Here is a 47,052-nt window from a genome sequence, read left to right on the forward strand (position 1 = left end):
CCTCCGTAACGCGGAAAAACAGCTTTACAGCTCATCATACCAGCCATTCTCTCTTTTCCCTTCGCTGTAAGCACGTTTTTCATGCTTACAGCGTCGCTGACGGGCCTCTTGCCTTCTGTAACACGGAAACACAGCTTTACAGCTCATCATACCAGCCATTCTCTCTTTTCCCTTCGCTGTAAGCACGTTTTTCGTGCTTACAGCGTCGCTGACGGGCCTCTTGCCCTCCGTAACGCGGAAAAACAGCTTTACAGCTCATCTTTTCCTTAGCTGTAAGCGCGCTTTAGAGACTATCGGACAACTCTTTTAGGGAATAAACGGGCTGTCGGATCATTTGTAGTCGATTGTAGTCAATTATTTATTTTTTGCCAAACTCTCTGGACTTGTTCGAAGTCAAAAACAGCGTTATCTTCATAGGCATGCCGTTTGAGGTCTACATTTCTATCTGTAAGCACGGTTGTTCGGCGTAACCCTGGAGTTGTTGCTCTTATTGACTGCTCTAACGCCCAAGAACATATAAATTCTCCATGAAAAAAGCAGTTAGAAGCTAATCGCTCCTAACTGCCGTATAACTAAGCGCCTGTTATTGTGGCTTCTTCATGGTCAATCCTACGCGACCTTTCTTCTCGTCCACGTTCAAAACCCACACCTGGACGATATCTCCCACCGAGACGACATCCATCGGATGCTTGACGAAGCCGTTTTTCAGTTGGGAGATGTGGACCAAGCCATCGTTCTTGATGCCGATATCGACGAAGGCTCCGAAGTCGATCACATTGCGCACGGTGCCGGTCAATTCCATGCCCGGCACAAGATCTTCAAGCTGCAGCACGTCGGTGCGGAAGATCGGCGCTGGGACTTCGTCCCGCGGATCTCGCCCAGGCCGCTGCAGGCTGTCTAGGATGTCCCGCAGCGTCGGGACACCTACGCCTAGCTTAGGAGCCAGTTCCGCTGGCTCCAGCGTCTGCAGCAGCGCCAGAAGCTGCTGCGTGCCCAGCTGCGCCAGTTCCAGGCGCAGCTCCTTGAACAGCCGATCCACCACGTCGTAAGACTCCGGATGGATCGGGGTGTTGTCGAGCGGGTTGCGGCCGCCCGCAATCCGCATGAACCCGACACACTGCTCGAAGGTTTTCGCGCCAAGGCGCGGAACCTTCGACAGCTCTTGTCGGGAATTGAACTTGCCGTTCTCCTCGCGATACTTGACGATGTTTTTGGCCAGTGTCGCGTTCACACCCGACACATAGGAAAGCAGTGACGGCGATGCCGTGTTCAAATCGACGCCGACATGATTAACGGCCGACTCCACAACGGCCTTCAAGTTCTCGTCGAGCCGCTTCTGCGAGACATCGTGTTGGTATTGCCCCACGCCGATTGCCTTCGGCTCGATCTTCACCAGCTCCGCGAGCGGGTCCTGCAGCCTCCGCGCGATCGAAATCGCGCTGCGCTCGGCCACGTCGAGCTCAGGGAATTCTGTCTGCGCCAGCTTCGACGCAGAATACACGCTCGCCCCCGCTTCGTTGACGATCAAGTACTTGAGCTTCTGATCCTTGATCTCTCCGATCAGCTCCGCTACAAACTGCTCCGTTTCACGGGAAGCCGTTCCATTGCCAATGACGATCAGCTCTACGCTGTACTTGCTGATCAATTGCTTGAACTTCGCCTTCGCTTCCGCGACCTTATTGTTCGGAGGAGTAGGATACGTGACGGCGATTTCAAGCATTTTACCGGTGTCGTCAATAACAGCCAGCTTACAGCCTGTCCGGAAGGCCGGATCGACACCCAGCACCACATGCCCTTTGATGGGAGCTTGGAGCAGCAGATTACGCAGATTTTCGGCGAAAATCTTAATCGCTTGCTCCTCGCCCATCTCGGTCATTTCATTGCGCACTTCACGCTCAATGGATGGCGCTATCAATCGTTTATAAGCATCTTCAACGATTGTGCGAAGGACATCCTGTACCACCGATTGGCCTTTGATGACCTGACGCGAGATATAATCGTGTATTTTATCAATGGCAACATCCATACCAACCTTCAGTAGGTCTTCCCGTTCCCCACGATTAATCGCAAGAATCCGGTGAGGCGGCAAACGCTTCACTGGCTCTTGATAAGCATAATACATCTCGTAGACAGACTCCTGCTTCGCATCCTTAGCCTCTGTCCGCAATATCCCCTGATCATGCGTATATTTTCGCACCCAAGCACGAATCTTCGCATCATCCGCAATGTTTTCCGCAAGGATATCCATAGCGCCTTGAATCGCCTCTGCTGCGCTTCCAACCTGCTTGTCCGCATTCACATAGCGCTCAGCCTCTTGATCCAATGAGCCTTGACGAGGCTGCTTCCAGATCCACTCGGCTAATGGCTCCAGACCTCGTTCTTTGGCCACACTTGCTCTCGTTTTACGCTTTTGACGAAAAGGTCTGTACAAATCTTCAATTTCCTGCAGCTTCGCAGCAGCCTCAATCGCTTTACGCAGTTCATCCGTAAGTTTACCCTGATCGTTGATTAACCGCACAACCTCGATCTTTCGATCTTCCAGGTTACGTAAATATTGCAAACGCTCTTCAATATCCCGCAGTTGATTCTCGTCCAATTCACCGGTCATTTCTTTCCGGTAACGTGCAATGAAAGGAATTGTATTTCCCTCGTCCAATAGCCCCATTGTCGTTTTTACTTTTCCTGTAGGCAATTGCAATTCAACAGAAATTTGCTTCAGGATTCGCTCTTGGATCTCCGCTTTTTTTTCTTCCGATAACTGTACCTTTTCAGCAGGCTCCTCATACTCACTGGCCTTTATTCCTTGCTTTGGCGCTTCGGTTGCATGTCCCGTTCCACCCGCAGCTCCCTCCATCGCAAGAAAGCATTTCTCATTCCATTTATCCAACAATGCCATCGTCATTACCCCAACTCCATTAGTAGATATGTGTACAAACCAAAAAACGAGGGGACTTGTCGCCCTCGTCCGTTCCAGACCTTATTCAAAATTCTATCAGTCCCACACTAATTTGCAAGGAGTCATCGACCTTCCGCATCGTTTCTTCGTCCAAATGCGTAATCTTATCGGTTAGCCGTTGCTTGTCAATCGTCCTGATCTGTTCAAGCAGAATCACCGAATCTCGATCGAAACCGTGCGTTTCCGCATCGATTTCCACGTGCGTGGGAAGCTTTGCCTTCTGGATTTGAGCTGTAATGGCTGCAACAATCACGGTTGGGCTAAAGCGGTTGCCGATATCATTTTGGATCACTAGAACAGGACGAACGCCTCCCTGCTCCGATCCTACTACCGGTGAAAGATCTGCAAAAAATACATCGCCACGTTTCACAATCACTGATCTACACCCCGCTTACTAAGCGCTCAAGCGTGCCGTCCGCTTCTTCCTCCGCTTGAAAAGCTTCAGATGCCATGCTGAGATTAATTTTCGCCATCTCCATATACCCACGCTGCATGGATTCGCGTAAACTGCGCTTTTTACGTTCAATTAAATACAACTTCATTGCCTGGCGAATAAATTCGCTGCGGTTGGAGTTCTCCTTCTCGACAATGCCATCCACTTCTTGCAATAGATTGTCAGGCAAACTAATCATGATTCTTTTCGTATTATGCGCATTGCTCACACTCTCGCACCCCCAGAAACGATACAAAGACAATATTACCAGTATGTCTTCCTAAAAACCAATTTATACAATAGATATATGCCTTGGGTATATCAATTATGTTACACCCTTTGCCTATCAGATTCTCAATACTTAGTATTCGGTAGCCTACTGAGAAAATCCTCTCCGTTTACCTTAAAAATTACATGGTAATTTTATACAGCGTCACTCTCATCCCAAAACATCAGTAACGATGACGCATCAGCGGATTAATTGCATCCATACGTTCTCCACCGCGAACATATACACGGGCCACTCGATGGGAGATCATACATATAATTTCATAATTAATGGTACCGAGCTGACGGGCCACTTCTTCTACCGTGATTCGCTCTCCTTGCTGTTCACCAATCAACACAACCTCATCAAGAGGCTGAACGTTCGGTACATCAGATACGTTGATCATACATTGATCCATACAGATTCTGCCGACAATTGGCACTTTTTGGCCCCGTACAATCACTTCAGCTTTATTCGATAGCATCCGTGAATAACCATCCGCATAACCGATTGGCAAAGTCGCGATCTGTTCCTCGGATTGCGTGTGATAAATCGTTCCGTAGCTGACTCCTGAGCCCTGAGGCAAGGTTTTAAGATGGACGATTCCTGTTTTGAGGCTAAGTACGGGTTTCAACTTGATCTTCTCTTGGTTCACATCTTCGGAAGGATATAGTCCGTACATGGATATTCCCAACCGCACCATGGAATACGTCAAACCTGGCAAATCAATGGCCGCTGCACTATTGCCTGCGTGAATATAAGGGAACTCGACACCTTTATTTGTAAAATGGGTTACAATTCGCTCAAATCGACGATATTGTTCATAGGTGTAGGACTTGTCGACTTCATCAGCGTTTGCATAGTGAGTAAACAAACCTTCAACTTCCACATTCGAAAGCGTCAATGCTCTTTCAATGAAAGGAATGGCATCCTGTTCGGTATGCAAACCTATCCGTCCCATCCCTGTATCCAGCTTAATATGAATCCTTAGCTTATTCTGGAGAGCATGTTCACTCGTTTGCTCTTGTATACACAGACGTTCAAGAACATCATGACTGTAAACAGCGATGGTCACGTCGAGTTCCCGCGCTTTTTCAAGCCCCTCAGGCGGTGTGTAGCCAAGAACAAGAATCGGAGCTTTAATACCCGCATTCCTAAGTTCCAGCGCTTCATCGAAAAAAGCTACCCCCAGGTAATCGACCCCTGCCGCGATAACTTCTTTGGATACTTCAACAGCCCCATGTCCGTACGCATCCGCTTTTACGACTGCCATCTGCTTCATTCCTGCAGGCAGTACCCTCTGAAAACCTTCAATGTTGCTTCGCAGTGCATCTAACGATATTTCTACCCACGTGGGACGATAAAAAGCATCCACTTGCGTTCACCTCTTTTTTCAAATGCAAAGGACAAGGGAAGGCCTACTCCTAATCGAGCAGGACTCCCCTTCCTATTTCCGAAACCGTTCGGACCAATAAACCTATGTTAATGCCTATCATGAAAAACTGTCAACCTTCAAGGCTGTACATCTTATATTTCTTTCATTCCTTACTTCCCGGACTGCCCTTCTGTAGCCATTGCGACTTTGATCATTTCACTCGTAGGCAAATCGCCTGTTGACAATTTGAACTCAACACCGTCATTCGTCCAAGTGAGAGTCTTTTTCTCATCTCCTGTAAGCACAGCAATCGTGTATCCCAGATCAACTATCGTACCCGGCTGTAAGGATACCGACTTCGATTGCGGTCTTACCTCGATGAGACTAAAATTGTACTTCCCTTTATATCGGAGCAATACGGCTGGGTCCTCCCCAAGCTTCATATCGGTAATATCCTGCTTCACAACTTCTTTAGGAAGGTAGGAAGGCTCAATAACTCCGATACTTTGCGGCTTGCTGGCCGCGGCATTCGTCTTTGTCGTATCCGTACCTGATTTTGCTCCGGCAGCTTTCTGACCGGCTTGACCGCTACTTGCTGTTTGATCGGATTGACCGCCTGTTGCGGTAAGATTTTTGTCAGTGACAGATTTATTGCCTGCTGCAAGATGATCAGCATCGGATTGATTAGCGTCAGCCATCGTAGGCAATGTTTTCATATTCCAACTGGTCATATTCCGTTCCATTTGGAAATAGTCCTTATCAAATTTTGCATCAAACTCAAACTTTGTGAAGTTCACTTGCACCAATACGTTTTGGTTGGCATCAGATACCTGAACCTGCCTAGGTGCCAATGTTTTTTTATTCAGCCAAATTTTTTGGCGGGACAATTGTTCATTTTGGTAATTAGCCGCTACATCAAACACATAGGTATCGTTATCTGTTGTAAATTGACGATCCTTATCGGCGATAATACTTTTCGCCAGAGATTGGAACAAATAAACCTGTCCCTGATTTTCAGGCCAATCGCTTTGAAAACGGAAGCTTTTCTTCAGATGAGGGGTAAGTACAAATACACCCTCTTCATTGCGCAGCACAATCTGCGTGACATCCTTCTGCGCGTTTGTTAGCGAAATACGATAGAAATGATCCGGAGAAAATGCAACTTCCACCTGATATTCCTGCGGCTGCTGCCCCGTATGCAGAATCATGCTGCCTGAAGCCTGATAACTGCCCGACTTGCTGATCACATGATCCAAATCCTTAACGATAGATCCTGCATCCTTCTTGCCCATCCCGCACCCTGCGAGAACCAATACTAAGCTCATCATCACTGCTGCCATCCATGTGACCCGGCGCATTCGATCATCCCCTCACTCTTGAATAACTATCCAATAGTACATGCATATGAGGGGACTTGGCCGATTATGCAGACAAGTTTGGGCTTGACCGTGGGAAAGCACTTGATTTTTCTGACTGTAATGTGTATTGTGGAATTAAAGATTTAGATAATTATCTAATAGTCTAATACATGGAGATGAACCCATCGTGAATGAATCGTTCAAAGCTTTATCCGATCCGACCCGAAGGGCGATCATCAAACTGCTCCGCGACAAAAATCGAACCGCAGGAGAAATCGCTGATCATTTTCAAATGACCAAACCGAGCATCTCCCATCATTTGAACGCATTGAAAGCAGCAAAGTTAATTTTGGACGAACGTCAGGGACAGCATATTATGTACTCACTGAATACGACGGTCGTTCAGGAAGTCATGGGTTGGTTTATGGACATGATAAAAAAAGGAGAGGAAGAAACATGAGCAACAAAGCGAAATTAAAATGGGGCTGGAGAGACATTGTATTGCTGGTCATCGTGCTTATCCCTGTAGTAATCGGACTGGCGATGTACAAGGAACTACCCGATCAATTGGCATCCCACTTCGATATGCAAGGCAATGCTAATAGATTTATGAGCAAGCCGCTTTTCTTTACTTTCATGATCGTGTTAAATCTGGTAATTGCCATTTCATTGAAAGTAGTCCCTAAGCTGGATCCGAAGCGTGCGAACTATGAGAAATTTACAGACGTTTATGAGCTGCTTCGTGTTGTTATCGTCCTCTTTTTAAGCGGCATTTTCGTTATGGTGCTGCTTCATAATCGCGGCTATGCTGTGCCTATGAGTTTAGTTATGTATGTGTCTCTCGGTGGGTTGTGGATCATCTTCGGCAATTATATGGGTCGCATTCGCCATAACTACACGTTGGGCATTCGTACGCCCTGGACGCTGGCTAATGAGGAAGTGTGGAGGAAGACGCACCGTCTCACAGGGCCTCTATGGGTATTATGCGGGTTGGTCATGCTCGTATGCGGTTTTATCGGCAATGTAACTGTGCCGTATGTTCTATTCGTCTGTATTGGCATCTCGATTGCTATCCCTGTGCTGTATTCTTATGTCATCTATCGAAGAATCCTTCATGATGGAAAGAAACAGTAAATGGTAACCTCCCTTACACTTACGGGAATTCTGCTGCAAGGAATCATTCCCGTTGTCGGCATTATCGGCATTTTCTTGTACTTTTATAGGAAAGAACGTTTTAGTTGGAAACCCGTTGCGGCAGGTGCGCTTACTTTTTTCTTTTTTACGCAAATACTTGAAAAAATACTACATCTGGCCGTGTTGGGGACGAACCCAGATTTCAGCAAGCAAACGCTTCTGCTTATTATCTATGGTCCCCTTGCGGCTGGCGTTTTTGAGGAAACGGGCCGATATCTGATCATGCTTTTGTTACTAAAAAGGTACCGTCAACGCAAGGACGGCATCGCCTTTGGAATCGGTCACGGAGGTTTCGAAGCACTTTTCATCGGTTTGCTCGGCTGTGTACAGAGCCTAACCTATGCGCTTCTGCTTAACCAAGGCAAACTAGACGCGCTGCTAGCCGGCAAATTGCCTGTTGAGACGATTGCTTCGTTAAAAGACACCTTACTGAATGTGCCTTTCTCTCATTTGCTTATGGGCGGGCTGGAAAGACTACCTGCCATTGTGATTCAAATTGCCTTGTCCCTCTTCATCCTTTACGGTATTCGGACAGGCAAGAAATCCGTATGGCCCACAGCCATTTTACTGCACGCTACTTTTGATTTTCTTCCCGCTATGTATCAGGCACATTATGTCAATTTGTGGATAGCTGAAGGATTTGTCTTTCTTTTTGGATGCTTGGCTGCCGCCTATATCACTAAGTCGCGACAGATATTCAGCTCATAGATTTCATTCACTTAATTCGCACTTATTTACATGTTCATCCTAGTCACAGCGCATATAACGCCATTCAAACAATCCAGCGATGAAAAAGAAATAGACCGTACATCCACTAAGGAGGTTACGGTCTATTTCCACGCTGACTTACCGAGACAGCCGAAAACTAAGCTTTCATGGCCTTTGCCAGTGCGGCTAGCTTGTTCATCGTATTCCAGTTGCGTGTGGTTACTACGCCGCCCAGCTTCTGAAGATTTTTGGCTAGCTTTGAATCAAGTATACTTTGACCGTACAAAACGTAAATCTCATGTCCATGTATGTGAACTTCATCAATTTCGCTTATACCGTTCGACAAAAGATCGATTTGTTGCTGCGAAAGCGGCTCCGTTAACGCGGACACGTGGATGCTTTGTCCTGCGGAGAGCGACTCTGCCGCAAAAGGGCAGTTCTGGATCATACGCTCCAATTCCTCTGCCGTTCTTAGCACAACGGTGAGTGAAATACCAAAAACCGCATGAATCTCTTGCTCGATTCGCAGCCGTAGAGCCCCTGCACCTTCTTCCGATTCGAATAGAATATTTCCACTTTGTATATACGTTTGTACCCGAGTTAAACCTAAATTTTCAAAAGCTGCTTTGAGTTCAGCCATTTTTATCTTGTTATTCCCGCCTACATTAATGCCGCGCAGCAACGCGATGTAAATCGTCATTCCAATCCCCTCTTTCTTGTTTCCAAGCTTAGCGTATCTAACGGCTTTAGAACTACCTTAGTTCGATAAAGTAATGATACAGAAGATATTGTAAAAATGCGACAGCAGCGCCCTCGATTTTCCTCCAGATGTAGACAATGCCAAGTTTAAGCTTCCTTTCAGCTTCTCTACATATTTCATTCACAATTAACCAGCAAAATAGAAAATGATGAATGTGTATAGAGGATGGAGGGAATTAAAGATTGAATACAAATCAAAAGACCGTACTTCAAGCATCGCGCGGACTCTCAGCTATCTTTGTTTTATTTTTTCACGCTGCGGCCATGTTTTATAAATATTATCATTATGACCTGTTCGGTGTCAGTTCGATCGGACGTTCCGGGGGTGTCGATTTCTTTTTCGTCTTAACCGGTTTTCTGCTTTATCATACATATGGCCATAAAATTGGCTCCAAAATGACCGTCATGCCCTATCTGACGAATCGCCTTATCCGCATTTATCCGTTTTATTGGTTGATTACATTGATTGTTTTACCCGTTTATTTCTTTGTTCCGAGCTTTGGCTATGGATTTGAGACGCATAAGGATACTATTTTCCTATCCATGCTCCTGCTGCCTCAAGCTCATGGTCCTATTTTGCCAGTCGCATGGTCGCTAAGCTATTTCGTTCTGTTCTACATCTTGTTTAGCGTAGTTATGGCATTAGGCAAAAAACCAGCCTATCTGCTCGCCTCCATCTGGCTGCTCCTGACCTTGTGTAATGTGCTGCATGTACCGGTCATTGGACATGATATTCAACACTATTTCTACTTGAATTTTTTATTTAGTGAGATTAACCTCGAATTCGCAGCAGGCTGTCTCATGGCCGTATGGATTCAAGGACACCGCAGCAAGCATTATAAAACGCTGCTAAGCAGTGCTATGCTCATTTTTATCGTCATCTGGCTGAATAATAAATTTCTATGGGTGCCTTTTCATAGTTATCTACTGTACATCATTCCGGCTATCTTCATCTTACTGGGGGCGACTTCTATTCCCGAGCAGATTCGCTTGCCCCACTGGGTACTTGTTCTCCAGAAACTAGGCAACGCCTCGTATACGATATTGCTCACACATTTAATTTACATTTCTATCCTCACCAAACTATCCAAGATTGCCCACTTAACCGATATCCTTGGTAATTTGGGCACAGGTCTTCTTATTTTTATGCTGACGATACCGCTATGTTATCTGTCCTATGTCTTAGCTGAAAGACCTCTCATCGCCCAGATCCGAGGCGCACAGAAATTAAGAACCTCCCAATCCCCAACTCCGATCTCCCAAGGATAAACGACTTCGTCTTCCTTCAGGGACGAGCGAATTTGTAAATGGTGGATGCAAAGCAAACCTATACTTTCTATTTACTAAAAAAGAGACTGCCTAAGGCTAAACCAGCCTAAGCAGTCTCTCTTATTTATCAAAATGCTTTACCACATATACACAATTCCCGTTATGATGGCCGCCCAGATCAGGGAACCGAACACCACACCGACAATCAGACCTCGGCCAACCGACAAATGTTCATCTTGGTAAGCGTCTTCATGATCGATCATAACCAACAACCTCCCACACCTAAAGTATATGCATTAGTATGGGGAAGATGTTGGCGAATCATGCGGTATAATGAAATAAATTTCACACTAATTTTAATCAGCTAATCTTCAAACCTCGAATAATAGTCGAAGGTTTCTTTTAGTCCATGGACTAGCGTATAGATCGGTTCCCATTGCAGATCTCTAAGGGCAGCCGAATTATCCAAACAGCTATGAATAATATCCCCGCTTCTACCAACTTTGTAAATGGGATTATCTCGATAATTACTCAACAGTGCCAGACGATTATACAACTCATTTATCGAAGTTTGAAGATTGCAACTTATGTTATAAATACATTTGCTGCCTGAATGAAGTGCGGCTATGTTGGCTCTGGCAATATCTTTTACATAAATGAAATCTCGGGTTTGCTCGCCATCTCCGAAAATAACAGGTTGAAGCCCCTGTAACATTTTCTCTAGAAAAATGGAAACGACGCCTCCCTCTCCTTTAGGGTCCTGCCTTCCCCCATAAACATTCGCGTACCTGAGAATCGTATAGTCAAGACTATACAGATCAGAGAATACTTTCAAATACTGCTCAGGCGTATGCTTAGAGATACCATATGAAGATAAAGGAGCAATCGGATGTGACTCATCTACGGGTAAATATGCAGGATCCCCGTACACAGCTGCCGATGAAGCGTAAATGATTTTGCGAACACCGGAATTTCTACAAGCCTCTAATAACTTGATCGTCCCGATAATATTAATTTCCGCATCACGTGATGGATTTCTCATAGAAGTCTGTACGTCAATTTGGGCCGCATGATGAATAACGATTTCTGGGCTGAAGTCACGAAATACAAGAGATAATTCTGCATCCAAAATATCCTTCTTGTACAAGATAGCTTTGGCATTAACAAATGCCTCTTTTCCGGTCGAAAAATTATCGACAATAGCCACTTCATGCTGCAATTCGATCAGCGCATCCACAATGTGCGAAGCAATAAATCCCGCCCCGCCCGTAACTAAAATCTTCAAGAAATCACACTCCGAAACATTTCATTAATAAGCGTTCTTATTCACAAATCCGTTAATAATCGTCCGCCAAATGATTTTAATATCAAATAAAAAAGTCCAATTTTCAATATAAAATATGTCATGCTGAATGCGCTCTTCGATCGATGTATCTCCACGCAGCCCATTGCTCTGCGCCCAACCTGTAATACCGGGACGAATATGATGCTTGACCATATACTTGGGAATTTCTTCTTTAAATTGTTCCACAAAATAAGGTCGCTCCGGACGAGGTCCTACCACACTCATATCACCAAAAAGTACATTAAAAAACTGCGGCAGTTCATCTAAACTCGTTTTCCGCAAAAACGTTCCCACTCTCGTTCGTCGAGGGTCGTTTTCTATGGTCCACTCGGTGTTTGATGCATTCTCGGCTAATACGTTCATACTGCGGAACTTATACATCATAAACCTTCTGCGGTTCAATCCTACGCGTTCTTGTTTGAAAATGATGGGCCCAGGCGACGTTAGTTTAATCGCAATAACAGAAGCAATCATAACCGGTAATGTAAGGATAATGGCAATGGCTGAGAAAGCGATGTCGAACGCTCTTTTGAAAATTCGGTTGCGGAATTCATCGAGCGGAATATCTCTGACATTAATTAATGGCATATCGGCAAAATTATCGAAATAAGGACGGGATGGCAAGAAATCATAAAAGTCCGGAATAATCAGCGTTTTGACACCAATCTTTTCACAAACATTGATAATACTGCCAAATTTACGATGTGCGTCGAGCGGAAGAGCAATAATCACCTCATCGATAATAAGGTCATTAAGAATCGACTCTAAATCATCTATCTTACCTATGATTGGCTTATAATTCTGATACGGAATTTCGTGTTTTTCCTGATAGTCATCTAAGAAGCCTACAACCTCATACCCTAGTTCGGGATGCTGCTTCAACTTCGTATAGAATTGCCGTCCTAATGAACCTGCGCCGAGAATCAGGATGAATTGCTTATTGTACCCTTTTTGACGAACGCGTTTCAGCGAAAGTTTAATGATATACCGATAAAAACTAATAAATAAGATATTGTTTACAAGAAATAGGACAAGATAAGAACGGGACACATCTACTTCTTTTAAAATAAACAACATACTTAGCAATAATAGCAAGCTAAAAGAATGAACTTGGATAATTTTAAAAACCTCAAAGGAAAACTGCTTTCTTCTCTTGGGTGTATAGAAGTTGACCATATAACTAAGTACGATGGCGATAATACTGTAAGCGACACTCCACATGACATAATGCTTGAACGGAAGAGGAGCATCGTGAGGTATCCAACCGCTTTTAAATTTGAGCCACCATGAAAGTAGAAAAACGAGCTGAATACACACAAAATCGACCAGTGCATATAGTTGTGTTAAGAAACCTTGACTTTGCCGAATCAAATGTAGATCACCTCGCTGGACGCAGTTTATTTTTGGCTAAGGATAAAAGAAATTTGACACTAACACCTGCATACACCAACATATTAGTGACCCATGAGTACTTCTGTCGGTAATGCTTATTGTGGAATAAAATCATCGCACGATGAAACTCATATATAATTTTAAAAGGCTTCCTTCGGCTGCTTGCGCCTTTGTAGTGAACAATGTGAGTGCGAGGGTAGTAATAGTTAATCCAGCCCGCTTGTTTAATTCTATAACACCAATCGATATCTTCGCCATACATAAAAAACGCCTCGTCCAACATCCCGACTTGATCGATCGCTTCGCGGCGAATAAGCATGAAAGCACCTACAAGAGAATCGATGGGATAGGCCTCGTCTGCACTCAAGTATCCCAACTGATACTGATTGAACCGTGGCGTCTTGGGGAAAAGCTTCGAGAATCCAAATGCATAATAAAAAGAGGCTGAGGGCGTTGGAAAACCTCGCTTGCAGGCTTTGTCCAGCGAACCGTCTGGTAGGACGATTTTGCAGCCGCTGACTCCTACAGCCGGGTTCTCGTCCATGAAACGCAGCATCGTTTCAAACGTGTCCGATTGGACGATGGTGTCAGAGTTCAAAAGCAGGACATAACGGCCTTGAGAGAGAAGGATACCTTGGTTGTTGGCTTTGGAGAAGCCGACGTTCTCTGAGTTAGCTTGGCATATGACTTGCGGAAACTTTTCTGTGACGGTTTGGATCGTTCCGTCATTCGAAGCATTATCAATTAAAATGATTTCGTATTTGTATGATGTATTCGACGTGATGACTGATTCGATACAGGCTAACGTTAAATCTCTCGTTTTGTAGTTGACGATGAGAATAGATAAGTCCAAAAGATGACCTCATTTGTATTTAAAGTAAAAAAGTAAGACCTATTGACCAGTCTTACTTAAATTCTATCTATGATTGATTGGATACCAATCTACTTAACTAGCTTAAGTGTCCGTATGCTCGCTGCGTGCTCCATCATCGTCACCGCAATACTGGCGAGCTGTTCGCTTTGTTGCATTTGTAACTGTTTCATCTCGTTCTGGTTCGCTTCTTGCCTATCGAATAGTTCTTCTAATCTATCCAGTCGTTCTTCAACCCTAGTCAGACGCCTATCGATACTTTCAACGTGGTCATTCACAGTTTTAACGTCAGCGCCAATTTCATTAAGTCTCTCCATAATAGCACTTAGAAACTTGCGGTCTGTCATTTCCGCCATGAATAAAACCTCCTATTGAACATTTCCGGCCCAACGTATCATGAATGTAACTATTATTATAACTCAGTTTTATGGAATAAGAAATCCATTTTATTGGTTAATATCATAAATTAAATTATTCACTAAACCATCTGTATAACTCGTCAATTGATACTTTCCGTTTTCCCTGAACCATGCTTCTCTTTTGCCTCAAGTCCTTGTAGGAACGAAAGAAACTGGACCATGCTGCTAATAGCTTAGGTTCCCGCACCAGAGCGTAAGCAAAGCTCAGTACCTCATAGATAAATAAAGGAATGATATGCTTCAACACCATCGAAAGATGGTCGTTTTTCATCATCATTTTATACCGGTTGATGTACGATAGTCTCCTAACAAAAAGTGGCTTACTAAGCCTGCTGCCTTCCTTCCAACCTCTCTCGTGATAAGCAATAGCAGAGGGCTCATAGAAAGACTTCCAACCGTGTAACTGGGCTCTCCAAGCAATATCTACGTCTTCTTTATACGCAAAAAAGTCCTCATCAAAAAATTCGCCATTCAAACTAATGTCATTAATCATATGACGAGAATACATAGCCGCTGCTCCAGAAACACCAAAAACCTCTTCAGATTGCTGAAAATGGTCGCTCGTCTGATTGGCACCGCGATCAAAGGCTCTGCGAGCTTTGTTAATAATGAGTCCCGCACTGTCGATATGATTAGGGTTTGCTTTGAATAGCAGTTTGCCTGTGGCACTCCCTGCTTGATTATGAATAGTTAAGGATTTGATCGTGTTCAAAATATAATCAGGGTCAAGAACCACATCTGGATTCAGAACCAGACAATAGTCGGTTTCAGTCATACGGATAGCTTGATTGTGTCCACCGGCGAACCCGTTGTTTGTAGCATTTTGGATAACCTGAACTTTATCTATCCACTTCGATAAATTTTCTATTGTATTATCTTTAGAAGCATTATCAATCACTACGATTTGTTCGATCGGATAAGATTGCCTAAGGACCGCTTCCAAGCAGTCATCGATATGGTCGGAGCTGTTGTAGGTGACGATATGGACACTAACTTTACATACTAAATACTCCATCTATATAGGCCTAACCTTGAAATTATAAGCTTTAGTGTTGTAGAGCTTCTTTTCATTGAATGTAGAAATTGGCCTCATCTGTTCAAATCCTCTCGAGCGATACGCAAATTTTGAGTACGAATTAATCATTTTTTTGCCTTGTATCTTCTTATCATTATACGTAACATAGTGCTGAAAGAAAACGACATAAATAATAGATAAGCTAAAACAAAAAGCCATCAACAGCCTATTCGGCATGCTGATGGCTTTTTATCATCGACTTTCTTCCAACTCTTTCAAAAATGCTTTAAGCCCCTCACGCCAAGGCCGCAGATCTTCAAGGCCATTAGCACGTATAGCTCCATGCTCCATAGCTGAATTCCTTGGTCTTGGAGCAGGACGAGGAAATTCTTCCGTCGTGCAAGGATCTACATTTATCTTCACGCCACTCTCTTCAAAAATGGCACAAGCAAATTCATACCACGAACAAACACCTGAATTAGAAGCATGATAGATGCCATAAAAGTCCGTCTGTATGAGCTCCTCAAGGAAGAGAGCAAGATCAACTGTATAAGTCGGTGATCCATATTGATCACTTACAACCTTTAAGGAATCTCGAGTTGCGGCCAAATCCAACATCGTTTTAACAAAATTGGCTCCATGAATACCGTAGACCCATGAGGTTCTAACGATGAAATATTTGGATGATAGCGCTTGGACATGCTGCTCTCCAACTCTCTTGGAATTTCCATATACACTCTGAGGGTTAGTCGAGTCATCTTCTTTATAGGCAGTAGCAGTCGTGCCATCAAATACGTAATCCGTACTTATATAACAAAGCTTAGCTCCTATTTCTTCGGCCGCGACTGCAACATTTCTTGTTCCATCCGCATTGATGCGATACGCTGTATCTACTTCCGTCTCCGCGAGGTCAACAGCTGTATACGCAGCACTATGGATAATAACATCTGGTTTCAAAGCTTTAAGAACCTCTAGGCACTCAATTTCATTTGTAATATCTAGCTGCTCTCTCCCAAGCCCATGAACCTCATGCTTAGCCCCTAGCAGCTTTACAACATCTTGCCCAAGTTGTCCATTTGCCCCAGTGACTGCAATCTTCATTATTGGACACCTAACCTTGATCCATACTGTTTAGCAAAATAAGCTTGATATTCCCCAGTCTGGATTCGTTTCCACCATACTTGGTTATCGAGATACCAACGAATCGTTTCCTGAATGCCCGTTTCAAAATTATGTTTCGGCTTCCATCCAAGTTCAGTCGTAATCTTAGTTGCATCAATACCATAACGACGGTCATGACCCGGTCGATCTTTTACAAATTGCATCAAAGACTCCGGTTTATCCAACTCGCGAAGAATGGTTTGTATGATTTGAATATTCGTTCTCTCGTTATTACCGCCGATATTGTAAACCTCACCGTTGATACCCTGGTGCAAAACGAGATCAATCGCACTGCAGTGATCTTCGACGTATAACCAATCTCTGATGTTAAGACCGTCTCCATAAACAGGGAGAGACTTATCATTTAAAGCATTCGCAATCATTAATGGGATTAGCTTTTCCGGAAATTGATAAGGACCGTAGTTATTTGAACAACGAGTAATGTTGATTGGCAGACCAAATGTCTCATGGTAAGCACGCACAAGAAGATCTGATCCTGCTTTACTTGCCGAATAAGGGCTGTTCGGAGTTATCGGTGTTTCTTCAGTGAAAAGTCCTGTCTCACCTAGTGTTCCATAGACTTCATCCGTAGAAACATGAACGAATTTCTTAACCGCATATTTCCTAGCCGCTTCAAGTAACACCTGCGTACCAAGAACATTTGTCTTCACAAAAACATCCGGCTCCAAGATACTCCGATCAACATGCGACTCCGCGGCGAAATGAACAACCGTATCCACACCCTGCTCGAACAAACTATTCACTAACTCCGGGTTTGTGATATCACCTTTGACGAATGTATAGTTACTGTTTTCTTGAATCGATGTAAGGTTCTCTAGATTCCCAGCATACGTTAACGCATCCAAATTAATGATTTCATAGCTAGGATAACGATCCAGCATATAGTGAACAAAGTTGCTGCCGATAAATCCGGCTCCACCTGTAATAAGTACTTTCATATCCGCGTGACTCCTTATTTAAAAGTTTATTTCCGCATCTTTGAGTAAAGGGTGCTTTTGATCTTTATCTGAAAGAATAGGCTTAGATGTCGGCCAATCTATAGCTAATGCTGGATCGTTCCACAGTATGCCTCTATCATGCTCAGGCGAATAATATTCATCAACTTTGTAAAGCACTTGTGTATGAGAGACAATCGTACAAAAGCCATGAGCAAAGCCTTGCGGAACGAGCAGTTGGCGCTTATTAGCCTCGCTAAGAATAACTCCTACCCATTGTCCGAAAGTAGCAGAATCCTTGCGGATATCCACAGCGACATCATAGATTGCACCGGATGCCACACGAACAAGCTTTGTTTGAGCTTTGGGATTCAATTGATAATGAAGTCCTCGTAAGACTCCGGTTTCCACTGACAAAGAATGATTGTCTTGGACAAATAGATGATCGATTCCAAGTTCAGCAAACTCAGCACTACTGTAACTTTCCATAAAAAAGCCCCGATTGTCACCATGGACATCGGGTTCTACAATATAAAGTCCTTCTAACTTTGTAGTAATAATATTCATTAGTTTTGGCACCTCTTATAGTTTAAGTTTCCCAAACTCTTCTCCGAAATACAAATCTTTCGCTAATTCATTAGCTTTGGCTAACGATGCATGAGTTCCCGCATCTGTCCACCAGCCTTGAAGAATATCATATGTAAGTTCGCTTTTTTCAATATATGCGTTGTTAACATCCGTGATTTCAAGTTCGCCGCGGCCTGATGGCTTCAGTGTTTTTACAATTTCAAAAACAGAGCTATCGTACATATAGATACCCGTTACTGCATAGCTGCTTTTTGGTTGTTGAGGTTTCTCCTCAATAGAAACGATTTTATCCCCCTGCAGTTCTGGAACACCATATCTTTGAGGATCTTGAACTTCTTGAATAAGAATTTTTGCCCCATTACATTGAGTTCTGAAGTTATTTACAAATGGAACAATACTTTCTTCAAAAACATTATCACCAAGGATTACGACCATTTGGTCATCACCTACAAAGTGTTTTGCGAGGTCAAGTGCTTGGGCTATCCCTCCGGCTTCATCTTGTACTTTGTATGTAAAGCTAACTCCCATATCTCGGCCGCTACCAAGAAGATTAACGACATCACCCATATGATCTTTGCCTGTCACGATGAGAATGTCGTTGATGTCTGCTTGCTTTAACTTTGCAACGGAGTGAAAAATCATTGGATACTTTCCTACGGGAAGTAAGTGTTTGTTTGTTACTTTTGTTAGAGGAAACAACCGAGATCCTGTTCCACCTGCTAGAATAATGCCTTTCATATAAACCTCCACTATGAATTACTTTTTAATCCGATGTTGAAGTTGCTACCTCGTTATTTGCTAAATTATAGAATAAACTATGCTGACTTTCCCCAAAGTTTACTCTTTCTTTTTCTATTACTAGCGGTCTTTTTAGAACCTGAGTATGAATAGAGCCAATATATTCACCAATAATACCAATAAAAAATAGCTGAACAGAAGAGAAGAAAAAGAGACCAATTACAAGCGGAGCAACACCCACTGAAAAATAATTCCAAAAAAACACTTTTGCTAAAAAATAAATAATAGCTACAAGTAAACTAATTGCTGACATAGCAAATCCAAGCATTGCGGCTATCCTTAATGGAACTTTTGAATGGTTAGTTATACCTAACATTGCAATATCATACAAAGTGTAGAAATTATTTTTAGTTATTCCTCTCTTTCTTACAGGTTGAACATATTCTATTTTATAACTCTCAAAACCAATATCAGATATGAGTCCTCTAAAATATGGATAAGGGTCATCAATACCCCTTAGTATTTCAATGACTTTTTTATCGTACAATCCAAATCCGGTATTATTTTTTGTTAATTCTATTTCGGAAACACGATTTATAAAATTGTAATACATTTTTCTTATTGCAAACATGGTAGATGATTCTTCACTTTGCGACTTAACACCCAGCACAACTTTAAATCCTTCTTCCCATTTCTCGAGAAAATCTTTAATCATTGTAGGAGGGTCTTGTAAATCAGCGACTAATAATATTACAGCTTCACCAGTTGCTTGTAGTAAAGCATGATAGGGAGATCGAATATGACCGAAGTTCCGAGCATTTACAATGATTTTCACATTTGGATCAGTTGATGCAAGATTTTTCAAAATAGATACAGTTTTATCTTTCGATGCATTATCAATAAATATATGTTCATACGTGAAATTTGAGAGTTGACTCATACAGACTTTAACTTGTCTATATAATTCTTCCACATTGTCTTCCTCATTGTAACATGGAGTAACTATACTAATATTTTTCATGTTTACTTCCTTAGAAAATTATTTTGTCTTTCATGAAATCATACTCATCTATAATAGTTGTTATAGAATCAAATTTCGGTGAAAAGCCTAAAGTTTGTGCATGTACATATTGAGTAAAGTAATTGTGTTTGTTACCAGTTACTGAAGATAAATTTGTATTCTTATTATATTCATAACGCAATCCATATCTAGCTGAAAATTCTTCTAGTATCTTAAATTTAGTAGTAGGTTGCAAAGAATACACATCATACACATCATTCACTGACTTCTTATCCGCGATTAAAATGATTAACGATACTAAATCTGCTGGATGAACATAATCCCTCATAATATCCTCTGAGCTTGTTACCAATATTTCATCATAATATAGACATCGAATGAGATCAGTCATAAAAAAATTAGAATTCACATCAATATGTCTACTAAAAAAACCAAATATTCTTAAATCGACAATATTAAAATTATCAAGAATACGATGTTTTGCTTCAGAATTTATTTTGCTAATTCCATAGCAATCAGCTGGAGTTAACTTATTTATAGAAATGTTAGTTTGAGTTGTAACAGTTGATGGCTTTTCAAAATTACTAAGATAAGCTGCACCACTACTAAAGTTGATGTATAAGGAATCAGGGTTATTTTCCAAGTAAATCAATATCATATTATCGTATTTTTCAGTTATAAAAAAAACGGAACTAATATTGGTTTTTAACTTTCCTGGATCACCGATTCCGATACAGTTGATAATAATATCAAAATCAACTTCCATAAATAATTCAAAGTTTAAAACTCTCACTTTACTAATTATCTTATTGTTATTCATAAAAATTTCGAGTTTTTCTTGAGATCTAGCAAACAAGGTCAACTCAAATTCTTTATATAGACCTAATACTATATTTTTTCCAATATGACCAGTTGCCCCAAAAATAGCTACTCTTCTTTTCTTCTTAGGTTCCATTTGAGTACTTGTCACTTGGGAACATCCATCTCTTCTACCATATCAATTAACATAATTTCCTTTAGTACTTCTCGATCGAGATGAGGGTACATATCTTCAATCGGCCTATTTACTACAAGTTTAGGATTAACTGCCGTATTGTTTTCTAATTTAACTTCAACAAACACAGGACCAACAGTACTAACAACTTTGTTAATTACTTCTTCTGCTTCTTCCATTACATTAATATTATATGCTGGTATACCATATGCTTTAGCAATTTCAACAAAATTAGGATTTTGGTAAATTGTTGATTGCTGTCTACCTTCAAAATAAATATCTTGGAATTGCCTTACCATACCAAGACAACTATTATTTAACACAAATATTTTTATAGGTAAATTCAATCTAACTATAGTATCTAGCTCTTGAATATTTACCTGCATTCCTCCATCTCCTGCAATAACAATAACATCTTGTCTAGAAGACAATGCTGCTCCCACAGCAGCTGGCAAAGCGAAGCCCATTGCTCCCATTCCACCAGAGTTTAATAATCGTTGCCCTGCTTTTAATTTAAATGACTGAGAGGCCCACATTTGATGTTGCCCCACATCTAGACTAATGATATCCCCCTCTTTACATTTTGAAGAGAGAAATTCTATAAATCTATTTGGTTCGATAATGCCATCCTTAATTTCTGCCGAATAAGTAGGGTATTTATCTTTGACATTTCTAAATGTTTCATACCAACTGCTAAAATCAGGCTTATTAAATTCTTTTAACTTATTATTTAATGGAATAAGGAATTCTTTCACATCACTCTTAATAGCAAAATTGACTGTAACCTTTGCATTAAGCTCGTTTGCATCGATATCGACATGAATCTTAATAGCACCGCGAGCAAATGTGTCTGCGCGCGTACCTGTTTGTCTGCTATCTAATCTTGAACCCAATATGATTAATAAATCACAGTTTGCCAATATAAGGTTGCTATATCGATTACCGTAAGAACCAATCATGCCAAAATATAATGGATTTTCATGAGAGATTGCATCGATACCCATCAGTGAGGTAACTACGGGAATCCCAGTTTTCAAGACTAATTCCTCAAGAAATTCACTAGCGTTTGCCGCTCTTACTCCGCCTCCGGCTAGTATAATGGGTCTCTTTGAATTAGATATTAATTCTATTACATCGTCTAACATTTTGGAATTGACACTATTATTTTCTTGTAATATGTGTTTATATTCATCACTATCAAAAAAACTCTCTAATTTTTCCGGTTCAATATTGGTTCTTTGCAAATTCATTGGAATATCTAATAACACAGGGCCTGGTCGACCGCTTTGAGCCAAAAAAATCGCTTTTTCTAAGCAATATCTGATTCTATTGAGATCTGTAATTAGTTCCGCGTATTTGGTAAGTGATTGAGCGACACTTACAATGTCAGTCTCTTGAAATCCAATCTGACGTATAGGTCTATCGAACTTATATTCATATGTATTAACTTGTCCTGTAATAAATAAACAAGGAACTGAATCAAAATAGCAGCTTCCGATACCTGTTAGTAGATTAAGAGCACCAGGTCCACTAGTTGCCATTGCTACGCCCAGCCTACCATTTATACGTGCATATGCTTCTGCTGCAAAAGCTCCTGCCTGCTCATGACGCACAGAGACACATTGGATATCATCTCTGTTAGCAATTGAATCTAATAAATGTACGATTGCTCCTCCAATAAATTCAAAAACATGAGATACCCCTTCTTTTGCAATTACATCTACTACGTAATCTGAAAGCTTCATAGTAAATTAGCTCCATCCTTATTAAGGCTTAGTATTAAGATATTCTTCAATCTGATTAAAGCACGTTGCCTTAATATCGTTATTTTCTTTATAAGCAACGGTCCATTCCAAAATTTTATCTAATGCTTGATCTAGACTCCATTTTGGTTGCCAACCAAGTTTTGAGAAAGCTTTTGAACAGTCAAGCTTAAGATACTGTGCTTCATGTGGCTTTGGACTCTGATCCAAATCATAATCAGCACCTTGACCCCACTTTTTACAAATTTTATCTACAATCCAATTAACAGGCTTGGCATCAACATCATAAGGACCAAAATTCCATGCCTCAGCATAATCAGTTCCTTTTTCAAATAGCTTTTGAGCTAACAACAAATAGCCGCTTAAAGGTTCAAGTACGTGTTGCCAAGGTCGTATGGAATTGGGATTTCTTATAAGAATTCTATCATTAGCAAGGAGTGAGCGTATACAATCAGGAATAAGGCGATCTTCTGCCCAATCACCACCACCAATTACATTTCCAGCTCTAGCAGTGGCAATTGCAACAGATTTACCTTCGTTTTGGTTAAAAAAAGAATTTCTATATGCACTTGTGACCAACTCAGAACATGCTTTACTACTAGAGTAAGGATCATATCCTCCCAATGGTTCATTTTCTCGATATCCCCATGCCCATTCTTTGTTCTCATAGCATTTGTCAGTTGTAACGTTAACAACTGCTCGCACTGTCTTAGATTTGCGAATCGCTTCTAATACGTTAACCGTGCCCATTATATTAATTGAATATGTTTCAACAGGATTTTTATATGAATCACGAACAAGAGGCTGAGCTGCCATATGAATTACAATTTCAGGATCAGACTCAATTATGGCTTTCTCAAGAAATTGGGAATCACGAATATCACCGATATAGGAATTGGAAATCAACTTATCAATATCACATAATTTGTACAGACTAGGCTCTGTAGGAGGATTTAAAGCATAACCTGTAACCTTAGCTCCGAGACTGGCTAAAAACAAACAAAGCCAAGTACCTTTAAAACCAGTATGTCCTGTTATGAAAACTTTTTTCCCTTCCCAAAAAGCTCTCATACTGGTTCCTCCATAGCGCTATTCCATACACTCCAAGGAGCATCTCCACTCTTCCACAAGTCCTCCAAATGATTCTTATCTCTTAAAGTGTCCATTGGCTGCCAAAAACCCTTGTGCTTATATGACATTAACTCCCCATCTCTTGCGAGATTTTCCAAAGGTTCTTTTTCTAAAATAGTTAAATCCCCATTTATATAGTTAAATATTTCTGGTTGTAGTACAAAAAAACCTGCATTTATCCAGGAACCATCGCCTTTTGGTTTTTCTTGAAATCCTTTAACTTCATTATTCATCGATAAATCAAGAGCACCAAATCTACCACTAGGTTGAACAGATGTTACTGTCGAGAGCCTGCCGTGTTGCTTATGATAATTAACTAACTCAGTTAAATTAACATCTGAAACTCCATCACCATAAGTCAGCATAAAAGGTTCATTATTTATATACGATTGTATTCTTTTTACCCGTCCACCTGTCATTGTATCTAGCCCAGTATTTACAAGAGTTACTCTCCAGGGCTCAGCAGAATGCTGATGGGTAATGATTTGATTATCATTTCTAAAATCAAAAGTTACATCTGATTCATGCAAAAAATAATGGGCAAAGTATTCTTTGATATAAAATCCTTTATACCCTAAGCAAATAACAAAATCGTTGAAACCATAACTAGAATACAGCTTCATGATATGCCATAGGATAGGTCTTCCCCCGATTTCTATCATGGGTTTCGGTCTAAGGTGAGATTCTTCGCTTATTCTTGTACCATAACCACCTGCTAATATGACAACTTTCATTCGTATACCCCCTGTTAGTTGCGAGAGCTGCTAACTTTTTTATTAAACACATATTTATTATTCAGATAAAATGAAAGAATTGCTAATGGTAATATCGTGATTGCTCCTGAAATATACTGATTATGAAATAAAATATTAATAAAGTACATACTTGAAATATTTAATAGATATATTAACGCATATACCCCAAAAAACTTTTTCAACAACGAGTTATCTCTATTTTTAAAAACTATAGTTCCTGTTGTCTTAAAGTTAAAGAAGATTCCGATGATAGTTGATAACAAAGCTGCAAATGTATAATGAAAATTAAGATATATGAATAGTGCAAATAAACAATAACCGAATAAAGTGTTGATCCCACCTACAAAGAGAAACTTAATAAATCTGGATTGAGCCATCATATACAGTTGGTCAAATAATTTTTTCATATATCTTACTTATTCATATTTACTGACAAATTCATGAATCTTGCTAATCATGTAATCTATCATCTCATTATTTAAACCTGGATAAACCCCAACTAAAAATGTATCATTTAATATCTTATCGGTATTTTCTAAGTTATCATGTATCCTATAATTGACGTCTTGAAAAGCGGGTTGTCTGACTAAGTTTCCAGCAAAAAGCATTCTAGTTTGAATTCTATTGTTTTCTAAGAAACTAACAACTTCATTTCTAGTGAAGGAAACACCATCTTTTATTGTCAAGATAAAACCAAACCAACTTGGATCTGAATTAATTGTAGCTCTAGGAAGAATAAAATACTTTTCCAGGTCTTTCAAACCCTCTGAGAGCCTACTAAAATTATTCTTCCGTGCATGTACAAAGTCAGGAACTTTTTTAAGTTGTTCAAGACCAACTGCTGCTTGCATATCAGTTACTCTCAAATTATAACCAATATGAGAATACGTGTACTTATGATCATAACCTTCCGGTAACGAGCCTAGCTGCCAACCAAATCTTTTCTTACATGTATCATCACAACCGGAAGGACACCAGCAATCCCTTCCCCAATCTCTAAATGATTCAATGATCATTTTCAAACGTGAATCATTTGTATAAACGGCTCCACCCTCACCCATGGTCATATGATGAGGTGGATAGAAACTTGATGTTGCGATATGACCAAAAGTGCCCGTTAGCTTATTATCAAATTTCGATCCTAATGCATCACAATTATCTTCAATAACCCAAAGATTATATTTATTAGCAATTTCCATAACTTTATCTAATTCAAATGGGTTACCCATTGTGTGAGCAATCATAATTGCCTTTGTTTTTGGAGTAATTGCTTTCTCAATATCCTCGACAATAATGTTATAAGTTCCAAGTTCCACGTCAAGGAACACAGGTATCGCATTGTTTTGAACAATTGGAGCGACAGTGGTTGGGAATCCCGCGGCGACTGTTATTACCTCATCACCCGGTTTTATTCTACGTTCTCCTAGTTTTGGAGAGGTAAGGGCAGAGAAAGCAAGTAAATTAGCTGAGGATCCGGAATTAGTTAATAAAGCATATTTAACACCAATATATTCAGCGAACTGCTTTTCAAATTGTTTTGAGTATCTTCCTGCTGTCAGCCAAAAATCTAAGGATGAATCAACAAGACTTCTCATTTCCTTTTCATCATATATTCTTCCACCATAATTGATTTGCTCGGAATTAGATTGAAAAGAACACTCTTTTTTATGGAAATTATTATAAAATTTTTCAACTTTATTGAGTATTTCTGATCTCATTATTAATTCTAAATTTGCTTTATCAATTATGCCAACTTCTGTGAATTCACTTTCCGATAAATTTTCTTCATTTCCGAAATTGTAATACAATTGAACTCCATTAATAATTATAGGAATTTGTACTTTACTATCCGTAAAGTTAGAGTTTGTTAATAACAGTATGCGAAATTTATTATTGATTTCTTCAGTTATCAGACCTGTTTCTTGCGTATTATTTCTTTTAATTATTGTACCAATTTTCATTACAATCCCTCTTTTGGTTTAAGTATTATAGTTGTTGTTGTTTTGATACTATTGTTTTTCTAACCATCCAAAATCTTTAACCACAATAACCATTAAATTGACATATATTTAGAAATTTTTTTGTTTTATAATCGTTGTTTTGTTTCTTAAAAAATTTCAATTATTTATCCATTATTTCTCCCGTTTTAATCTTACTAACATCTTCATCAGACATTTTTATTACATCTTCCCATTTGAATTTTTAAGATTAAATACATTAGGATTTGAAATATGCCTTTTATAATTATTCTCAATATAATATACTTCGATGAATCAGAAATAAGTGTTCCATCTTTTAAACTTGGAATTCCTGTAAATAATTTTGCATTAGCATTGTCTATGTAATCATTCCGAATATATATATTTTTTTCTTTGAATCAAATTGATTTAGTACAGTGTAATTGCTCAAAATGAAATTATAAATTTCAGATGCATAAATTATATTTTTATAACCCCAGACGTCCCCGTCTTTATCAAATATTATCATTTTAGGTTTGGTGCTTTGTAGGTCATTTATTATTTGATCAGTAAAAGCTTCTGCCATCCAAGGTACTAAACAATATACTTTGCTTGCCGGTTTTCTATGATTAACTATATAGGCTTGCGGGTAGATAGGACTGTACCATATTACATCTTCTTTTTCTGTAAGTTTTTGAATATATCCATCATAAGACGATGTACTCATTGTTCCTATTGGTTTTGTAATATTTGTTCCTGCATTGGGTAAATAATTTGCAATTATAATAATAAAAAATAATATACTTAATATTTTAATAGAAAATTTATAATTATCTTCAGTTGCTTTAGTATTATTTATATATTCATTTAATAACATAGAGATTATAAATAAAGAAATAAAATAGTACGGAGCAGCATGGAAATCAGTGTATCCTCGGACTCCTGTGAATCCTAGATAAACAAAGACTACAATAGATAAGAATTTCTTTTCACGAAATGTCTTAATAACAAAAATTAAATTGAAAACAATAAATAGTGAGTGAATGATATTTTCTTTTGTAAATGTCAAAAGTGTATTAGCTATATAGGACATCCAATTAGTAGGTATTTGTTTTAGGGTTTGTAAAGCGTTATCCCCTAATCCCCCCAAATACTTACTATAATAGATTCTATTAAATTGATACGATTGAAAATAAAAATTGCTTAGGTTATTTGTAAAATAATAATAAGCAATTAAAATACAAAAAGGCAGTAATATAATAATTGAAAACGAAATATATTGCTTGTAATCAATCTTGACTTTTTTTTCTCCTTTGAATAATTCATATAGAACGAAACTAATAAAAATTATGAAAATAGGATATACGCTAACAAATGCAGAAGTAATAGAAACAAAAATGCAACATGATATGACAATGAAACTTTTTATTGTCATTTTTTTAATTTCGGTAAATTTGATAAATTCTAGTAATAGAACCAACAAGGCAAAACCCTCAAAAACATCACTTAATATCATATTTCCCCAATGTAATGGAATAGTTAAGGAATATATTACTATAAATATTCTAAAGGATTTTTTACCGAAAAACCCAGAGTAATTAATATACATTAATATCCATATGGCTAGTATTGCGAAACTCATACATAACCTGAAAGTCTCGTACTCTTTGACTCCAAAAAGGGCGAAAATTGCTGTAAAATAATAAACAAAAGGAACATGTTGAGAAATAAAACCAGAATAAATATCTTGTCCTTTTACAATAGAAAGTGCTCCAAGTATATTATCAGCTTCGTCTATAAAACTGAAATATCTATGATATAAGAACAGTAAGCAATAACTAAAACAAAAAATTAATAAAGTCATATTTTTTTTGACAAATAAATTAATTTGCACCTTTATCAATCCTACCTATTTTATTTACTTGAGTGCTGCAAAATGTTCTTCACTCCATGCCAAAAGGGCATATGAAATAGCATGATAAATTTCAGGGAGTCTGCGACTATCATAAATTCCTGTAGTATGTCAATTAATGATCCTCTTACAGATGCTGTCCCGTTTTTCTCGCCCGCAGAGAATAACATTTATGAAGGAACTTAATATGTTGGTGAAGTGTGACTCATTAAAGGCATATTTGAAAATATTAATGAGCAAGGTGAACATTAAATGCAGGCTACCATGGAATTAGGACATCATTAAATATTTATATTTCCAATAAACGGAAATAACTCTTTATCATTAACATAATTACTAATAAATGATTTCCCGCGGAACCCGATCTCATAATCTGCATTATGTTTTTTACATTGCTCAGTAATAGCCTCTGCTATTTTCTCTGGGGTAATCATTTTAAGAGATGTAATATTTTCGTGCCATTTGGATAAATCTTTATTTCCATAGTGATTTGTTACAACAAGCATGCCAAAATGCGCCATTTCCAGAGGAGGATAACTTGGATGTGGGGATATCATTAATGATAATCCCACTGAGGATTCCTGAAGCGTTTCAGCATATTTATCCAATGACATCTTCCCGCTAGAGGACACAGTCATTCCATTACCGATATCAATATCTGGATGGGTTTCTCCTACTGAAAGTATTTCCCAATTCGTTGCGTCATCGAACTGCCATACCCAAATTCTCAGTGATTCCATAATTAATGTAAATGCATTTCTTGCTACCGAAGGTCTACCGTAAATAAGTATTTTCTTTTTTTTAATCCCTGCATCAAGCAATAAGTGTTTTTTGAGTTCTGTATTTAGCTGAGGTTCGAAAGAATATGTTTCAGAGAAAATGTGCCCTTGGGATGTAACATATTCTTGTAATAAACTAGTATTAAATACAGCAATTTGAGGCCCATCATAGTTATAAGTACTCTCTGCTAGAATAGATTGACTAGACCAAGGATAAAAACATGGCTCGTAATCTTGTATAAAATATATGAGTTTTTTTCTTTCTTGGCTATACTCCGATTCCTGCCATTTTACGATTCGTTGTGCACTATATGCCGTCCACCATGCAGTAGCAATGAATATATCCGTTTTTCGTACCGGAATCGTTTTCTGATAACGATCATTAAATGCAACTAACTGACACCGTATTTCTAATTCCTGATCAGCAGTCACTAGTTGGTACCCTTTGAAACCATCTACGTCTTCGATATTTGGGCTTGCATCCGTCATAATAATCCGTTTATCGCACCCTTCAGGCACTAATTGTTCAAAGAACTTTATAGCAGTAGAAATACCACCGAATACATGCTCCTTATTTATGGAAGGAACCAATAAATTATAACGAATATTCTCATTATCAGATCGTCTTGGTTGAAAAGGAGTAATTTCTCCTATGTGTGTTGTAATAAAGTTGTTTTTTGCTTGTTGATATACTTTTCTTGCAATTTTATTTTTTTTAGCTAGTCTTTTTAACCTATCCAACCAAGTACTCATCTGGTTCTCTCCCTATTTAGTTGTAGGTATTAAATGATTCAATGATAGATTACTATTATAAAATGGATCTCCATTCTTTAAATATGGGCCATAGTGTAGTGCAGACATCTTAAAGTCCTGCTCAGGAACAAAAGAAGTTCTTGTTTTTGACTCGTAATGATAAAGGACCACCTTAGGATCATAAATATTAAACAAGCCAGCATTCGTAGCTCTTATTGATATCTCCACATCACTACCACAAATAATAAAATCTTCATCAAATGGACCAACTTTATTAATTGTTTTCCTAGATATTGCTAGACAGGCTCCTGTTGAGGCACTGACGTTTCTGATAACTGCCGGAGATATGAACGGTGAACCATAATGAATTGGCTGCTGACCTTTAAATACATGATCTGCCCAACCACCCATACCTATAACTACTCCAGCATGCTGAATGGTCCTATCTTCGAAAAGTAGCAGTGCACCAACTGTACCTACTCCACTTTGTAGGGTTTTCTCAGCAAGTCTGGATAACCAATCAGATGTCAGTACTACAGTATCGTTATTCAAAAACACCAAGACTTCTCCAGTAGACACATCTATTCCATGATTGTTTAATTTTGACCAATTAAATTCATACTTTGCTTCAATCACTTTCACAAACGTATACTTTTCTTGTATTTCAGAAAACCAATCCATAGATGCTTTAAGCTCGGAGTTGTTATCCAGAATAATAATTTCGTAATCTGAGTATGTTGTTACGCTAATGATACTCTGAATACATGGTTCTAATAGATCAATTTTATCTTTTGTAGGTATAATAATACTTACCTTTGGCTTAGGTTCTGTCAAACGAAACCGTGAATCATAGACGTACAGATACTCTGTTTCTTCCGCCCAAGCATTACCTTCACCAAATACTCGAGCCAGGTGCTCATTAACAGCCTTTAAACCGGAGTGCTGGGCATACGGCTTGGAATCAGGATTTATGGCCGTAGAGGTACTTAGTTCTCTCCAAGAATACAATATTTTAGGAACATGATGAATACTACAGCCGACTGATTCAGTCATTCTTAATATTAAGTCATAATCCTGAGCTCCATCAAACCCCGTTTTGTAGCCTCCAACTTGCTCAAACAAGCTTTTTTTAAACATGATTAGGTGGCCCATATACATTTGACATCTTAACAAATCGGGTGACCAGTCTGGTTTATGAAATGGATTTTTTCTAACACCATGCACATCTATTTTATCTTCATCTGAGTAAAGTAAATCATACATTTTCAATTGTAATGCTTTCACCATTTCAAATAGTGCATGCGGACGCAGCTCATCGTCATTATCTAGCAGACAAAAGTATTCCCCTTTGCCTAATGCCGCCGCTTCATTGGTTGCACCAGCAATTCCGAGATTATTTTTTAGGAAGCTAATATGAATTCGCGAATCTATAACTTTATTGAGATAATCCTTCGTCTCCTGATTGGTTGAACAATCATCCACAATCACAAGTTGCCAGTTATCGTAGATCTGTGCTTGAACTGATTCAATTGCCAGTCCAAGCCATTTAGGACTAACGTTATATACTGGCATGAGAACGGTGACTAAGGGCTTGAAAGGCCATTTCTCCAATTCCTTCACCATTGCTTCTCGGTCAAATTGATCCAATAGTTGATAGTTGTGAGGTGGCTGTTCTTGTTGCAAGTTAACTCCTGCTACTTTTTCAGTTAACCCTTTAATCCCTCTTCTACGCAGTTCGAATAATCCACGGCTTAAATAATGGGGATTATTTTTTATTAATTTTAATATCCTATATATTTTTTTAAGAGGTTTTTTTATTGTATTTGGTAATGCCCTTTTTATTCTATTTTTGATTCTTAATGATTCGGCCATTATTTGTAAATTTGAGATGTGATGGTCTTTCTCTCCCAGAATTTCACGGAATTCTTCTATGGTTCTCAAGTAGTTATTTTTTTGTTCTTCAATTGTATGTTCCAGATTCTTTTGTATTTCTAAGGATTTTGCAATCTCATTTTCTTCTTTAATTCTTTCGAGGTTAGATACTTTACTTTCTATGCTCGTTACTTTCAACATCATCTCATTAATTTCTTTACTGAGTAACTCATTTTGAAGCCGATTTTCTTCTCTGAGTAGAAGATTTCGTTGTGACATTTCATCATTAAGTAATTTATAAGTGTCTTTTATTTCACCATCTAGTAGTGTGTTTTGATTTCTTATATTCTCAAACACTAAGTTTGAATGGCTTACTTGCTGCTCAATAACCCCCGCCAAATGTTGAAATTGCCCATTATAATTCTCATTGCGGTCTTTATCACTTATATTCTGGTGAAGTATTTTTAATTTTTCATAGAGAGTACTTATCTCATCTAATGCATCTTGACTAACATCTTGATGTTTTCTTCCACTAATCCAATTGGAGATTGTTTCAATAATACCTGAGTCCTTCACAGACACAATAAATTGACGATAATGCGGATCTGCATAATCGCTACTATATATTTTTTGGTTATAAACGTCATCAATTAATGTACAATAAGGACGCAACGCAAATTTTCCAGCTACAAGAAAATGGGTTGACATCATCATTTCCCAGATTGCAAGAGAACCGTGTCCAAAATGAATAAAAGGTATTTCTCTTTTAATCAGAAAATCCAAAGTTTCATCAAGCTCTGGAAGTCCCAGTTCTTCATGTTCTTTTAACCATCGATAATCTTCTCCATAAAGTACATGAAAGAAAGTATTAGCACTTTTTTCAGTTACAGCTACTCCAGGAGTATTAAAAGGAGCGGACATTAAGAAACCATGTTTACCTACTCTATTCATTTCTAGTAAGAATGCTTGTTTACGATCATTGTTAATATGCTCAAAAACATCAAGAGCAATGACCCAATCATATTCATTGTCGGAAAAAGGCATTTCTGTTGCATCACCTTGAATGTAAGAGGAATCGAATTTCAAGTGATCCGGTAACTGAATGTCTAAATAAGTTATGTCGTCATCTGCAAGAAATAATTCTAAATTTTTGTGTTCATTTGCCCCGACTTCTAATATCCGTATTTTTTTAATTCCAGAACTATTTTTCCACTTATTAATAACTTCTGCTGCATGCTTATATCTTTGATAGTGGTCAAAAGGAAAGGACGCTGTCATTTTATTACTCTCCAATCATGTTCCATATAAGCTAAACCTTCAGTGAAATAATCACTTTTTATAGTAAACTGTTCAATACTTGTCTTGTAATCAATCATTACCAAACCCTTTTCAGAAAATAATCCTACATCTAAAAAATAAGTGCCACTAAGTAAAGGAATACGAGGAATACGGTATTGAATACAATGTCTACCTTTTTCATTCGGAATTTGTACATTATCCAAATAAGTGTTAGGACCAAATATATATTTTCGATCCCTATCATAAATAGCAACACCAACTAATAAGTTTGGCACTACTTCTTCATAAACGTCATACAACACATCGATCTGCAGTGTATCGAATGTTTTCAAATCGAGATTGCTATATGCTACAGATACAATTCTACCCACCATACTTGAGTCAACGGGCACCTCATATGATTCTGTTAAGTCATGAAATGAGTTTTCATCAGTTGACTCGGCTGTACTTATTGAATCTAGATATAGAGAATCTTCGTAGGCATTTACGACATCATTTGCTGATCCATCATCGCGTAGAACGCCTTTATCAATCCATATTGCTCTTGTACAAAATCGTTTAATTTGCTCAATTGCATGTGAAACGAACAAAATAGTTGTTCCACTTTCACGGATCTGCTTCATTTTCTCAATACATTTTAATTGAAACTTGGTATCACCAACACTTAATGCTTCGTCAACGATTAAAATGTCTGGCTCAACATTAATCGCTACAGCAAATGCTAACCGAGCAAACATCCCACTCGAATAGGTTTTTACAGGTCGATGGATGAATTCTCCGATTTCTGCGAATGATAGAATACTTTCAAGCTTTTGATCAATTTCAACTCTTTCGTAGCCCATAATAGTGCCATTTAAATAGATATTCTCAATCCCAGTATATTCAGGGTTAAATCCTGCTCCGAGTTCAAGTATTGCTGATACCTTACCATTAATAATTATTTCACCTGATGTAGGCGTAACTACACCAGCTATCAATTTCAGAAACGTCGATTTACCAGAACCATTTACACCAACAATTCCAACACTCTCACCTTTAGATATTGAAATAGATAAATTATTTAAGGCAATGAATTCCTTGTTGTACTTTTGGCGAAAAGGGCTGATTGCCTCTTTCAGTCGATCAATTTGTCTTTCATAAATTTTATAAGATTTTGTTATATTATCGAATTGAATTATGTTATTTTCCATAAGCACCTCATTATAGAACATCCGCAAAATGCGGTTTTAGTTTTTTAAATAGTATCCAGCCACTGCTAATAAGAACAATAGAAATCAGCCAAAAATAAATCGTTAGGTTAGGATGATCGAATATCTTTTCATTTGTAAATAAAGCAGAACGATAGCCCTCTACAATATAATAGAGTGGATTTAGTTTAATAAGAAAATGATACCGTTCAGGCACTGTCTTCAACATCCAAAATATGGGCGTCACCCAAAATCCAAATTGGGTAATTATAGCTATGATTTGCCCTGTATCCTTAAAAAATACATTTAGAGATGATGTTAGCAAATTAATACCCACTAAAAAAACAATCGAACAAATCATATAATATAAAATAAGAACATTATGCAAATGAAATTCATATCCATATACAAAATATATGATAAAAAGAATAACAATAAAAAATAAATGAATCTTTAAGGCGGTTATGATTCTAACAATCGGTAATAGTTCGGTTTTAAACACAACTTTTTTCACAAGAAATGAGTTTTCGGTAATGGCAGAAACACCATTAGACAAAACATCAGAAATAAATAACCAAGGGACCATACCAGCTACTAACCATAAAATAAATGGAACATTACCTACTGGCACAGATTTAAAACCAACTTGAAAAACAAACCATAATATAGAAATAATAATTACAGGATGTATGAATGCCCAAATCACACCAAAAAAAGAGCCATAATATTTCATCTGGAGTTCTCTTTTCGACAATTCATTGGACATCTTAAATGATCGTTTTAGATTTTCATAATTTAGGTTTAACATTTTTATTACTCCCCTACCCTTGGTTCGCTTTTAACAATTCTCCACGAAACATAACAATTAATATATTTGATGTAATGTATTTGGAAACCCTCTTCCAGTATGCTAAAATAAAGTCGAACTTTAGCGGAGAAGGAGACTGTCTTTCATGAGTGCAAGTAAGAATACGTACGCGGCTTCGCGAGCGAAATCAAGTGGGACGATAACGGCAGAAAAAAGCTCTGTTATTTTTTGGATTTTGACTGTTTTTGTAGGTTTGTTTCTGTTCTGGGCGCCGTTTCAACGGGCATTGTTTAATGGGGGAACATACGACTTCGAGAGGTCGATATACTCGGCTTCGGTCTGGTCCTCCATCATTTTATTGTTAATCGCCATCTTTGCTTTCTTCGTTTACAAACTAAAAGAACAAAAAGACGTATTAACCATTTTGGTCTTACTAATGCCGCTCACCTATATCATATCACTGTCAAATGCGGCATCTCATTATTTGGCAACCAATATGGTCTACATCCAAATGCTGTATGCAACTTTCTTCATTTTAGGTGTATTTCTGACAAAAAACAAGCTTGGTACGTCGATTGCCGCTGGTTTATTATTGGCAAGTGGTTACTTCATCGTGATCTTCGGACTTTTGTACTGGTTAGGCAATGGAAACTTTGCCGGACATCTGGTAGGCTGGTTCGCGCTCATGGATGGAAACAACGCTTATTTCTACCGAGACGCGGTCATGACAGATTCGAACGGGCTGCGCTTAACCGCCGTTTTTCAATACGCAAACACATATGCGGCCTTCTTAATTACCTTGACACTAGGTACTTTGTTCTATATTGTGAAGTCTCGTAAATGGTATGTGATTCTTCCTCATGCGCTTATGCTTGTCCCGATTATTGTTTCTTTCTGGCTGACACTTTCGCGTGGTGCCATTGTCGTTATTCCGGTTGTTTTTCTCATAATGTTATTCTTCTTTTCTATTAGCAGACAAATACTTTCAATAGTCCAGTTAGTACTTGCATTTGCATTCTCTCTGGCTATTCTACAAAAGGTGACAGATATTGGTACGGTGCTGCAAAAACAACCGACCGCCTCAGAATCCTGGCATGGTTGGTACATTTTGCTGATTGCCTCAATCATTTTCGCTGCATTGACCATTGTTATTCAGCGCTTTGGGGCTCCTTGGCTTGAAAATGTTACGACTCGTTTCAACACCAAAAAGTATGCCAATTTCATTTTACCTGTAGCTGCCATCGTGGTAGGATTGTTTGCTGCTACACTTCTTTTCAGTGATACGGGCTTAAAAAATGTTCTTCCTGAAAATTTAAAAACACGTCTATCAAATATTAATTTTCAACAACACAGCGTATTGGAACGGGGTACTTTTTATAAAGATGCTGTGAAGCTATGGACGGACTATCCGATTATCGGTGCAGGCGGTGGCGCCTGGGCTTCCCTTTACGAGAAGTATCAGAATAACCCTTACATAAGCCGTCAGGCCCATAACTTCGCGCTTCAATATTTGGTTGAGGCCGGCGCTCTTGGATTTCTTGCTTTTGTAGGTTTTGTTATTGCTGTGATGGTCTTTTATATAAGAAGCTTTATAAAAAGCACACAGGAGAAAAGAGATCTTCATTTCCTATTCTTTATTGTTACCGTCTCTCTACTTGTGCACAGTATGATAGACTTTGACTTAAGCTACGTATACTTAGGTGCTATATTGTTCCTTGCACTGGGCTCCATGCTGAGCAATAGTACCTCGGCTCCACTTCGGTCTAAATCAGATTCAGCTTTACGTCACAAGTCGTTCCCTGCTCTTCTAACCGTTGTGTCGATTGTAATGCTCTATATATCCGCGCAGTTAGTATCTGCGAATAGCTCGTATAAGCACACCATAGAAGTTGCGCAAAAAAGTAAGGACTACAATGAAATCGTTGCCCCGCTCGATAAAGCGATTTCCTTACATCCTGCGCATCCTGATTATTTATTGACAGGTCAAATTAGCAGAATCGGCATTCTACTTCAGGTTTCAAACCAATTAAAGGCGACGGATCAGACAAAGAGCGATGCTTTTTTCATGCAAGCACAAAACCTGCTTGATCAATTGGTGAAGAAAGAACCCCATAATCGCAGTGTCGTCATGCAGCAGTTGAATATGTATCTGATCAAGGGCAATCAGCAAGAAGCGTTAAATTGGTCTAATTCCCAAATACCTGATTATCCTTGGTATATTGATTTGTATGAGAAAAGTATGGCTTTGAACATCGAGCTCGCTAGTCAAGCCAAAGAAAAGAACGATGCCAATGTGTTTAATCAAAGGCTTGATAGTGTGCTTGCTATGTATAAAACAGTGCTCGAACGTATTGAATCTCTGAAAAACTTACCTGCAGGACAATCACAAGGACGCGATTTCGCTGTGACACCTAGCATGGCGCTGAATGTAGGACAAGTTCACTACATGCGTGGCGATTATGCTGGAGCAGCGGCTGTGATTAAACCTTATGTCACTGATAAGTTCGAAGACCAGACGAACCGTGTAGTAGCTAGATGGTATTTGGCCACCTTACAAAAATCAGGGGCTGCTGTAGATAATGACTTGCTGAACAAGCTCATTGCCAAAGATCCGGCTGAGAAACAGAGTATAGACGCCATCGTCGCGGCGAATTTTCAATTTTAATCATATATGAATGAGTGCCACAGTGATGTGGCGCTTTTTTTTCTGGTACTAGCCCTGGCACACCTGATGTGGGGGCTTTTTGTTACATGTGATGCTTAATTTAGGATATAATCCATGGTGGGCCAACGGTAATGTTCCTAAAGAGTTTACCCGTCAGTTAAACGACTGGCCTTCTATGAAGCCAGCAAAATATTCCATCATGTGAATATACGCCGTGAAGTTATTTTATCCGGTCCAAGAAGAGTCTGGAAAACAACCATTCTTTTCAAATGATTGAACAAGAACTGAATGAAGTTCCACCAAAAACCATTCTTTACGTTTCATTTGATCATCCAATACTTAATCTTCATGATTGACGGTGCCAGAGAAGAGGGCAAGCTCGAAGGGCAAATTGAAATAGCCAAGCGTTTGCTCGCAATGGGAATGAATCTGGATTCGATTGTAAAAGCGACAGCTATACCGAAAGACGAATTGAAAAAATGGCGCGTTCACTGAATCAAAAGCGAAAAGTCATACCTATCCTCCAAAGAATAGGTATGACTTTTACTTTAATCTCAAGTGACAATCTTCCCTCTTCTAAGCTCTTCCTGAAACGAACGCAGACGACTGTATTTCTTTACCGTATAACTGATGTATACGTCCCATTTATGGGTATGGTTAAGACGCTTGTACAGCTTTTTTAAGGTTTTGAGCATGTCCACAGCGGTTTCATAACCATCGCGATTTTTTTGCGAGATACATGCTTCAATAGCTTGGTGATACAAGGGCAGTAGATAAGCTGGATTTGCGTTCTCGACTTTTTTCAAATTATAGGTCTCCAGATAGATCGGAAGCTGGTTTACAGCCATCTGCAGATCCACCCAACGCTGATAATGGCCTTTGGACAGCAAATGCTCGCCATAAAAGGACTCACTGTGAGGTAGAAGAGCTGCCATCGTTTCTAAGAATTCATCCTCCAAGTGCTTAGCCTTATTGATTTGGCGCCACAAAAAGATATATGCCTCGACCTCCTCAAAATCGTGTGACTGGATATAAGGAAGCAGCCATTTTAACCAATAGTGCAGCCTGCTCCAAGCATTGTTGTCATACAGGCTACCAAGCTGATTCAAAATATGGGGGATATGCAGCATTTCTAAGCCCTGCAATCGCTCTGTTGCCGCTGCATCCTGCCCTGCCAGCCAATCGTGAAATGCCCGCGCATGGATGTTATAGTGACGGTGCTGCTCCTGTTGCGGCTTTTGCAAAGCCAGATCTAGTCTATTTTTTTCACGCTGCACGAGAGGCTCTATGACTAGAAGATTTGTCCAAAACATAGCGTACAAGACGTACATATCAATAAAATTGAACGATTTATTATAAAACTCTTGCTCCAGATACTGTACTGTCGCTTCAAGGATGTTCCTATGGGTATCTGTCATCTTTTCCAAGTTGATATCTGTAATAACTTCCGCTATATCATTTAAGCAAGTATAAGCCATCTCCTCCATATGGCTTTCATATAGAAAGTACATGTGGGACTGATGAATCGCATGGTATCTTTCTTCAAGCTTCAACAAAGCAAATAACCTGGCATGTATTTCAAAAAGCTCACGCACAGTCGGTTCCCATGATACCGCAGCGCTGCATAGCATTTGGACGAGTTCATCTACATCTCCGCTATGCGTAGGGCTGTTTTTATCCTGTTCATAACTATTTTGGAAGTAGCGATGCCACGCATCCACTTGATCCGTCTCTTGCAAGGAAAACTTCAGCGAGCTTTTTCTTACAGGAGGCGCTATTGCCATCGGTTGACGGGATGAAGGAAATCTGTCCTGAAAAATTCGCGGAAATTGTTCTTGCTGAACCCTTTCCAAAGCCCTCTTCTCTTGAGCCTTTTTGGCTTTGGCAGCTTGCAGCTCCTCAGCGGCCTGAATCTCTTCTATGGCGGTCGTGGCCTGGTCCATAAATGCCTCTGGACTCAAATTATGCAGCTGATACACAGTAAAAAAGACGGCAGCCATATGCTCGCATAGCTCTCTGCTTTCACACAAGCATGTGCTGATGGACAGAAAGTCGATATCCAATTGAACGTCGTACACTTCAGGCATCTTGACTCTGGCTACGATCTCCGATCCTTCTGTAATTTGAATATCGTTCACAGCTTGTTGCTTAAACACTTCAAAACCGAGCTTCAGCTTCTCATAGACAAAGCTGGCTCGAACCTGAACGACCAGATCCATCAGTTCGCTCGTCGTAAGCTTAAGTCGGGTTTGACTCATGACCGAACCTCCTTGCTTATCGCTCTGTATAATTGCTGCCAGCCGCGCGACATTGACTCTGTGCCCTGGAGAGGTATCTCTTGCCTTGCTGCAGCGGCTTTTCCAGAGGTCCGCCCCGGCTTGCCTGTCGGCTGCTGTGGCGTATCTGCTTCCTTGGACGGCTTATCTCGTTTAGGACTTGCTTTTTGCTGACTCATTCCTGACCCTCCACTCTGGCCATTCCATAGATTGCGCCATGCTGATGCTGATGCTGCTCTTGATCACGATCACTTCTCCATCCATTCACGACGCAAAGCGAACAACTCGCGCAGCTCTCCTGTGGACATCTCCGTGATCCAGTTCTCGCCTGTGCCGACGATTTGGTCACTGAGGCCCTTCTTGCGCTCGATCATCTCGTCAATGCGTTCTTCGAGCGTGCCGAGGGTGACGAACTTGTGCACCTGCACATCGCGGGTTTGACCGATGCGGTAGGCGCGGTCCGTGGCCTGGTTTTCCACGGCGGGGTTCCACCAGCGGTCGTAGTGGAAAACATGATTCGCCGCGGTGAGGTTCAGACCGGTTCCTCCTGCTTTCAGCGAGAGGATGAAAATGCTGCAGCGCTCCCCATCCGGGAGCGCACTATCCTGGAAGCGCGCGATCATCTCATCGCGCTTCGCCTTGCTCAGCCCCCCGTGCAAGAACTGCACGGGTTCGCTACGCTCCTGCGAAATCACAACCTGCAGGAGGTGGCCCATCTCGACGAACTGGGTAAAGATGAGGCAATTGCCTCCTTCGGCACGTAGTTCGTCGATCATTTCAAGCAGCCGCTCCATTTTCTTGGAGCGTACCTGTCTCTCCGAATCAGCGACGGCACCATCCCGTTTCCTTGCACTTGCACTTACACTTTCATTTGTACTTGCTCTAGCCCCTGAACTTGCACCAGTCCCAGCTTCCTTCAAAAACAAAGCCGGATGATCGCAGATCTGCTTCAGCTTAGTCAGCGAGGCAAGAATAAGTCCCTTCTTCTCGATACCGTTGAGGCTGTCCACTTTTTCTAATAAGCTTTGCACCACGTTCTCGTAAAGAGCCCCTTGTTCAGATGTCAGAGAAACGTAAGCCTTTACCTCGTATTTATCAGGCAAATCAAGCTGGATAGCCGGATCTTTCTTAAGCCGTCTTAATAGAAACGGACGAATTAAACGCTGTACGCGTGAAGTTAACTCCGCAGCCCCTCCGCCGTTCTTCTCAATCGGACTCACGTATTGGTGACTGAAATGGCTAAGCGTTCCCAAATAGCCAGGATTAATAAAGTCAAAAATCGACCAAAGCTCAGTCAATCTGTTTTCAATCGGCGTACCTGTCAACGCGATGCGCTGCCGAGCCTCTAAGCTTCGAATAGCTGAAGCTTGCTTGGTATACGCATTCTTGATATTTTGAGCCTCATCCAAACAAAGTGCGTTCCATGAGATACTAGACAGCTCTTCCTCATCTAAATTAGCTAAGCTGTAGGAGGTCATGACCAAATCTGCCCCCTGAATAGACGTCTCAAACTCTTCTCCTTTGGCCCTTTGACCGCCATAGTGAAGATGAATGTTCAGAGAGGGTGCGAAACGCTCAAGCTCTTTTTGCCAATTACCTAGCACGGAGGTCGGACAGATCAGAAGTGAGGGAGCAGAAGCGAGCGTCTTTACACCGGAAGCGCTGGACTCTTTAACCTCTGAAGGCCCTAATCTTTTATTTCTTTTACCCGATGATAGCGTTCCTGATTTTTCCTTTTTAACCTGAAGAAGGTAGGCGATAAATTGAATCGTCTTCCCAAGTCCCATGTCATCCGCTAGACAGCCTCCCAGACCCATTTGACGCAAAAACAGGAGCCAAGACACCCCCTCGATCTGATAGTGCCTTAAATCGGCTTCCAGACCGTCAATTTCCTCAACAAGGGGTATAGACTTGATTTGGTTTAACTGCTTCATGAAAGTTCGCAGATGATTGTTCAGCTCAACTCTCACCTGCAAGGTCTCACGCTGCTCATCCCCTGATTCATTCGTATTCGCTTCGTTACCCTCCAACAGGTGCATCTCAAGCACCTCTCTGAAGGTGAGACCTTTCTTCTTTTCCACCTGCCGCATCGCTGCCCTGATCTGCTCCAGATAAGCGGGGTCAAGCTGCACCCATTTTCCCCGAGTATACATCAACCGCTTTTTCTGGGCCGCCATTTGGAGGAATTCCTCCTCCGATAGATCCACTGTTCCTAACGCAACGCGCCAATCGAACTGTATGATTTGATCCATACCGAACATGGATTTACGCGACGAACCTACGGAGTTTTGAAGCTTCGCTTTTAACAGTGGACGTAAACGTCCCATCCCCTCCCACCAGGAAGGCAGAAACACAGATATACCAGCCGCTACGAGCTGCAAACTCGATTCAGTCAGGAACTCCCAAGCTTCATCATCAGACAGCTGCTCCACAATTTTACCCAATTGAAATGTACTTTGTAGTGCAGGAACGATGCGCAGAATCCTAGTCGTCTGCTCTTGAATCCGCTCATCTATATTCTCCTGCCAAGCCGCAGGAATTTGACCTGTTAAACAATTGCCCGCTGCACTAAATTCCACGAACCGGTTCGTATCCTTACGATCCTGCGCAATAAAACGCAATCGCCAGTCTGCTGCATCATCCTTGGCCGTCGTCGTCCCGTCCACATACGTTTCCGCATAAGGTTCTACCAGTTGAACACAAATCCGATAGGGAGCAGCATCCTGCTTCCAACCAATGGCTGTAAGCCAATCGTCTTCCTGCATCCAGTTCAACGATGTCCTCACCGCTGCAGACTCTTCGTCATCCATACAGAGCAGAGCATTCTCTTCTTTAAGACTCTTCCACGCTGAAGAAATCTCCCATTCCCCATCAAGGTGCAGCATCTCTTCGACGATAGCATCTAACCAGTCCTGCCAAAATGCTGCATCCAAGCGCTTACCTTGACTAAGCTGCGTAAACTCAGCCTGCTTGTCGGATGGAAGCTTGAGTTTCCAACCAATCTTCCCTTCGCACCATCGTTCATAGGAAGGCATGTACCAGCCATATTGCAGAGCCTCCTTGAATAAAACAGCCCCTTGCATAAGAAGCCGGGCATCTTCATCCCAAGATAATTTCCCATGCAATAATGTACCGGGAGCAGCCAAATAATCCATCGCCATATAGGGAGTCATAACCAAGCCTGAGCCTTGCGCACTAGTCATTGTCTCAATTTGAGTTCCGTAGTAAGAACGTTCATGCCATGCAAAAAGAAGCTTTCTTAATGTATAGTCAGGAACAGCATTCGCCTGCTCTGTTTCCCCGTAACAAGCAAAATTGCCTGATGGCAGTCTCTGTATGCGGATATGTATCTGTGACAAGCTGATCATGAAGTCAGTTTTCCTTTCCGCAATTCCTCTTGGAACGCGCGGTAGCGCGAATATTGCTTGCTGATTTGCTGAATGTATGAATCAAAACGTGGCGTTTGCTTTAGTTTTTTATAGGCATTCGCCAGTTTTTTAGCAGTTTGACAGCCTGTTTATAAGAATCTCTATTTTTCCCTAAAATATAGACCTCAACTGCATAGTGGTAGATTGGCAGCAGCATGCGGACATCCTCTTTTTCAACCCTTTTCAATTCCTCGGAATCGATATCCAATGGGGATAAATTCAACAGTAAACATAGATCAGCCCAGGCTTTATACTCCATCCTATCCATGAGAAAGCGAGAATACTGTCTATAGCTGCCGGGCAGCAAAGCCGCAAGAGCGTGCTTATGCTCCTCTTCAATAGCTAGATGCATAGACGCTGTTGTCCAAAAATAGAAGTAATGATTCATATCATATGCGTTATACATCTCCATGTGATGCTGCAGCCAGCGAAGCCAATTCACAAGTCGATCCCATTGCTGAACCTGAACAAAGGTTTGCATATAGCCGAACCAATCACTCGCCTCAACCGTTTCAAATCTAGTCATAACGCGCTCCCAAGCGGTTTCGTCATCTCCAGCCATAATGTCAAAATGAGCTAGAGCCAATACAGCCGTTCCTCTTGCTTCATCTTCTTTCTCTTCATCACTTGCAATCAATCTTAATCTAGTAAGCTCATCGGCAACTAAGCTCTTCTCATAAAGCAAATTCGACCACATCAGATTGTAAGTTTCGGACCAGTCCATTTCATAACTCCGCCGCACTTTCTCAACGTTCATCGCCAAGTAAGCTGCTAATTCCTTCACGTGTACCGGGTACTTTCCCCTGGCTCGTTCAAAATCCATATCCCTCAAAGCAGAAAAGAGCTTTTCACTGCTTTGTTTATTTATTTTAGAGAAGTAGTAACCTGCATTATAAAAATCATACGTTCCCGCCTTTTCCTCAGCCCACTTATCACAAAGCTGCATGAGATAAAAAACAACTTGAATATCGTATATTCCTCTGATGGATGCATCCCAGTCATCAGCCAACTTATGAAGCTGACCCCAAGCCTGAGCATACACTTCCTCCATGCTGAAAGCATTATAAATTTTGGAATTTTTATACTGTTTATCGAAATAAGCAATCCATTCCTGGCAGATGATTTTAGATCTATATGTACACGATACGAGCTTGTGCCCAATACCATAGCATGAATACGATTAGGAGCTTCTGCCTCTAAATTCCTAACAACGCCCTCTTTAAAATAATCCCAACCTCTTGTCAGAATCGTCTCATCAAAATAGGACCGGATCGTCGTTGTCCAGTAATCCCAGTCCATTTCCAAATTAAACATAGATCGTCCCCCATAAATCGACAATTGCATTTATCCCTATTATACTAAATAGCTTCATGCACTTGTAGCCGAGTAAACAAGATCTAACCGAAAATCGTAAAACATAAAATTCCAACAATCCAAATTATACGAAGAAACCCCCAAACGAATCAGGATAGATTCATATCTGGGGGTTTAATTTTCAACTAATTACGCATAAAGCCTTGATGCGGATGCGGGTGCGTGCCGCAGTATTCATCTTTCTCTGAACAGGTGTAAACATGCTCGTAAACAGGTACACAGTGATGTCTGTTAATGATTTCGATTGGGTGAATCACTTGCACTTTTTGCGGGTGGTAATGATCTCTAACAATTCTTTCTGGACTTGTCATTATCGGGTCAGCCGGTGGACACTCAAATTGTCTTCCTTGGTTTGGTTGGTAAGCCATGGTCAGGTCAACTCCTCTATAGGTTTGTGTTAGTATACGTTTATCCCTGGTCCATGGAATGCACCAATGCCTATCTCCATTAAATTTAGGCTAATTTTGTTGTCCTCTCATGTGATTCGTCCAAGCATTTGGGGAAATGGAAGGCTGAAAGGTCCATATTTATTACCAATAAATTTCCAAATAGAAACTTTCTTGATTGGGATTGCGTATAAATTAATGTAAAATTTGGAATTCAGATAAGGAGAGAAATCGATGAAACGACCAGTAAGGCACATGGTAAAAACAAGCATTCGAGCAACATTACTACTCACAGCATTATTTTTATCTACAGGAGAGGGGCCGACTTTTGCTGCCGAGCAAGATTCCCCGAAGCAACTTTCGCCATCCATTCAAATTACATCGGGTGCTAGGCACAACATTGCTTACAATTCCGAAGGAAAAGTGTGGTATTGGGGTGACCTTGTAGACCAAGTGGATGGGGAGTATGTCTACTGGGACAGTCGACCATTGCTAATCAAAAATTTAGATAATATTGCCTCTGTCACTGCAGGAATAAACAGAGATCTACTTCTGAAAAAGGATGGAACTGTATGGGAATGGGGTAGAACCTACAAATATACGAGTACCAACGGCAAGAATGCTGTATCTGAATTCCGCACGCCTACTGAAATCAAAGGTCTGCCACGAATTACCAAGGCCATGACATATGCTAGTATAGGTGCAGCGATAGATGAAGAAGGTGGTGTTTGGGTTTGGACCTCAGATCCCGATCCTAACCCAATGAAACCGGTAAAAGTTGATAACATTAAAAATGCAAAAGATATTACTGCAGGGACTTATAGTGCTATTATTATTTTGAAGGACGACGGCACGGTATGGGAATCTACAGCAGGAAGCTATGCTCGTCAGATTGAAGGCTTGAGCCAAATCGAAAAGTTATCCAGTTCTTCCGGTCAAACGACACATAACTACGCCATCCAATCGGACGGGACGGTATGGGGCTGGGGAAGTGGATTACCGGGCAGCAAGAATGGACTTTACGGACCAGTCATCGTTGACGATTTAAAGGATGCTGTCTCCATTAATACGGGTATCGGAACGACTGTATTTGTAAAAAAAGACGGAAGCGCTTGGCTTGTAGGGCGCACAATTGGGGATTACTTTGGTACTCGCACTGATGTCCCTATTCGACTTGAAGGCTTAGATAATATTAAATCAATTGCATTAACTGATGATTATGTTATGGCCCTAACACAGGATGACAAGCTCTGGAAATGGAAGGCTGATGATACGAATTCATTAGTTACATTTAAAAAAGGTGAAAGGTAAAATCAACAAGGCGCTTCCATTTATGGAGGCGCTTTTTTGTACAGCCATCTTTTCAACATTACTCTCATATTGCTACAAAACATGCGTTTCTTCGCTGCCACTTTGATTATTTTCAAAATTACCTACATGGATTTTTGACTAATTATGGATAATTAGCATTTGTGTTAGCAAGTATTTGAGGTGAAAGTTGCCTCAATGTGATACACTAAATTTTGACATAATTCTAACAAATACTCCAGCCGAGGTCTCTCACATACAAAATGATTAAATCTAAACATAATGAAATGATGAAAGAAATGGAAGCCTCTCTGCTTAAAACTATTGAAGAAGCGAAAAGCGGTAAAGATTTCAAATCAATCAAAAACATCACACATAATAAATCTTTCTCTGAATACACAATTTCAGTGAACCAAGAAGCATATAAGAATAGTTTTGATGGATTTGCCGCCTTAGGTTTAGGTATAACAGGTATGTATTTTGAACCTCTCATGACTAAAGTCACGAGATTCTTGGGTAGTCTCTTCTAACGAAGAGAAGTTTACCAAGCTATCCCTGTCGTTCCGACAGTTCGTGTA

Annotated in this window: 42 protein-coding genes; 9 read left to right on the forward strand and 33 right to left on the reverse strand. The window is 40.2% G+C overall.

All coding sequences use genetic code 11. The features are described from left to right. Positions 1-182: hypothetical protein (locus tag FU659_RS36485; protein WP_222708623.1), on the forward strand; the 182-nt coding region annotated here is incomplete at its 5' end. A gap of 401 nt (positions 183-583) precedes the next feature. Here FU659_RS36485 and FU659_RS24225 read toward each other — a convergent pair. From FU659_RS24225 to FU659_RS24245, 5 genes are all read right to left on the reverse strand, one after another. Beyond that, positions 584-2,854 (reverse strand): Tex family protein, encoded by a 2,271-nt coding sequence (locus FU659_RS24225; protein WP_147949946.1) that lies wholly within the window; start codon positions 2,852-2,854, stop codon positions 584-586. Positions 2,855-2,981: 127 nt separating this feature from the next. Further along, positions 2,982-3,332, reverse strand: a complete 351-nt coding sequence (locus FU659_RS24230) for a type II toxin-antitoxin system PemK/MazF family toxin (protein ID WP_147949909.1) — start codon at positions 3,330-3,332, stop codon at positions 2,982-2,984. A gap of 4 nt (positions 3,333-3,336) precedes the next feature. Further along, a complete protein-coding gene (locus FU659_RS24235; RefSeq protein ID WP_147949910.1) occupies positions 3,337-3,618 on the reverse strand; it encodes a CopG family ribbon-helix-helix protein in 282 nt (93 codons plus the stop codon). Between the two features lie 223 nt (positions 3,619-3,841). Further along, positions 3,842-5,032, reverse strand: coding sequence for an alanine racemase (gene alr, locus FU659_RS24240; protein ID WP_147949911.1), 1,191 nt, complete (start codon positions 5,030-5,032; stop codon positions 3,842-3,844). Positions 5,033-5,202: 170 nt separating this feature from the next. Beyond that, positions 5,203-6,390: an outer membrane lipoprotein-sorting protein gene (locus FU659_RS24245; RefSeq protein WP_147949912.1), complete on the reverse strand. Its 1,188-nt coding sequence runs from the start codon at positions 6,388-6,390 to the stop codon at positions 5,203-5,205. Positions 6,391-6,577: 187 nt separating this feature from the next. Here FU659_RS24245 and FU659_RS24250 point away from each other — a divergent pair, with 187 nt between their 5' ends. From FU659_RS24250 to FU659_RS24260, 3 genes are read left to right on the forward strand one after another with little or no spacing between them, the layout of a single operon-like run. Continuing rightward, complete coding sequence (locus FU659_RS24250; protein ID WP_187274362.1) at positions 6,578-6,850, forward strand: autorepressor SdpR family transcription factor; 273 nt, start codon at positions 6,578-6,580, stop codon at positions 6,848-6,850. Next, the gene (locus FU659_RS24255; protein WP_147949914.1) at positions 6,847-7,524 is read left to right on the forward strand and encodes an SdpI family protein; all 678 of its coding nucleotides are present in this window, start codon (positions 6,847-6,849) and stop codon (positions 7,522-7,524) included. Before FU659_RS24250 ends, FU659_RS24255 begins: the two co-directional genes overlap by 4 nt. After that, a complete protein-coding gene (locus tag FU659_RS24260; RefSeq protein WP_147949915.1) occupies positions 7,525-8,292 on the forward strand; it encodes a YhfC family intramembrane metalloprotease in 768 nt (255 codons plus the stop codon). A gap of 157 nt (positions 8,293-8,449) precedes the next feature. On the opposite strand, the gene FU659_RS24265 is transcribed toward FU659_RS24260, so the two are convergent. Then, positions 8,450-8,992, reverse strand: coding sequence for a DUF1697 domain-containing protein (locus FU659_RS24265; RefSeq protein ID WP_147949916.1), 543 nt, complete (start codon positions 8,990-8,992; stop codon positions 8,450-8,452). Between the two features lie 242 nt (positions 8,993-9,234). On the opposite strand from FU659_RS24265, the gene FU659_RS24270 reads away from it, so the two are divergent. Beyond that, entirely contained in the window at positions 9,235-10,320 is a 1,086-nt protein-coding gene (locus tag FU659_RS24270; protein ID WP_147949917.1) for an acyltransferase family protein, read from the forward strand. 137 nt (positions 10,321-10,457) lie between these two features. Here FU659_RS24270 and FU659_RS37570 read toward each other — a convergent pair whose 3' ends face one another. From FU659_RS37570 to FU659_RS24380, 22 genes are all read right to left on the reverse strand, one after another. Further along, entirely contained in the window at positions 10,458-10,583 is a 126-nt protein-coding gene (locus FU659_RS37570) for a hypothetical protein (RefSeq protein WP_261808021.1), read from the reverse strand. 101 nt (positions 10,584-10,684) lie between these two features. Beyond that, positions 10,685-11,605, reverse strand: a complete 921-nt coding sequence (locus tag FU659_RS24275) for an NAD-dependent epimerase/dehydratase family protein (RefSeq protein ID WP_147949918.1) — start codon at positions 11,603-11,605, stop codon at positions 10,685-10,687. A gap of 24 nt (positions 11,606-11,629) precedes the next feature. Continuing rightward, positions 11,630-13,036, reverse strand: a complete 1,407-nt coding sequence (locus tag FU659_RS24280; protein WP_147949919.1) for an undecaprenyl-phosphate glucose phosphotransferase — start codon at positions 13,034-13,036, stop codon at positions 11,630-11,632. Positions 13,037-13,043: 7 nt separating this feature from the next. After that, positions 13,044-13,910, reverse strand: a complete 867-nt coding sequence (locus tag FU659_RS24285; RefSeq protein ID WP_147949920.1) for a glycosyltransferase family 2 protein — start codon at positions 13,908-13,910, stop codon at positions 13,044-13,046. 89 nt (positions 13,911-13,999) lie between these two features. After that, positions 14,000-14,284, reverse strand: coding sequence for a hypothetical protein (locus FU659_RS24290; protein ID WP_147949921.1), 285 nt, complete (start codon positions 14,282-14,284; stop codon positions 14,000-14,002). A gap of 115 nt (positions 14,285-14,399) precedes the next feature. Continuing rightward, positions 14,400-15,362, reverse strand: a complete 963-nt coding sequence (locus tag FU659_RS24295; protein ID WP_147949922.1) for a glycosyltransferase family 2 protein — start codon at positions 15,360-15,362, stop codon at positions 14,400-14,402. Between the two features lie 252 nt (positions 15,363-15,614). After that, the gene (gene rfbD / locus FU659_RS24300) at positions 15,615-16,463 is read right to left on the reverse strand and encodes a dTDP-4-dehydrorhamnose reductase (RefSeq protein WP_147949923.1); all 849 of its coding nucleotides are present in this window, start codon (positions 16,461-16,463) and stop codon (positions 15,615-15,617) included. After that, positions 16,463-17,482 carry a dTDP-glucose 4,6-dehydratase gene (rfbB, locus tag FU659_RS24305; RefSeq protein WP_147949924.1) on the reverse strand — a complete coding sequence of 340 codons (1,020 nt, stop codon included), beginning with the start codon at positions 17,480-17,482 and terminating at the stop codon, positions 16,463-16,465. Before rfbB ends, rfbD begins: the two co-directional genes overlap by 1 nt. Before the next feature lie 18 nt (positions 17,483-17,500). Then, on the reverse strand, positions 17,501-18,046 hold the full coding sequence (rfbC, locus tag FU659_RS24310) for a dTDP-4-dehydrorhamnose 3,5-epimerase (RefSeq protein ID WP_147949925.1): 546 nt from the start codon (positions 18,044-18,046) through the stop codon (positions 17,501-17,503). 15 nt (positions 18,047-18,061) lie between these two features. Then, the gene (locus FU659_RS24315; RefSeq protein ID WP_147949926.1) at positions 18,062-18,805 is read right to left on the reverse strand and encodes a sugar phosphate nucleotidyltransferase; all 744 of its coding nucleotides are present in this window, start codon (positions 18,803-18,805) and stop codon (positions 18,062-18,064) included. A gap of 25 nt (positions 18,806-18,830) precedes the next feature. Then, the gene (locus FU659_RS24320) at positions 18,831-19,826 is read right to left on the reverse strand and encodes a glycosyltransferase family 2 protein (RefSeq protein WP_147949927.1); all 996 of its coding nucleotides are present in this window, start codon (positions 19,824-19,826) and stop codon (positions 18,831-18,833) included. Between the two features lie 10 nt (positions 19,827-19,836). After that, positions 19,837-20,781: an NAD-dependent epimerase/dehydratase family protein gene (locus FU659_RS24325; protein ID WP_222708624.1), complete on the reverse strand. Its 945-nt coding sequence runs from the start codon at positions 20,779-20,781 to the stop codon at positions 19,837-19,839. 11 nt (positions 20,782-20,792) lie between these two features. Continuing rightward, complete coding sequence (locus FU659_RS24330) at positions 20,793-22,565, reverse strand: thiamine pyrophosphate-binding protein (RefSeq protein WP_147949929.1); 1,773 nt, start codon at positions 22,563-22,565, stop codon at positions 20,793-20,795. A gap of 21 nt (positions 22,566-22,586) precedes the next feature. Continuing rightward, positions 22,587-23,654, reverse strand: coding sequence for a CDP-glucose 4,6-dehydratase (gene rfbG, locus FU659_RS24335; RefSeq protein WP_147949930.1), 1,068 nt, complete (start codon positions 23,652-23,654; stop codon positions 22,587-22,589). Beyond that, positions 23,651-24,448, reverse strand: coding sequence for a glucose-1-phosphate cytidylyltransferase (gene rfbF / locus FU659_RS24340; protein ID WP_147949931.1), 798 nt, complete (start codon positions 24,446-24,448; stop codon positions 23,651-23,653). The genes rfbG and rfbF overlap by 4 nt, the downstream gene beginning before the upstream one ends. A gap of 14 nt (positions 24,449-24,462) precedes the next feature. Then, positions 24,463-24,876: a GtrA family protein gene (locus tag FU659_RS24345; protein ID WP_315971352.1), complete on the reverse strand. Its 414-nt coding sequence runs from the start codon at positions 24,874-24,876 to the stop codon at positions 24,463-24,465. A gap of 9 nt (positions 24,877-24,885) precedes the next feature. Next, positions 24,886-26,430: a lipopolysaccharide biosynthesis protein RfbH gene (rfbH, locus tag FU659_RS24350; protein WP_222708625.1), complete on the reverse strand. Its 1,545-nt coding sequence runs from the start codon at positions 26,428-26,430 to the stop codon at positions 24,886-24,888. 376 nt (positions 26,431-26,806) lie between these two features. Further along, the gene (locus FU659_RS24360; protein WP_147949932.1) at positions 26,807-28,321 is read right to left on the reverse strand and encodes a hypothetical protein; all 1,515 of its coding nucleotides are present in this window, start codon (positions 28,319-28,321) and stop codon (positions 26,807-26,809) included. 299 nt (positions 28,322-28,620) lie between these two features. Then, a complete protein-coding gene (locus tag FU659_RS24365) occupies positions 28,621-29,871 on the reverse strand; it encodes a rhamnosyltransferase WsaF family glycosyltransferase (protein ID WP_147949933.1) in 1,251 nt (416 codons plus the stop codon). A gap of 12 nt (positions 29,872-29,883) precedes the next feature. After that, a complete protein-coding gene (locus tag FU659_RS24370) occupies positions 29,884-33,021 on the reverse strand; it encodes a glycosyltransferase (protein WP_147949934.1) in 3,138 nt (1,045 codons plus the stop codon). Then, positions 33,018-34,232, reverse strand: a complete 1,215-nt coding sequence (locus FU659_RS24375) for an ABC transporter ATP-binding protein (RefSeq protein ID WP_147949935.1) — start codon at positions 34,230-34,232, stop codon at positions 33,018-33,020. The genes FU659_RS24370 and FU659_RS24375 overlap by 4 nt, the downstream gene beginning before the upstream one ends. Before the next feature lie 10 nt (positions 34,233-34,242). Continuing rightward, the gene (locus tag FU659_RS24380; RefSeq protein ID WP_147949936.1) at positions 34,243-35,037 is read right to left on the reverse strand and encodes an ABC transporter permease; all 795 of its coding nucleotides are present in this window, start codon (positions 35,035-35,037) and stop codon (positions 34,243-34,245) included. Positions 35,038-35,182: 145 nt separating this feature from the next. Here FU659_RS24380 and FU659_RS24385 point away from each other — a divergent pair, with 145 nt between their 5' ends. Both FU659_RS24385 and FU659_RS24390 read left to right on the forward strand, forming a co-directional pair. Further along, positions 35,183-37,702, forward strand: coding sequence for an O-antigen ligase family protein (locus FU659_RS24385; RefSeq protein WP_147949937.1), 2,520 nt, complete (start codon positions 35,183-35,185; stop codon positions 37,700-37,702). A gap of 288 nt (positions 37,703-37,990) precedes the next feature. Further along, a complete protein-coding gene (locus FU659_RS24390) occupies positions 37,991-38,197 on the forward strand; it encodes a hypothetical protein (protein WP_147949938.1) in 207 nt (68 codons plus the stop codon). A gap of 59 nt (positions 38,198-38,256) precedes the next feature. On the opposite strand, the gene FU659_RS24395 is transcribed toward FU659_RS24390, so the two are convergent. From FU659_RS24395 to FU659_RS24415, 5 genes are all read right to left on the reverse strand, one after another. Further along, complete coding sequence (locus FU659_RS24395; RefSeq protein ID WP_147949939.1) at positions 38,257-39,960, reverse strand: hypothetical protein; 1,704 nt, start codon at positions 39,958-39,960, stop codon at positions 38,257-38,259. Then, positions 39,957-40,157, reverse strand: coding sequence for a hypothetical protein (locus tag FU659_RS24400; RefSeq protein WP_147949940.1), 201 nt, complete (start codon positions 40,155-40,157; stop codon positions 39,957-39,959). The genes FU659_RS24395 and FU659_RS24400 overlap by 4 nt, the downstream gene beginning before the upstream one ends. A 69-nt stretch (positions 40,158-40,226) precedes the next feature. Next, positions 40,227-43,346 (reverse strand): DEAD/DEAH box helicase, encoded by a 3,120-nt coding sequence (locus FU659_RS24405; protein WP_147949941.1) that lies wholly within the window; start codon positions 43,344-43,346, stop codon positions 40,227-40,229. Positions 43,347-43,446: 100 nt separating this feature from the next. After that, entirely contained in the window at positions 43,447-44,457 is a 1,011-nt protein-coding gene (locus FU659_RS24410) for a hypothetical protein (RefSeq protein ID WP_187274363.1), read from the reverse strand. 448 nt (positions 44,458-44,905) lie between these two features. Beyond that, entirely contained in the window at positions 44,906-45,148 is a 243-nt protein-coding gene (locus FU659_RS24415) for a hypothetical protein (protein ID WP_147949943.1), read from the reverse strand. Positions 45,149-45,400: 252 nt separating this feature from the next. On the opposite strand from FU659_RS24415, the gene FU659_RS24420 reads away from it, so the two are divergent. Together FU659_RS24420 and FU659_RS24425 are read left to right on the forward strand one after the other, a co-directional pair. Further along, positions 45,401-46,477 carry an RCC1 domain-containing protein gene (locus tag FU659_RS24420; RefSeq protein WP_147949944.1) on the forward strand — a complete coding sequence of 359 codons (1,077 nt, stop codon included), beginning with the start codon at positions 45,401-45,403 and terminating at the stop codon, positions 46,475-46,477. A 260-nt stretch (positions 46,478-46,737) separates the two neighbouring features. Then, positions 46,738-47,004: a hypothetical protein gene (locus tag FU659_RS24425; protein WP_147949945.1), complete on the forward strand. Its 267-nt coding sequence runs from the start codon at positions 46,738-46,740 to the stop codon at positions 47,002-47,004. The last annotated feature ends 48 nt before the right edge of the window (positions 47,005-47,052 follow it).

It is taken from the genome of Paenibacillus sp. N3.4 (assembly GCF_008017805.1).
GTDB lineage: Bacteria > Bacillota > Bacilli > Paenibacillales > NBRC-103111 > Paenibacillus_E.

What these genes read in the sequence shown, in the direction of transcription:
- FU659_RS24375 (WP_147949935.1), bottom strand. Translation starts at nt 34,232, where the DNA reads ATGGAAAATAACATAATTCAATTCGATAATATAACAAAATCTTATAAA.
- rfbC (WP_147949925.1), bottom strand. Translation starts at nt 18,046, where the DNA reads ATGAATATTATTACTACAAAGTTAGAAGGACTTTATATTGTAGAACCC.
- FU659_RS24395 (WP_147949939.1), bottom strand. Translation starts at nt 39,960, where the DNA reads ATGAGTCAAACCCGACTTAAGCTTACGACGAGCGAACTGATGGATCTG.
- FU659_RS37570 (WP_261808021.1), bottom strand. Translation starts at nt 10,583, where the DNA reads ATGATCGATCATGAAGACGCTTACCAAGATGAACATTTGTCGGTTGGC.
- FU659_RS24370 (WP_147949934.1), bottom strand. Translation starts at nt 33,021, where the DNA reads ATGACAGCGTCCTTTCCTTTTGACCACTATCAAAGATATAAGCATGCA.
- FU659_RS24415 (WP_147949943.1), bottom strand. Translation starts at nt 45,148, where the DNA reads ATGGCTTACCAACCAAACCAAGGAAGACAATTTGAGTGTCCACCGGCT.
- rfbG (WP_147949930.1), bottom strand. Translation starts at nt 23,654, where the DNA reads ATGAGAGCTTTTTGGGAAGGGAAAAAAGTTTTCATAACAGGACATACT.
- FU659_RS24320 (WP_147949927.1), bottom strand. Translation starts at nt 19,826, where the DNA reads ATGAAAAATATTAGTATAGTTACTCCATGTTACAATGAGGAAGACAAT.
- FU659_RS24345 (WP_315971352.1), bottom strand. Translation starts at nt 24,876, where the DNA reads ATGAAAAAATTATTTGACCAACTGTATATGATGGCTCAATCCAGATTT.
- rfbF (WP_147949931.1), bottom strand. Translation starts at nt 24,448, where the DNA reads ATGAAAGTTGTCATATTAGCAGGTGGTTATGGTACAAGAATAAGCGAA.
- FU659_RS24255 (WP_147949914.1), top strand. Translation starts at nt 6,847, where the DNA reads ATGAGCAACAAAGCGAAATTAAAATGGGGCTGGAGAGACATTGTATTG.
- FU659_RS24260 (WP_147949915.1), top strand. Translation starts at nt 7,525, where the DNA reads ATGGTAACCTCCCTTACACTTACGGGAATTCTGCTGCAAGGAATCATT.
- FU659_RS24330 (WP_147949929.1), bottom strand. Translation starts at nt 22,565, where the DNA reads ATGAAGCTTTCAGATTACGTAGTAGATGTAATTGCAAAAGAAGGGGTA.
- rfbD (WP_147949923.1), bottom strand. Translation starts at nt 16,463, where the DNA reads ATGAAGATTGCAGTCACTGGGGCAAATGGACAACTTGGGCAAGATGTT.
- rfbB (WP_147949924.1), bottom strand. Translation starts at nt 17,482, where the DNA reads ATGAAAGTACTTATTACAGGTGGAGCCGGATTTATCGGCAGCAACTTT.
- FU659_RS24315 (WP_147949926.1), bottom strand. Translation starts at nt 18,805, where the DNA reads ATGAAAGGCATTATTCTAGCAGGTGGAACAGGATCTCGGTTGTTTCCT.
- FU659_RS24265 (WP_147949916.1), bottom strand. Translation starts at nt 8,992, where the DNA reads ATGACGATTTACATCGCGTTGCTGCGCGGCATTAATGTAGGCGGGAAT.
- FU659_RS24420 (WP_147949944.1), top strand. Translation starts at nt 45,401, where the DNA reads ATGAAACGACCAGTAAGGCACATGGTAAAAACAAGCATTCGAGCAACA.
- FU659_RS24380 (WP_147949936.1), bottom strand. Translation starts at nt 35,037, where the DNA reads ATGTTAAACCTAAATTATGAAAATCTAAAACGATCATTTAAGATGTCC.
- FU659_RS24325 (WP_222708624.1), bottom strand. Translation starts at nt 20,781, where the DNA reads ATGGAACCTAAGAAGAAAAGAAGAGTAGCTATTTTTGGGGCAACTGGT.
- FU659_RS24245 (WP_147949912.1), bottom strand. Translation starts at nt 6,390, where the DNA reads ATGCGCCGGGTCACATGGATGGCAGCAGTGATGATGAGCTTAGTATTG.
- FU659_RS24290 (WP_147949921.1), bottom strand. Translation starts at nt 14,284, where the DNA reads ATGGCGGAAATGACAGACCGCAAGTTTCTAAGTGCTATTATGGAGAGA.
- rfbH (WP_222708625.1), bottom strand. Translation starts at nt 26,430, where the DNA reads ATGAAAATTGGTACAATAATTAAAAGAAATAATACGCAAGAAACAGGT.
- FU659_RS24390 (WP_147949938.1), top strand. Translation starts at nt 37,991, where the DNA reads ATGAAGTTCCACCAAAAACCATTCTTTACGTTTCATTTGATCATCCAA.
- FU659_RS24385 (WP_147949937.1), top strand. Translation starts at nt 35,183, where the DNA reads ATGAGTGCAAGTAAGAATACGTACGCGGCTTCGCGAGCGAAATCAAGT.
- FU659_RS24295 (WP_147949922.1), bottom strand. Translation starts at nt 15,362, where the DNA reads ATGGAGTATTTAGTATGTAAAGTTAGTGTCCATATCGTCACCTACAAC.
- FU659_RS24425 (WP_147949945.1), top strand. Translation starts at nt 46,738, where the DNA reads ATGATTAAATCTAAACATAATGAAATGATGAAAGAAATGGAAGCCTCT.
- FU659_RS24410 (WP_187274363.1), bottom strand. Translation starts at nt 44,457, where the DNA reads ATGGAGGAAGTGTATGCTCAGGCTTGGGGTCAGCTTCATAAGTTGGCT.
- FU659_RS24400 (WP_147949940.1), bottom strand. Translation starts at nt 40,157, where the DNA reads ATGAGTCAGCAAAAAGCAAGTCCTAAACGAGATAAGCCGTCCAAGGAA.
- FU659_RS24405 (WP_147949941.1), bottom strand. Translation starts at nt 43,346, where the DNA reads ATGATCAGCTTGTCACAGATACATATCCGCATACAGAGACTGCCATCA.
- FU659_RS24365 (WP_147949933.1), bottom strand. Translation starts at nt 29,871, where the DNA reads ATGAGTACTTGGTTGGATAGGTTAAAAAGACTAGCTAAAAAAAATAAA.
- FU659_RS24225 (WP_147949946.1), bottom strand. Translation starts at nt 2,854, where the DNA reads ATGGAGGGAGCTGCGGGTGGAACGGGACATGCAACCGAAGCGCCAAAG.